We start from the raw sequence: 57671 nt of genomic DNA on the forward strand, positions 1-57671 counted from the left end.
ACGGTCATGCTGAGAAAATCGATTTTGAAGACCAACAATTTTTGCACAATACTCTCGCCGTCGAGTCTCTGAAATATGTCATCTGACACTCCTTTACTAATCAAAAAGTGTCAACTTTTTTCAGGACAAGACAAATTGTTACTTACTCAGACTACTGTTAGAAACAGTTGAAATGCAGGAGAAAGAAATGAAAAAACCATTCATCGTATGTCATATGATGACTTCCGTTGACGGTCGAATTGACTGCCAAATGACTGAAAAAATTGAGGGGGTTAAGAATATTACGAAACTTTAAAAGCTCTTGATACTCCGACAACGCTCAGTGGCAAAGTAACAGCTCAATTGGAATTGGCTCAGGACGGAGAGTTTCAGTCAGCAGATTCAACACCTTTTGCCAAAGAAGGTTTTTCTAAGAAAATAGCAGCTGACGCTTATAGCATCGTTGTAGATACAAGGGGAACGTTCTTTGGAGTCAACCTAAAGAGTTGAATTTACCTCTTATTGTGATCACAAGTGAGAAAGCCAGAATAGCCTATCTTGACTACTTGGACTCAGAAAATATTTCTTGGATAGCAACGGGCAGAGATCGCATTAATTTGGTTCGCGCCTGTGAAATTCTGGCCGAAGAATTTGATGTTAAACGTATGGCGATCGTAGGTGGCGGTCATATTAATGCCGGCTTTTTAGACGCCGGACTTTTGGATGAAGTTAGTCTTTTAATTGGTCCCGGGATTGACGCCCGGGGATCAATGGCAGCAGTTTTTGACGGATTGCCGATGCAGAAGTTGCCGACTCAATTAAAACTCAAAAGTATAAAAGCCTTTGAAAACGGTGCCGTCCATTTAAGCTATAAAATTCTTTAAAAGCAAAATACCGGTTGCAGGCCAACCGGTATTTTGTTGATACAGTTGTACTAATCAGTTATTTGGTATGAGAGTTATTAGAGCCCCTCATATTATTTCTGTTCGAGATAAAAAATAACAGGGAATTTAACATTAAATCAATGGAAACAATATGTTAGATAAAATAGGATTTTAAATTTAAATTTTATGTGCTAGCTTTTAAAGCGTTGAGCTTCTATGGCATTCATAGAATGTTGACTTATTGTCGAGAAAAAAAATTCTAAACCCTTTACTATTGATTCAGGAACAAAAAAGTCCTCTTTTTATTAAGGAGAAAGAAATGGATTTAAAAGGCACCAAGACCGAAAAGAATTTGATGGAAGCTTTTGCCGGTGAATCCCAAGCCCGCAATAAGTACACATACTATGCAAGCCAAGCCAAGAAAGACGGTTATGTTCAAATCGCTCAGATTTTTGAAGAAACCGCTAAGAACGAACAAGAACACGCCAAGCTTTGGTTTAAGCTCTTGCATGGTGGCGCAGTCCCCACAACTGAAGTAAACCTTCAAGATGCCGCTAACGGTGAAAACTTCGAATGGACCGATATGTATGACCGTATGGCCCGTGAAGCTCGTGAGGAAGGTTTCGAAGAAATCGCTTTCTTGTTTGAAGGTGTCGCTGCCATTGAAAAAGAACACGAAGCTCGCTATCTGAAGCTTCTTGAACGTGTGAAGGGTGGCATGGTCTTCTCTTCTGAAGGCGATACGATGTGGCAATGCTCTAACTGCGGTCACATTGTGATTGGCAAGCAAGCTCCTGAAGTTTGCCCGGTCTGCGCTCACGCTAAGGCCTACTTCCAACGTAAGGCTGAAAACTACTAATCACTGGCTTTTAGCTCGATGAGAAAACCCGCTGTTGTTTTGTGCAAACAGCGGGTTTAATTTTGATACGGTAAAGCTCTATTACTTCTGCGCGCAGCAGCACGTCGGCACTGACGCATCAAAACCAATATCTTCGATGGCTTCTTTAACCTGATCAATACTTACGCCCATTTCTTCCCAAGTGACTTCGCCTTTTTCAAGACTCACTTGAACGCCTTTGGCGCCGGGCAATGCGCTGACCGCTTCTGTAACGGCTTTTACACAGTTTTGACAATGCATCCCATCAACCTTCAACTTGTTCATCATTTAACTCCTTTAGACGTGTTACCATAATGAGAGATATTCTCATTATAGGGCCTATTGCTATCTTGCACCCTATAGTAGCTATAGGGTATAGAGTGTGACCATCTGATTTGGAGAAATTATGTCTAAGATCAAATTTGAATTGGCGATAACAGGTATGCATTGTGCAGCATGCTCGTCAAGGATCGAACGGGTGGTCTCAAAAATGGCAGAAGTTGATTCTGTGAGTGTCAGTTTGCCAACTAATCGCGCGCAAGTCGTTTTAAAGGATGGTATCGATAAAACTAAAGGGGTAAAGGCCGTTATTGCCAGAATTGAAAAAATCAATTTTGGAGCCAAAGTCACAGAAGGAGAGGACTTGGTTGAAGAATGGCAAAAAGAAAATGAGCTGTCGACCCAGAGTCTGCACAATCAGTTCAAATCACTTCCCCCGATGATTGCCTTGGCATTTTTGCTTTTATATGTTTCGATGGGTCACATGATCGGTTTGCCTTTACCGGCCTTTTTGACGCCAGAAGTCGCCCCAGTCGCTTTTGCCCTTATCCAGCTCTTATTGGTTCTGCCCATTATGTATTTGGGTAAGCATTTCTACAAGGATGGTTTCGGCAACCTCGTCCAAGGAGCTCCTAATATGGATAGCCTGGTCGCGGTTGGCACCGGTGCAGCTTTTGTTTACTCATTGTTTTCTTTCATCAAGATCCTGGCAGGAGATGCGCCCTATGTGATGAACCTTTATTTCGAATCGTGCGGTGTGCTCATTGCCATGATTTCAATCGGTCAATACATGGAGGCTAAATCGAAGCGAAAAGCGGGCGACGCAATCGGTTCTTTGATGAAGCTTGTCCCTCAGACAGCCAGAAAGTACGAAAATGGAGCCTCAAGAGTTGTAAAAGTCGCTGAACTTGCGATTGGAGATCAAGTATTGGTTCAGCCTGGAGAAAGAATTCCGGTTGACGGTGTTGTCATAGAAGGAACGAGCGAGGTTGATCAATCGCTTCTCACTGGAGAATCTATCCCTGTTGCTGTAACAGTGAACTCTGAAGTCATTGCGGGCAGTCTCAATGGAACGCATCCGCTCGTTATCGAGATTTCCCATTTGGGTAACGATACAACATTAGCCCAAATTATTCGTTTGGTTAGAAGCGCCCAAAGTTCAAAAGCGCCGGTAGCCGCTTTGGCGGATCGGGTAAGTTTTTATTTTGTCCCAACTGTCATGGTTTTGTCGGTGTTGACTTTTTGTGCTTGGGCGATTTTTTCTGGTGAACCGATCTCGCTTGCGGTCAAAGCCATGATATCGGTACTGGTGATTGCCTGTCCGTGTGCCATGGGTCTGGCAACTCCGACATCCATTATGGTTGCCACTGCCAGGGGCGCTCAGTTGGGAGTGCTGATCAAAAACGCTGTCGCTTTAGAGTTAGCAGGGAAAGTTGATGTCATTGCTTTTGATAAAACTGGAACGCTCACATTAGGTCAACCGAAGGTCGTGGATACGATTACGTTTGGCGGGTACGAGAAAGGACAAATTTTGACGTTGGCGGCCAGTTTGGAAGCGAGGTCTGAGCATCCAATTGCCAAGGCCATCCTGGCAGCCAATCATTCAGATATCTTAGCGATTCAGCCTGTTGTATTGCCGGGTTTAGGCTTGACAGGAAACATCAATGGGAAAAATGTCGCTTTGGGTAATGCCGCTTTAATGCTTCAGCAATCTGTAGACATTACAGTGGCAAAGGAGGCATTGACGAGAATGAGTTCACTGGCAAGAACACCTCTGCTTTTGTCCGTTGATGGAAAACTAGCCGCTGTAATCGGTGTAGCCGATACAGTGAGACCTGAATCGAATAAAGTTCTTAAGGCTTTGAGACAGTTAGGTGTTCGGACATTGATGATTAGCGGTGACAATAAAAGGACTGCCCGCAAAATTGCCGATGAATTGGGAATCGATGAGGTGTATGGTGAGGCTCTTCCTCAAGATAAAGCGAGGATTATCCGCGAGTTACAGGATAAGGGATTAAAAGTGGCGATGGTCGGGGACGGTTTAAATGACGCTCCTGCGCTTGCTCAAGCCGACGTCGGTTTTGCGGTGGCCGATGGCGTAGATGTGAGTGCCCAGGCGGGAGATGTTATTTTGATGCGTCATGGACTGCAATCGGTGTTAACGGCTTTACGCTTATCAAAGGCTGCTTTGAGAAATATTTATCAGAACCTGGGCTGGGCCTTTGGCTACAACATTCTCGGAATCCCGGTGGCGATGGGAGTGCTTCACGCATTATGGGGAGGCCCGATGCTCTCACCGATGATCGGTGGCACGGCAATGGCACTTTCTTCAACTTCTGTTGTTTTAAATGCTTTGAGGTTGCGTTTTTTCCATTAGTCAGTGAAGCAAAGGTTCAATAAATCGGTAGAGGAAATAACAAATAACACCGATAGCCAATGCTCTGAGTAAAAGCATAATCATAGCCAGCATTCGGCCGATGCCTTCTGCAAAAGACATCGGCTCGTTTGTTTCGGATTCTTTTCTATCGTGATTATGGGGCATCAGCGTTTAGGCGATGGAGCACGGGTGGCGCGCCAGCAAATAAGTGAACCGGTTACGACCAATGCTACACCTTGCCAGAAGGCAGTTGTCAATTCGGCGCCAATCCAGACAGAAGCGAAAAGACAGGATAAAACCGGTGTGAAATATGATGCGATGGCTAACACAGTGATATTGCCGTAACTCATCCCATGAGTCCAAGAGGCGTAAGCGACTCCCATCGCCAATCCTCCCAAAATGACACTCAAAATACCGAAACCGGTGATGGCCGGACTGCCGCCAACCCCCATTGTCCAGAATAGGCCAAAGATAATAATGTCAAAAATGAAAATCACCGTACTCATGTTTTCTCCCTTAGACCAGGCACGAGTCATGGAGGAAAAGCCTGCCCAGGTTACAGCAGCCATTAGGGCGAGGAAATAGCTGATAGGATTGATTTTGATGTGTTCAATGAACCCGTCAATAGCGATATGACCGTTACCCAAAATCCAATAAATGCCGCAAAAGCTCAAAAGCGCTCCCGGAGCAATCCACCAACGGGCTTTCTGTCCGTTAAAAAGAATGGCGAACACAATGGTGAGCGTTGGCCAGAGGTAATTGACCATGCCGACTTCCATCGTTTGGGTGCCGCCGTTGGAAAAGTAAAGCGATAAGCAAAAAGAGATGCTTGATAGGTTTGCGGTTGCCAAGCCAATCGTTTTGTATTGCCAAGGAATACGGTCAAATTTTGGGAAACCGACAAGAAAGAATAGGGCTGTAGCGGCCACAATATATAACAGGCACTGCCCTTGGGCAATGCCGAAATTTTCTGCAATGGTTCTTACGAGCGATACGCTTGCTCCCCACATGAAGGGAGCGATAAGGCCGATGAGGGTAGCGCCGGTTATGGATTTAGGGCTGATCATTTTTTACCTCGGTTTTTTTCAGCTCTTTTGTGCAAATGCCGGGGGCGAGGCCATCATATACTTTGCTATGAGGGGATTCAAGCGAAAAAGAGAAAAAGTAACTGGCTGATAACAAAAATCCCAAACTATCGAAGTCTGGGATCTGTACAACTGGCGGAAGGGGAGGGATTCGAACCCTCGGTACGGATAACCGTACGCCGCCTTTCCAGGGCGGTACATTCAACCACTCTGCCACCCTTCCGTGGTGATGTGTCGTAAGCACGAAATTATACTGTGACTTCTGTAAATTTCAAGCCCCGACACTAAAAAATTTTTAAGCCTTGCAACGTTCAATAAATTTTTTCAATTCACTCGGTGTCTGCACTTCGACAATGCGGTCAACTTCGGTTGCGTTTTTGTAGAAAATCATTGTCGGAATATGGCCGACACCATATTGACCGCGAAGTTGTTCCCGTAATTCTCCATCACGGTCACCAACGTCAACATGAGTGAAATAGACATCCGTGAATTCTTCTGAGAATTTTTTATAAAAAGGTGCTGCCCGTCGGCAATCAATGCACCAGGGCGCACCGAAATTCACAATGCACAAATCGTGAGATTTGATAATTTCTTGAACTTGATCATGAGTGATTTCGTTGACCATTTTTCTCTCCATTTAGATGACAGGACAATATTAATGATTTTCATCATCTAAGGGTGCCTTGAAACTATTTCTCTTGTTTCAAAACGCAATTTTCTATACAATAGCGCTCTCACCTCTTGGAAGGGTGGCAGAGTGGTTGAATGCAGCAGTCTTGAAAACTGCCGACGCGCAAGCGTTCGTGGGTTCGAATCCCACCCCTTCCGCCATTTCACAGAACCAAACGTTTTGCGTTTGGTTTTTTTATTTATCTTTTTTAATTTTTTCTCGGTAATACTCCTTAGTATTTTTATCTAGTTGATAAAAAGTCAAATAAGTGTTGTTTTCTTTGCCTTTATTTCCTCATTGTTAATTCTGATAATCCCAAAAACTGGCTGTTAATTGAAAGTTTCTTATTAGAAGAAAATTAAATTAATCAATTAATTTAGCCAATTGTTGAAAAAATCACATTAAATACCTTAAAGGCTAAATAAATGGCAAAGATCACTGTCTCCACTAAGCGTTGGATTATTTTGGTTTTGATTTGTTGCATCAACTTGTGTGCGGGTTCAATTTACGCATGGAGTGTTCTTTCCGCAGCGGCTGCTGAAGAGCTCACTATTATCTCCGGTCATTTGATTTCTGCTGCCGATTTGGCGATAGCTTTTGGCGTAGCCAACAGTGTCGGTCCTATTCCTATGATTCTGGGCGGGGCTTTTAATGACCGTTACGGCCCTCGGTTGGTGATCATCACCGGAGGGCTTCTGATCGGTTTAGGTTTGTGTTTTTGCGGTTGGGCAACGTCTATCGCACAGATCGTTATCGGATACGGCGTGTTCTTTGGTCTCGGATTGGGATTGGCTTATGGGGCGGGAATCAGTACAGCTATCAAATATTTCCCGGATAAGCGAGGATTTGCAGGTGGGTTGGTCACGGCTGTTTATGGTTTTAGCTCCGTGATTGTTCCGCCGGTTGCGCAAGTTTTGACCCAACACTACGGCATTATGAATACGTTTGTGATTCTGGGGACGGTTTTTGCTTTGGTGATTATGTTCTGCGGTTACTTTTGTGAACGTTGCCCCGAGGATTTCAATCCGCTCAATAAACATGGTGATAAGAAAACTTGTGCCGCTGCCACCGGGTTGACGTGGCGCCAGATGTTGGCTAGTCCTATTTTCTGGCCAATGATTGCACTACTGATGTGTGGGGCTGTCAGTGCGATGATGATTTTGTCGCAGGCAGCCAGTATTGCACAAAACGAAATCGGCATGGATGCGGTGGGCGCTGCGGCAGCAGTGTCAACCATTGCATTTTTCAATATGGCCGGCCGTTTGGTAGCCGGAACTTTGTCCGATAAAGTAGGAAGAATCGGCGTCCTTATAACGGGACTTATTTTTTCTGCAATGGGCTTGTCCGTTTTAATGTACTCAGGACAGGGAGACTACGTTTTCTTTTACTGTGGTTGCATATTGATTGGCATTTCATTCGGAACTTTCATGTCTATCTATCCGGGTTTTACTGCTGATCGTTTCGGTGCCAAGCACGCCGGAGTTAATTACGGGATTATGTTTAGCGGTTTTTCCGTCGCCGGTCTCATGGGACCCATTATCATGCAGCAAATGCTTGCTAATGGCATGAACTTTGCCGCTTGTTGTCAGGTCGGCATCGCCTTTTGTGTTTTAGGTCTCGCTTTTGCTCTTGTTTATAAAAAAATGATAGAACATAAAAAAGTTCAGTAGAGCAATTCTGTAGCTTTTTCTGTACCATCAGCTTGTTGAGAGCAGACGAGGTTATTCAAATGAGTACCCATAAAAAAGTTAAAACTCGATTGTTGATGCTGACAGCCAGTGTTGTGGTTGCTTCATCTATTTCTGGTTGTGTCTCCTTTGAGCCTCGTGCGGATCGCGATGTAATGCCCCTAGGGCAACAGTCCTTTCATCAGTATGTGCAGGAAACGACTCAATGGATGAGTGCGCATAGGCGTTATGTGACCGATCAACATGAAGTCGAACTTTCCCATCAATTGCCGTTTGAAATTAGACCCGCTAAGCCCAACGATAAAGGTGTGTTGATGATTCATGGGTTTACGGACTCTCCTTACAACTTTGTCGATATTGCCCATTACCTAGCTGACAAAGGTTTTTTGGTGAGAGCTCTTGTCTTACCGGGACATGGCACGAAGCCAGAAGACATGCTTGAGGTAACTTTTGATGACTGGAACCGCCTAATTGATGAGCAAACCCGCATCATGAGCCGTGATGTCAAGGAAGTGTACCTCGCAGGCTTTTCAACCGGTGCAAATTTAGCCATTCATGAGGCTTACGAAAACCCCAATGTTGATGGCTTGGTACTGATTTCTCCGGCTTTAAGCGTCAGAACGAATTTGGTTAATTTCGTTCCTTTCGTCAGTCTCTTTATTGATTGGTTGAAGACTCCCGAAGAAGCCGCTGGCGGCGTGACTCCATTTCGTTATCGTACAGTCCCGATGCAGGCTTTAAATACTTTTAAAGCGTCTATGGACTCGGCCATGGGGCGTGTTTCAGGCTATCCCTACGATAAGCCGGTGTTGGTTTTCATGGCCCAAAACGATAGCATCGTTAATACGCAGGAACTGTTGCCGTTGATGCAAAAACAGTTCACGAACTCTCGCTCTCAGTTTGTTTGGTACGGTGATAATTTGCCCGATGGAACGATTGCGAGCGACAGGCGCTTAACGGTATTAACAGACTTTTTACCTAAATATAAGATTAGAAGTTTTTCTCATCTGGGACTGGTTTATTCTCCAAAGAACCCGTACTACGGGATTAACGGCAAGGAGCGCTTCTGCCTGCGGGGACAGGACGAAAAGTTGCTTCAATACTGTCACGAAGGTAAATATGTTTGGTATGGTTCATGGACTGAAAACCGCGATGCTCATCCTTATGCTCGCCTGACTTTTAATCCTTATTTTGACCAACAGGTTCAGATGATTGTTGAAACATTCGGAACATCTGATCGATAACTTCAAATCCTGAAGTTAAGATCGTTATACTAGGGCTCATTGTTAACAGTGAGCCTTTTTAACATGCAAGCCATTATTCAGTCAATGTCACAATCTCCCCTCGGTTTTTGGGGATGTGTTTTCGCTCTATTGAGTTTTTTGCTCTTGGTGCTTCTATGGATAGTCACTTCGGGTAAAAAGCAGGACAAAGAAATTTTAGAAGTGATTGCTAAGAGAATTGAAGAAAATAGCGAAGACGATCAGATAAGGATACTTCAATCTGTCAATGACTCGATTCAGAAATCAAACGCTCAGCTTCGTATGGAAGTCAACGACTCGCTAAGTCGGCTTACGCAAACTCAAAACCAGAATATGGTCGGCTTTACTGATCTTATTCAAAAGATTAATCAGGGTAACGCAACAGTTCAGTTGCAAGCCAGGGAGGCATTAAAAACACAGGTTAGTCAGTTGTCCTCCGGAATTAATCAGGAACTATCGGCTATTCGGGATACATTAAATCGACAGCTTCAGACTTTGCAGCAAAACAATGATTCTAAATTGGAGATGATGCGTCAAACCGTTGAAACCAAACTGCAGACGACCTTGGAAGCAAGATTATCGGAGAGTTTTAAACAAGTGGCGGCTCATCTGAAAGACGTGGAGACCGGTTTAGGAGAAATGCGTTCCATAGCCGGACAGGTAGGCGAACTCAAAAGAGTGCTTACGAATGTCAAGACTCGCGGTACCTTCGGAGAAGTCCAGTTGGGGGCAATTCTTGCCAATGTCATTCCGAATCATTATGAAGAGAACGTCGCCACGCGCCCCAACAGCAATGAGCGGGTGGAGTTTGCAATAAAGATGCCGGGTTCCAATGACGGGGAATTTGTATGGCTGCCAATTGACTCCAAATTTCCGATTGAGGACTATCAGAAAATCGAAGATGCACGTGAAATTGGTGATGCGGAGGCTGCTGAAAAGCATGCTAAAGCTTTTGAGGCAAGAATTAAGTCAGAAGCTAAAAAAATCCACGATAAATACGTTGAAGTTCCCTTTACAACGGAATTTGCTCTGATGTTTTTACCCAGTGAATCACTTTATGCAGAATGTCTGAGACGCCCGGGCATGATTGAAGATTTGCAGAATAATTATCGCGTAACAGTTGCCGGTCCTACGGTTTTGAGTGCTTTGCTCAACAGCCTTCAGATGGGATTTAGAACGTTGGCGATTCAAAAGCGAAGCGCCGAAGTCTGGACGGTTTTAGGACAAGTTAAAACCGAATTTATGAAGTTTGCCGATGCCCTCGATACGATGGAAAAGCGAGTCGATGGTGTTAAGAGCGCCATTGCAGGCGTGAGAACCAGAACGAATGTGATGGGGCGCAAATTGCGTGATGTGGAAGAGTTGCCCGGCGATAAAAAAATCGATACAGTATTGCCTTCAAACGAAAGCGAGGACTAAATGTTCAAACGCATAATGCAAATCGGAATCGCTCTGGCCGTCGTTGTGATGGTGGCTTGCGTAGCCGTTCAATTTTTAGGTGCTTTAGCAAAGCTATAGCTCACAGACGAAACGCCGCTTAATGCGGCGTTTCAATTATCAAAGTTCCTTAATTACTTTTTCAAGGCGAGCTGCAATATCAAGCGCCTTTCTGTCTTCAAGCCTTCTGCAGCCTACAGTGATGCCGATCATCGCGTGATTGTGCCGCTGTGCAAGCGGCAAGGCAACATAGGGCGCCCTGGCCACGGCCCACCAAGGGACAAAGCCGACAGCAATGATGGCTTGAGCATTCGTTTCCTTGAGGGTTTCATCAATAGCTCGTGTTGTATTACCGATACCGCGCTGCAAAGCGTTTCGATAAGTCGGATTATTCAAATCGCTCGAAAACTTAAGCGCATCCGTTAGGCGATCCATGCCATAGGGGTGGTGTTGAGCACGCATTTCATACATCTTGACGAGATCTTTGAACGTACCAGGCGTTTTGCCATTGCCGTATTTTTGCAGATAACGATCAAAATCGCCTTGAATTTCTGTCGATGAAATAATCTTGTAATACGTTTCAACGTCTTTCGTTTGAATTTCGGTGATAACAATGTTTTGTTTTTTAGCGGCTTGAACCAATTGAGTGAGAATACTTTTTTCTTCCGCATCAAAAGCTCTGTGTGCGGGCACTAAAAGGGCTACACGAATAATGCTCTTATCTTCACCGAGATCAGTTTGAAAGTCTATTTTTTCTGGGCAATCTTCAGTCGCTACATCATTGGGATCCGTGCCACAAATAGCCTCAAGGAGTTTAGCGGCTTGAGAAACGCTTTGAGCGATGGCTCCTGGTGTGTCCAAGGAGTGCGAGATAGGAATGACACCATCACGGGAAACCAAGCCGACGCTGGGTTTGATTCCGACAACTCCACACGCAATAGCCGGCATCACAATACTGCCGTGAGTTTCTGTACCAATGGCTGCGTGGCAAAAACCGGCAGCAACCGATATGCACGAACCCGAACTTGAGCCGCCCGGTGTAAGAGACGAATCAATGGGATTGATCCCTTGGCCGCCTAACTCTGAATAGCCAGGTGGCATCTTTGTACTTAGGAAACCGGCCAACTCTGACATTGAAGTTTTGCCGAACGGAAGCCCACCGTGCTCACGAAGCTTTTTAATACAAAAGGCGTCTTCGGCTTTAAGTTCCTTTAATGCGTAGCTGCCCGCTGTTGCTCGAAGGCCGGAAACATCGATATTGTCTTTGACCAAGATCGGCCACTGGGTATCCAAGGGAGGTTCGCGCCATTGGCTCACGCCGTGGATGATGTGATTGAACTGGCGGATTCGTTCGTTGATTACCGCAGGATTAGGCAACTTGTCGCGATATAAAAACTCCATGGCCAACTCCCAACGTTTAAGCTTCATAGACAGTTTGGCACGAAGAGGAGAGGCTCGCAATAGAGAAAAGACCTAGAGATTTAAATTTTCAGGCTTGATGACGATGCAGCCGAATCGTTTTGCTTTGCCTTTGGCTTTTAGCACTTTTTTGTCTTTAGAAATCAAGTACCGAGCTGAGCATAAACGAGCCAAATTGAAAAACTTATCATCATCGTGATCTTTGCAATAACCTTCAGTTGGCAAGGGCTCTTTAATAAGCCAATGCAGCTTGATCCATGCATGAAGTTTTTCTTTAATTTGACTTTCAGTTAGCTTAAATTGAGATCGGGAAATGACATCGGCAAACTCATAAAGGGTATCGTAATGACCGAGTGCAAGAAGTTGGCCTGAAGCGAGTGATTTTTGAATTGACTCCGTATTTTTATCAGCAAAGAGCAATATGTCTAGGACGACATTGGTGTCTAAAACGCAGCTCGGAACACTTAAAGGGCGCTCGATAAAACGAGCGCCCTTCAAATAATTGATCAGATCAATTTTTTGCGGTGACATTTAAGGAAGTAAATCGGCCACAGCATTAGCCTCAGCCAAAAGTTCATCACGGGTTACATCCAAGCGATGACGAACTTCTTGAGTGATCGGCATATTGCTGATGATCTGATAACGACCTTCGCCGGGACACAGGCAGGGGAAGCCAAAGACCAGACCTTCCGGAATGCCGTAGCTGCCGTCAGAGGGAACTGCCATTGTGCAACACTTGCCTTGGCTGCCCAAAATCCAGTCACGCATATGATCTAAAGCGGCGCTTGCGGCAGACGCAGCAGAGGATGCACCGCGAGCTTTGATAATTTGTCCGCCACGGGTTGCTACGTTTTTAATAAATTCTTCTTGCCATTGCGCATCGAATTGATCGGCCAAGCGGTGTCCTTTATAACGTAAGAAACGGATGTCTGGATACATCGTGTTGCTGTGGTTGCCCCAAACAAAAACTTGCTCAACACCGGAAACAGGAGCCTGAAGCTTTTCGGCAACGCGGGCCATTGCGCGGTTTTGGTCCAAACGCATCATGGCTGAGAAGCATTCGCGCTTAAGATCCGGTGCATTACGCATGGCAATATAAGCATTTGTATTACAGGGGTTGCCGACGACCAAAACGCGCACATCACGAGAGGCTCGTTCGTTTAAGGCTTGGCCCTGGCGTTTGAAAATTTCCCCATTGGCTCGAAGAAGATCGGAGCGGTCCATACCGTCTTTACGAGGCTGCGCGCCGATTAAGAAGACGCATTGAGCACCGTCGAAAAGTTCCTTTTCGTCCGTATGAGCGCTCATTTCAGCTAAAAGCGGAAAGGCACAGTCGGACAGTTCCATCATCGTGCCCTTCAGACGAGCCTGACTTTCAGGCGTATTGCGAGCGAGAAGTCTTAATTCAACGGGTTGTTGATGACCGAAGAGGTCACCGGATGCAATACGAAACAAAATGGAGTAACCGATGGAGCCGCAGGGGCCCGTCACTGCAATACGGATAGGACGCGTCATTTTTTCTTCCTGATAGGCAATACAAACGGGACTATTATAAAAAAATGAGGGCCGATCGTTAAAAATTTGATCGGCCTATCTAATTATTGAGGCTTAGATTATTTATTTCTTTTCAGGCTTTTTGCCGAACCATTTTTCGTAAATTTTGTCGTATTCACCATTTTCTTTGATGGTCTTTAACCCCGTATTGATGATTTTATGCATCTTTTCATTGCCCTTAGCCATGGCAAAACCATTTTGCTTATGGGTATAGAGGTGGGGGACCAAAACGATATCTTTTTCAGCTTTATGAGCGAGATAAAATTCCGTGACGATCTTATCGACTAAGACGGCTTCACAGCCGCCCATTTTCAATTCCATAAAGGCTTCGCCTGTTTGGTCAAAGGCAACGAGCTTTGCATCTTTGATTTCCTTTGCGAGCAAGGCGCCGGTGGAACCGATTTGAGCACATACGCGTTTACCTTCCAGGTCATTCATGTGCTTATATTTATCAACATTTTTGGCATGAACCGCCATAATCAGACCGCCGACATCATAGTAAGGGTCTGAGAAGGTGACTTGTTTTTGACGTTCAGGGGTTATTGTCATGCCGGCTGCCGCCACATCAATCATGTTGCTTTGCAAGGCGGGGATAATGCCTGCAAATTGCATATTTTGAATCTTGGCTTCATTGCCGGTTGCTTTGGCGATGGCTTTGATCAAATCAATATCAAAACCCACAATTTCGTTAGTCTGTGGGTCTTTGTATTCATAGGGTGCGTAGCCCGCATCGGTTCCCACCAAAATGGTGGCAGCGTTAACACTGGTGGCCGCTAAAGCTGTCATGGCAATGGCCGCAAGAATCTTTTTCATTTTTTTCCCTTAAATTGTTGAATCGATTTTTCGCAGTTTACGCAAAGACGGTTTAATCCTTAAACACAGACAAAAATAGAGTCTGAAAACAAAGGTCGACAAAATTAAAATCCAATGCGATATAGAAAAAGATGCGATAAATCAATAAATTATCCTTCTAAGTAAAAATTATTAGATATAAATAGAAGAAATTAGTGGTTTTAAAATTGAAATTCATGGCGAAAATTTGGGATAGATTAACCCATTTCTTGAATAGATCTATAAATCAAGTAGTTAGTAAATATCACATTATTTTTGTCGACATTATTAACAACAAAATCAACAATCTTTAAATTTGATGAATGTCAAATTAAACAAATCTATTTCATGATTTTCAAAAAGTGTTTTTGGTGAGCATCTGTTCAAATTAAAGAAAATCCAATTAGTCTTGATTAAAATTTCTGCGATAACGGTAGATAGGTATTTTTATGCGTAAAAAAATTACAGTCGGGTTAGTCATGATGGCCTTGGCGACTTCTGTTTTCGCAGCCGCCAATGAGGATGCGGAATTCGTAACCCCCGAAGAGCTCGGTTGGGAAGCCGGTGTTGTAGCACCTAGTCCTCTGGATCCGGATTATGTTGATCCGGAATTTAAAACCCTAGAGGAAGCAGAAAAGGCAAAGGCGATCGGTGAAGCGGAACTCAAGCGCATTCAAAGACTTCGCGAGGGACATACCTATCTTTGTCAGAAAAAGGTCTTTGTCAACGATTGCATAGAACGGGCTGAAAGTGTCCTTTATAAACGTACACGCATTGCCAATCAATTGATTCGCAAGGCCGATCACCAGATTCGGATTTTTAAGTCTAAAGAGCGCCGTGCGCAGGCCGCTCAACAACCTTCCATGCCGGCACAACGGGGAAGCGTTAAAAGTAACGATGAAAAAATTGCCAAGCAATCGGCTCGTCAGCAACAAGAGCAGGCCAATGTGGCAGCTTATGAGGCAAAACTTAAAGCACAGGATGAACGCGTAGCGCAGTTGCAAAAGGAAGCGGCTGAACGAAAGGCCAAGCGTCAAGCACGAAAGGCCGCTTATGAAGCTGAACGTCAAAAACGCGAACAAGCTCAGAAGCTTCAGAAAGAAAACAGTCAAAAAGAGGGCCTCTTTTAGTTCATGGATTCCCGCTTAGAAAAAGCCATTGTCGAAGCGTTTGATGCCAACGGTCCATTGTGTCGCCAAATTGAGGGATTCAAGCGCCGTGACAGCCAATTGCAATTTGCTCAAGCAGTGGGGCAAGCCATTCAAACGCAGGGTGTTGCTGTCGTGGAAGCCGGCACCGGCACAGGGAAAACATTTGCTTATTTAGTGCCCGCGATTCTTTCTCGCTCTAAAACGATTGTCTCCACGGCCAGTAAAACACTTCAGGATCAGTTATTCGAAAAAGATGTCGGTCGAATTTGTTCAGCGCTTGCCGTCGATGCCGATGTGGCTGTGCTTAAAGGCCGGGGAAACTATATCTGCAAAGAACGTTTAGAAAGGCTTGTGGATCGAGGTCTTTTGCCTGAAGCAGACAGTTATAAGCGTTTGAAAAAAATCATTGACTTTGCCAGGCGGGACGCAACCGGTGATAAAAACGATATTCCCGGGATACCGGAAAAAGATCCGCTGTGGCCCTGGGTGACGAGTACAAAAGACAATTGTTTGGGTAAATCAAAGTGTCCGCACTATGACGATTGTTTTGTCAATCGTGCCCGAGCTCGCGCTCATGAAGCCGATATTGTCATTGTCAATCATCATCTCTTCATGGCCGATCTCAGTCTCAAAGATGACACCATGGCCGAGTTATTACCCGACGCCGACTTGGTGATTCTCGATGAAGCTCACAAGCTGCCCGATATTGGAATCGATTATTTTTCAGACATCTTCTCGCTTTGGGAATTACAGGATTTTTCTGAGGAAGGCCGCTTGATCGGAAAAGCCCATGCGGCAGGCGTTGTCCGATGGGATGATGTCTTTCTTGATGTAAAAAAAGTTGCCCTTAATCTTCACCAGATTATTCACCGGGGTCTGGGGGTGGAAATTGATACAGAAATTGAAATCAATTCCATCGACGGTTTCGCCCAGAGTATTAAAGAGCCTTTTGAAAAACTGATTGAGTCCGTTCTCACCATTGCCAAGACTTTTAAATCTCTTGAAGGCTCAAATGAGGAGTGCGATCTTTTTTCAGACAGAGCAGCCGATCTTTTAAAACGGATGCAGGACTGGCAAGTCACGCTCACGAATCCTTCGGCGGTTAAGACGGTCGGTGGAATCCCCTCCGTACTTTGGCTTCGTTTAACAGAGCAAAATGTCTTTTTCTCCAATACGCCGCTTTCGCTTGCTCAGCCTTTTGCGAAAGCCCGCGAGAAAATGCATAACGCTTGGATATTAACAAGCGCCACCATTTCAACCCGAAAAGATGACGGCAGTGCTGACTTTTCCTATTTCTTAGGCGAATTGGGTCTTTCAAAAGAAACCCAGACCTACACGTGGGACAGTCCCTTTAATTTTGCCTATCAGGCTCGTTTTTATCTGCCTAAAAATTTACCGGGTGTTTTTGAAGACAATTTTGCTCATGAATTGGTTGAAGCAACCTGGCCTTTATTGCAGAAGACGCAAGGCAGAGCTTTTTTCCTTTGCACGAGTTTCCGTTCAATGGAAGCCATTGCCAATGAATTGCGCTTGAGGATGGGAGCAAACTTCACTTTATGTGTTCAGGGCGAAGCGCCGAAGTCGGAATTGCTCGATCGCTTTAAGTCCATGCCCAATGCGGTGTTGGTGGGTTCAATGAGTTTTTGGGAAGGCGTTGATATGAAGGGTGACGCGCTTCAGCTTGTCGTGATTGATAAGATGCCTTTCGCTCAGTTTGATACCCCGGTGGCTCGAGCAAAGAAAGATTGGTTTGCCGATCAGGGCAAAAATCCTTTCATGAGCTATCAGTTACCGGAAATGATTACGACTTTGCGTCAGGGTGTTGGTCGTCTTATTCGCAGTGAAAATGATTTCGGTGTCATTGTTTTCGGCGATAATCGTCTGCTGCAAAAGCGTTATGGACGTGTCGTTCTTGAAAGCCTGCCGGCCATGATTCGAACGCAGGAATTTGCTCGGGTTTATTCATTTTTAGATAACCCGGATGAGGCATATTGATGGCTCGTCGTGAACAATATGGATTGACTTGGTGGGGAAAGGAGTGGTTAAAAGCGCTCTTAGCCTGTGACCACGACAATCGCTTGCCCCGTGGCAAGACCTATTGCAATAAGGGAAACGTCCTTCAAGTTGATATTAATCCCGAAACTTTTGCCATTGAAGCCGTTGTTCAGGGCAGCGTTATGGCTTATGAGGTTCGTATCCAGCTTGAACGCTTCAGCTCCGATAAAGTGGAAAGACTCATAGACAGTCTGCGAACTCGAAGCGATCTTGTTGCCAGGCTTCTCGATAATGAACTTCCCAGCCAATTGGCGAGTATTTGCAGTGATTTAGGACTAAAACTTTTTCCTTCCACTAGTCTAGATCTTCAATGTTCGTGCAGCTGTCCCGATTCGGCAAGGCTTTGCAAACACATCGCTGCGGTTATTTATTGGCTCTCACGAGCCATCGACTCGGATCCATTTTTAATTTTCACCCTTCACGGCGTTCAACTCGTGGAGAAACTCAAGCAGGCCGGACTGAACGCGTCCGAGGCGGTTGAAGATCGAGCGGTCACGCTTCAAGAGGTGGCTTCATTTGTTGATGATTTGGAGTTTACAAGCAGGCCTTCGCCCTTTAATTTACGCAACTTTCCTTTGAAGTCCCTTGAGTATACGGGTGAGAAAATATTTCCCCTTTTGCCGTCGGTTTTCACTTTAGGCAATTCAAAAAATTTCCCTCAAGAGCTCATGGAGGCTATTCGCTTCAATGCCAATAAGTCACGGGCACTTTTAGTGTTCGATAACGAAGACTCACTCTCTTCTCGTTACCAGGCTCAACTTCAAAAAGACTTGCAAAGGTATTTACGGCATCACTACCGTATCGCTCTGGATCGATCCAACGGTCGTGATATACAGTTGGTCGATGAAAAAGGCAGGGGAATTGATAACGATGAAGTTTTGCGGTTAATCAGTACGCTTTTGTCGTTGCCGGAAACTTTATGCAGTCAGACACTTTCTGAGCCCCTGTATGCATTGAGAGTTTTATTTCGTCTGGTTGACCGCATTTATGAATCGGCCGCGCTTATTCCGGTTGTGGTGGTCTCAAGTGACAAAGAGGATTGTTGGCCCCAAATTTATTGGATGCCAGCGGTCCGTTACTCTTATGTGGGATCGGTTTTTGCTGATTTCTTGCAAACTTTCGTACCGTACTTTGATTCGCTTTTCGATTTCGCAGACTTAGAGTGCCGATCCGATAAGCAAAAGGCTTACTTGGGATTAACCTTTGCGATCACGCTTTGGCATCGAGTTTTATCTTCAGACTTTAAACTCAGTGCAGGTGGTCTGTTTTTTGCTTCGCCTTCGAGTACCGATGTTTATTTTGATTGCAACAGCACACTTTCTCACACGCTCGCGCAATACCTCAGAGTGCTGAATCTGAGTTTTAATTTCCCATGGCATCCGATTTTTGTACTGACTCGATCAAGAGACAAAACGATCAATCTTCACTACCGCATTAAGGCTAAAGAAGGAAAATCGAAAGCTATTGATTTAAAAACGCTCATGCGCGGCAAAGAGTACGAGCAGGAACGATTTGCGGCCCTTAATGTCCTAACAACCCTCAAAGGACATTACCCTTTGTTGGGGGAATTGCTCGAAGCAAAAAATAATACTGTTAAGTTAGATCCCGAAACACTAAAAGCGTTTCTTTTTGAGATTGCGCCAAGCCTGACTTTACTGGGAATATCGCTCTCGATGCCGCAGTCGCTCAAAAATCTTCTTAAGCCAAAGATCACGGCTTCGGTTTCAAGCGCAAGCACAGGTAAGAGTTTTTTCTCCAAAGATGCGCTTACAGACTTCAATTACCATTTGGCAATTGGCAAGCATGTTCTGACCGAAGAAGAATTTGCCGACTTGGTGGCTCACGTCGGAGAGGTGGTTGAGTGGGCTGACGAATACATTTATGTCGATCCTGAAGAGATTGAAAAATATCGACAGAAAATTCAAAAAGCTGAGGAGATTTCTCCGCTTGAGAAGTTGCGCGCGGCTCTGATCGGAGAAATCGACGGCGTGCCGGTGTCGCTGGATAAAAATCTTAAAGAGCAAATTAACGCTATTCATCAAGTTCCAACCATAAATCTACCGAAGCATTTAAGAGCCAAGCTTCGTCCCTACCAAAAGCGCGGCTATGAATGGCTTATGAAGAACATTCATTTAGGTTTAGGGTCCCTGATTGCCGACGATATGGGGCTTGGAAAAACGCTTCAGGTGATTGCTGTTCTTACCGCTCTCAAAGAAGCCGGGCAATTTTCGACTAAAAAAGCGCTTATTGTGGTTCCCACGACACTTTTGACGAATTGGGAGCGAGAGATCAGTAAATTTTCACCCCATTTAAAGGCTGTTATTTACCATGGGGATAAACGTAAGCTTCCTGACCAAGATGACTATGACGTACTTCTGACGACTTACGGCGTTATTCGTCGGGATGTTGAAATTTTGAGGACACTGCCCCTCAGACTTTTAGTTATTGATGAGGCGCAAGCTGTCAAAAATCATTTGACTACGCTGGCACAGTCACTTTCGTTATTAAACGCTCAAAGCGTGATCGCTATGAGTGGGACACCGGTTGAAAACCACTTAAGTGAGTACTGGTCGATTTTTTCGCTTGTGCAGCCCGGTCTATTGGGAACGCAAAAAGATTTCAAACGTACCTTTGCCAAACCGATTGAAAGTGATCGGGATCCGCAGGCCTTAGACGCTTTTAAATCTCTGACAGCGCCTTTTATGCTCAGACGCTTAAAGACCGATAAAGCGATCATCAGTGACTTGCCGGAGCGGTTGGTTAATGACCGGTTTGCAACATTGACCGTTGAGCAAGCCGCTCTTTACCAAAAAACACTGACAGAGATGATGCAAAGGCTAATAACCCTGGAATCCAAAGCTAAGGAAGAGGAAATTGATGCCAAAGCGATCAGACGGGCTCTTGTACTAAAGCTCATCACCTCATTAAAACAGATTTGCAATTCACCGTCTCAGTACCTGAAGACAGAAACAGATGTTCCGGATTCCGGTAAAGGCACAATGCTTTTGGATTTATTGAGTCAAAATTTTGAAGTGTCACGCAAAGTTTTGATCTTCACACAGTACCGTGAAATGGGAAAACGGCTGCAAGGTTGGATCGATAACTGCCTTAACGAGAAAGCACTCTTTTTACATGGAGCGGTCAGCGTTAAAGAACGCATGAAAATGGTTGATCGTTTCCAAAATGATCCGACCGCTCGGGTGATGATCCTGTCACTTAAAGCCGGTGGAACGGGGTTGAATTTGACAGCCGCCTCAAGCGTGATTCATTATGATCTGTGGTGGAATCCCGCCGTTGAGTCTCAAGCGACTGACAGAGCCTATCGAATCGGTCAGAAGCGAGATGTTTTAGTCTACCGTTTTGTGACGGCAGGCACCTTTGAGGAAAAGATCAACGAGATGTTGGCGAGTAAAAAGGAACTCGCGGATTTAACCGTTAATGTTGGAGAGAAGTGGATTGGAGATTTGTCCTCGGAAGAACTCGACCGTGTATTAAAGTTGTCTGTCTGATACAACCGGATGAAAAAGCAGAGAAAAATTAAGGGGTGATTGGTCGACTTGACGAATCACCCCTGATAATCAGAAGGTCGGATAAATTAACGTTCGCGATTTTGGTTGAGTTCAATAACGCGGTTGACGTCAGACTCTAAATCCTTAACCCCGAGTTGTTCATAGCAATCACGGATGAGCTTTAAAGCGTCATCGGAATAGGGCGTTTGTTGGAAAGTGCGCACGACATTTTGAGCGCGTTCAATGGCGGCCACGTAGGCGTGACGGTCGTAGTAGAACTTGGCAATGTTGTATTCAGAGTGGGCCTGAGACAGAACCAGTTCGTGCATACGGCGACGAGCTTCGTGAGCGTAGCGAGATTGCGGGAAGCGTTCCACCAATTCCTTAAACGTATCAAAAGCGGTACGAGCGGCATCAGAATCGCGCTCATAAATATCCTGCGTGAGCAGCGCCGTAAAGATCGTGTCACGTTGGTTAAGCGTTGCCAACGCCTTCAGATAGAGTACATAGTCACTATTGGCGTGGTTGGGATATTGACGCAGGAATCGGTCACAGGCTTGGACGCATTGAGCGGCGTCACCGTCACGCCAATAGGCGTAAGCACTTTCAATTTGTGCCTGTTGGGCGTAGCGGCCAAACGGATAACGGCTTTCCAATTTTGTGTAATAATCTTGCGCCCGAGTCCAGTCGCTGTCTTCAGCGGCCGCGCGAGCTTCTTCGTAGAGACGGTCAGCGTCCCAGCCTTGGGTAACGTCGGTTTCGATTTGCGAGCAGCCGGCGCTCATAGCGGCGATTGCGGCGGCCAATGCAAAAGTTGCCGCACGCTTGCGCAATTGATGTAAAGTTAATGCCATTGATGTGACTCTGATAAATGCGGTCAATTGATTCACGGATTATAGCGATCAGACCGCCTTTGGCTCAAGTAAATAATAAGGATATATATGTCGGCCTCATCCGAAGAAGCTCTGTATTTTGTTGTCGGTGATGAATATTCCGGTGACCGTTTAGATAAAGTGCTCGCACAGCTGATGCCTTCTGTGTCGCGCGCACGACTTCAGACCTGGATTGAACAGGGGGCGGTTACCGTCAACGGTGAGGTTACGGAGAAAATCCGCACTAAAGTGGCCGCCGGCGATGAAATTGAGGTTTTGGAGCAGCCAAGCCCCGAAGAGCTGGCTTTCAAACCGGTTCAAATGCCGCTTGATGTTGTTTATGAAGATGACGATATTCTTGTTGTCAATAAACCTGCGGGTTTGGTTGTTCATCCGGCTGCAGGCCATTGGGATGACACGCTTTTAAATGGTCTTCTTGCCAGAAATCCTGAATTAAAGACTTTGCCCAGAGCCGGTATCGTTCACCGGTTGGATCGTGATACAACCGGTTTAATGGTTGTCGCCAAGACGCTTGAGGCGCAAACCGATCTTATTCGACAGCTCCAGGCTCGAACGGTTAAGCGTGAATACTGGGCCATCGTTCATGGTCAGGCTCCGCAAGCCGGTTTTATTGATGAGCCGATTATGCGGGATCCGCGTTCACCGATTCGTTTCTGCGTGGGACAAGGTCCAAGAGCTAAAGAAGCTAAAACCCATGTACGGTTGGTCGATTTTGCTTATGTTCCCGGAGTCGGTCAGACACCATTGTCGGTTTCGTGGGTAGCCTGCCGTTTGGATACAGGACGCACGCATCAGATTCGCGTACATATGCAGTGGGCAGGATTTCCGCTGGTGGGCGATCCGCTCTATAAAGGTAAAATGAGCAAGTTGCCGGAAGGTTGTCCGCTTTCACTCATAAAACGGCAGGCCCTTCATGCCTCTCGTTTGGGGCTTGAGCACCCGAGAACAAAGGAGCTTATGCAATGGTTTGTACCCGCTCCCGACGATTTAGCTCAATTGATGACAGAAATCGGTTTTGCTCCGACTGATGAACCGGTCAGTGTTTTTGAAAATAGGTGAAAAATGATTGACGATACGACAAAACCTGCATTAGCCATTTTGCAGCCGGATTGGGATTCTATTCGGCCGGCCAATGTGGATGCTTTGATGACGCTTCGCGCCGGCGGTGTTTCTTCCGGTCCTTTTGGTGACAAGGACGGTATCGGTGGTTTTAATGTCGGTATTTACACAGGCGATGTGCCGGTATGCGTCAATATGAATCGTAATTTCGCCGCACAACTGGTGCCCACGGATCCCAAGTGGCTCAAGCAGGTTCATGGAGATCGCGTGGTCGATGCCGAGACAGCTGCACCGGAAGAAGAAGCCGATGCAAGCACAAGCATTACGCCCAATGTTGTCTGCGTGGTCCAAGTGGCTGACTGCTTGCCTGTTTTGATTGCAGAGAAAAACGGCAAGGGGGTTGCGGCTGTACATTGCGGTTGGCGCAGTCTGGCGGCGGGAATTCTTCAAAAAACCATTGAGCGGCTTCGCGAGCGAATCGGCGATCCCGATGCCCAATTTATCGCATGGTTGGGTCCCAGAATCGGTGATGATGATTTTGAGACGGGCAGTGATGTCCTTGAAGCCATGCAAACAAGTATTGACGGGGCAGAGGTTGCCTTTAAGGCCAACGAAGATGGCAAATACCTTTGCTCATTGACGACTTTAGCGCGAATGGCTTTACTGCAAGTCAAGGTCGAAGAGGTCGTTGAAGCCCGTCACAGCACTTATGCCAATCCCGAACTCTTTTATAGCTTCCGCCGTGACGGTAAAACGGGACGTCATGCGGCGATGATTTGGATTAAAGGCTAAACATGCAAAGAATTCCTCGAATCGGCGTTGTTTCCATGGGCTGTCCTAAAGCGCTCGTGGATTCCGAAAGGATCATGACCCAGCTTCGTGCCGAAGGATATGACATTGTCGGCTCCTACACGGATGCGGATTTGGTGATCGTCAATACCTGTGGCTTTTTAAATGAAGCCGTTGCAGAAAGTGTCGATGCCATCAATGAAGCAATGCACGAAAATGGACGAGTTATTGTCACGGGGTGCTTGGGGGCTAAAAAGCATTTGGACGGTACGCCCTATTTGGATGATGTCTGTCCTGATGTTTTGGGAGTGACCGGTCCGGGCGAATTCGATAAGGTCTATGAGTTGGTGCACAAGCATTTGCCTCAGCCGCATAGCCCCTACTGGGATTTGGTTCCGAAAGCCGGTTTAAAGCTAACGCCTTCACACTACGCGTACTTGAAGATTAGCGAAGGCTGTAATCACCGCTGCGCTTTTTGCATCATTCCGCAGTTAAGAGGAAAACTCGTCAGCCGACCGATAGGTGAAGTGTTGCGTGAAGCTGAATTACTGCGCGAAGCGGGCGTTAAAGAGCTGATGGTGATCAGTCAGGATACGTCTGCATATGGAGCCGATTGCCGTTATCGGATTGATTTTAATGATCAAGGGAAGGCGCTTCAGACAAAACTCTACGATTTAGCCCGAGAGTTAGGGGATATGGGCATGTGGATTCGTCTGCACTATGTTTATCCTTACCCGGCAGTTGATCAAGTGGTCGAATTGATGGCCGATGGAAAGATTCTTCCTTATCTGGACATCCCGTTTCAACATGCTCATCCCCGTGTGCTCAAGGCAATGAAGCGGCCGGCTGCAACGGAAAAAACATTGGAACGCATCCAAGCTTGGCGCAGAATTTGTCCGGATTTGACGATTCGATCAACATTCATTGCCGGTTTCCCCGGGGAAACGGAAGAAGAATTCCAATACTTGCTGGATTTCCTTCAGGAAGCTCAATTGGATCGCGTGGGTTGCTTTGCTTATTCACCGATTGAAGGGGCGGCTGCCAATGAATTGCCCGGTGCTTTGCCCGATGAAGTCCGTGAAGAGCGTCGGGATCGCTTCATGCAGGTGCAATCAAAGATTTCAGAAGAAAGAATGGCCCGAAAGATCGGTTCTATTCAAAAGGTCATTATTGATGAACCCGAAGATGAAGATGGTGTGGCAATTGGTCGTACCACGGCTGATGCCCCAGAAATCGATGGCATTATCTATGTGACGACCGATGCTCACCTCAATCCCGGCGATATTGTTGACGTGAAGGTGACGGCTAACCAAGAATATGACCTTATCGGCCGTCATATTCCGTAGGTTGCAGGCATTTGGCAATGCGTATCAGAAAACTTTTGAAATCGCTCTTTTTGGCAATCCTTGCGATTGTTCTTGTTATTGAGGGCTATTACATCGCACAAGTCCTCTGGTACAGCATTGCCCCTGTAGAGACCTCCGCTTATATTGAAAGCGAAAAGGAACGTCTGGGACGCGTTCAATTTAAGCCTGTTTTATTGAGAAATGTCGCCAATGACATGGTTCGCGCCACGGTGGCGGCTGAGGATGCAAGGTTTACCGAGCATTTCGGCATCGAATGGGAAGCGACAGGCGAAGCTTTTGTCAGTAACGTGATTGAGGGCGACCGTGCTCCGGGCGGCTCCACAATTACACAGCAAACGGTTAAAAATCTTTTCCTCACTCATGAAAAGAGTTACTTGAGAAAAGTTCAAGAAATGATTTTGGCCTTGGTTATGGAAGCGACTTGGTCAAAAGGCAGAATTCTTCAGACCTATTTGAATATTGCCGAATTTGGAGAAGGAATTTTCGGTGTCGAGGCTGCTTCGCGCCATTATTACGGTATCAGCGCCAGACGATTGTCTCATTGGCAAAGCGTTTGGCTTGCGGCCATTCTCTCAAACCCCAGGTATTACGAAACGCATGGTTCGACGGACTGGCTTCGTCATCGAATTGATGTGATTGAGGGGTCAATGAAAGAGCCCCAATTTGCGAAAATCAACAACAGGATGCCTTAGCGTGGCGTTCGGCAACGCGTTTGATTAAAAGCAGATAGGCTAGCGCTGAATAAATAATCCCTTGCGCTAAGCTCACACTTAATAAAGAAGCGATTTCAGAAAGTCCTGCGCCTTCTTGACTGGCCAAAACAATTGCCTGACATCCGGGTGTTGTCGGAATGATCCAAGCAAAAGGCAGCGCCCAAGCGGCGAAATTTTCCATCGGAAAAACAAGACCGGATAAAAATACGCTGGGAGCGGAAGCTAATACAAGTCCAGCTGCGTATCGATTAGTATTCATCCAAAGCGTCAGAAAAATAGCCAAGCTTGTCAAAGAGAACGTAAAAGCCAAAACAGCTGCAATTGTTGAGAGAGGATTGACGAGTGTTGGCATTGTCAACAGATGCAACCCCATTGATTCAATAAAGAAGGCCCAGAAAAGAGAGATAACCCAAAAACCTAAAAAGACCGGAAAAAAGGTACGCGTCTTTTGCATCGCCTCAGAGAAAAAGGCAGGAGGTTGCGCAGAAGAAAGCCAGCCGCCCAAAGCGATGCCGACACCAAAGAGCATAACGGCTTGGACAATAACGATAGCAACCATGGGTACGGTGTAGTAACCGTAACCGGCCACGTTGTTAAAAAGGTCTTGCGAAGTAAATGGAGCAGGAGTCATAGCCAATTGCTTAACAAGAATGGGGTTGAGACCTTGGCCAACTAAGCGTGTTGCCGCTTGTGTGATATTTTCTTCCGTGACGATCGTCAATACCGAAGCGCTGACAGCTCGCCCTTTGACAGGTAGAGCGCCGTTACTGAAAACCGTAACGACCGTTTGATCGCCACGCTGTATATCTCTAGCATAATTTTCAGCAATAACGACAATCACATCGGCCTTGGATTGTGAGAAAGCTTTTTTGGCCTGCTCGAAATCCGCAGTCTGCAAGACTGTGTTGATGGACGGAGCCGATTGGAGTTTCTCAACTAATTCGTGAGAAGCGCGGCTTTGATCCATGTCGACAATCGCGGTGGGAATTTTCACAATGATTTGATTGTCGTAGGGCATCCCGTAAAAGACCAGGTAAAAAAGCGAAGCGATGGCAAAAACCATGAAGCTTTCCCTGGACAAAACGGCCGTACGGATTGTTTCAATGAAAATACGCCAGGCACTCATGATCGCACCTCGCTTTCAGCGGCAACTTCATGAGCAATGCGCTTTTTAAATAATGCGAATCCAACCCCGAACCAGAGTAGGGCAAAGATCGCTAATTTCCCCAATGTGTAAAGCGAACTCGTCAATGGTGCATTGAGAATCCATTCTTGGCCCTGAAAATGGAAATAATGTGTAAGGGGGAAAGTCATGGCTAACCATTGAACCGGTTCAGCCATCGAGTCCAATGGGTAAGAAAAGCCCGTGTAGGGGAAAATCGGAGCGATATAACCGACCGTGCAGCTTAAAACAATAACCCAACCCAACGGCATGAAAACCCCAATCAGGAATAAGGGCAGAAGTGTCATCACCGCCATGAAAAAGGCAAGTCCAATGAGCCACAAGAGGAGGCTGCCCTGTACCCACCAACCGAGATAACCGGTCATGACAGCGATGTAGACAAAGCCATAGAATGTGTAAAGAATCCACCAGGGAATGGCTTTCCCAAGAAAAGCAATGAGTGGACTGCCTTTGGCAACATCAAGCCAAAGTTTAACTTTTTTGTCGTGCCACTCGGCAAGCAATCGGCTCGCCAATGCCAAGGCAAGCCCTAAATGCAAAATCCCAGGAATTAACGTGGGCAGAATATAAGCTTGGAAGTTAAAGGCGATGTTGCCCAAAGTAATCGAATGCACACCGATTAACTCGGTCGCTCTTTTGGCTTGCTTTTCGTTTAATCCTGCCGTTTGAGCCAACCTCACTAAATTTTCTTTTTGAAAAGCAAGCAGCGCCTGTTTGATATCCAACTCTAGAGTTGTGGCTATTGCATAGAGGGATTTGGGGAAATAAAGCTCAAGCGAGGAAGCATCAGGCTTACCGCTTCGATCGAGCCACCGGTCAGGAATAGTGAGGTAGGCGTAGATATCAGAACGCTGCAAGGCTTTTTGTGCTTCAAGCGGGGAATCGTAGGAGACTAATTTAACCGAAGGAAGCGCATCCAGTTTCGCCTCTAATTCGATGGATTCGGGTTGATGGTCAAGATTGACCACGCCGACCGGTACATCACGGATCATCCCTTGGCCAAAGAGCCCGGCAATTAAAAGACACCAGATGACAGGCATAACGATAAACATCGCTATGTCCCACGGACTTCTGAGAACAGTCCGCACTTCTCGACAGATGCTTTCATTCAGCGCAACTCTGACACTCATGGTCATTGCCGTTTTTTAGCGGTTGACGATTACGCTCATGCCGGGACGTAAATCGGATACGGGTTGAACAGGACGTGCGCGAACTTCAAAAGTTCTTAAGTCATAGCCGCTGGATTGTCGGGTTGCACGCCAGGTTGCGTAATCGCCTCTTGGGTTAATAAAGTAAACTTTAAATTGGACGTTTTTGGCATTTAACGCGGGAATCTCTGCCGACAGCACTGCCCCCTTAGTGATTTTCGGCATGTCGTCTTCACGGATGTTAAAAACCGCCCATTGATCTGAAAGGTCAACAAGGGTAGCCAATGGCAGCCCTGCAGCAGCGACCTCACCGATTTCCACATAGATTCGAGAGATTTCACTGGCAATGGGGGAGGTTACATTTTTTTCTTTAACTAAACTTTCCACCTGTTCAACACCGCCTGTGGCTTGTGCAGTTAAAGCGGTGGCTGCCTGCTTTTCCTGCGTTCTTGCTCCGGTAAGGGCAATGTCATACTGCTCTTTGGCAGCGGCAAGCAGTTCGTCAGCGCTTTTCTTCTGAGCGAGCGCCTCATCGTGTTTTTGTTTAGAAATCAAGCCTTCGCGATAAAGAGCATGAACACGATTAAATGTTTTTTGTGCTAATTCCTGACCGGCTTGAGCCCTTTGCATTTGGGCTTTGGCGGCACGAATTTCCTGAGGTCTTGCACCTTCATCCACGAGACTTTGTCGGGCGGTTGCCGCTGACTTTAAGGCTTCAACTTCTTTGAGTTTAGCCTCAACTTCGGGAATATCCAGCGTCATAAGCAGTTGGCCGGCACTTACCGAGTCACCTTCATGAACGGGAAGAGTTTCAACACGGCCAGTCACTTTAGCTGCCACATCAACGGTTTTAGCCTGCATAACGCCGTACAAAGGTTCTGCGCTCGGATGAGTTCCCATCCAGAAACCAATCCCCAAGACAACCAAGCAGGCCACTGCTGCCGCGCTCAGTAATACCGGTTTATTTACTTTTTTTGTATTCGATTCTGTCATTGTTCTACAACCGTTATATCGGGACGCTTAAAGGTGTCCATGAAATCCAACATCGTTCCGCTTGCTGCATGCAACAAACTATAAGCTACAACGAATCGGTAGGCTGCTACGCGTTGAGCAACCTGAGCGGCAATCAGTTTATTACGGGCATCATTGACATCATCAACAGTTGATAGCCCCTCTTTAAATGATCGCTCGCGAAGTTTCACATTTTCTTTGGCCAGATCAATGGAACTCGTGCTCAAACGATATTGTTCCAAGGCTTGGTTGCTTTTGAGCCAAGCGACTTCAACCACTTTGTTGATCTCATTTCTGGCTTGACTCTGAGCTGCTTGAGCTTTATTGACCAGCGCCTGAGCGCTGCCGACGCGTGCCGAGCGGTCGCGGTTGTCCCAAAGAGTAAAACTAATACCGATTCCGGCAATCCAATCCGGTTCAGGCAAAGTTAGGTAATGCTTGATCATGTTGTAATGACCGAAGAGGTAAACCTGCGGGTGATAGCTGCCTTTTGCAGCTTGAACACCCATGCGTGCCTGTTCATGTTGCGCTTCAAGCGCTTTGAGCGTCGGGTTGTTGGCGAGAGCCAGGTCTTGCCAGTAAGAAAGTGTTTTAAGGTTTTTCGTGACAAACATCGGCGTATCGAGCTTGCCGATGCTCTCTTCACGAAGTAAATCCGCTAGTTCTGTTTCAGCCACTTTTCGGTCCGTTTGAGAACCGATAAAGTCTCTTTCAGCTGCATCACGGTTGACTTGAGCGCTCATGCGCTCAATTTTGGCAATCATGCCGGCTTTCTCAAAGCGTTTGGCACGGTTTAAGTCACGTTCTTGCTGCTTGAGTAAATCGGCACGAAGTTTTTCAACACTGCGGGCCAACTGCACACCGAAATATTTCTGAACCAAAAGCGAATCGAGTTCATCCTTGGTTTTATCGTGACCGGCTCGGGCCTGTCTTAATGCAGCTTGTGTTGAATTTTGTTTGGCACTAATAGCGCCGCCCGTGTAAATCGGCCAAATCATGTCAACGGAAGCTCTCGGACCGGAAATATCTTCTTCGAAATCAATTTTGAATTTATTTTGACCGAGAAAACTGGTAACGGAGGGAGGCAATTGCAATGCAGGGCCTATTTGACCTAGTCCTGCACCGGCCAATGGATTATCAAAAGACATATTGATGTCTTTTCGTCCCTCAACCTGCTGAGCGTTCAAACTGATTTTCGGCCCGCTTAAAGAACGGGATTCCTTGACTTGCTGTTGCCTTTGCTCAATGTCTGCCTGACTCATTTTGAGCATATCGGCTCTTTCTTGCATGAGCGCCCGTGCATGCTCAAAGCTCACTCCCGCGCCGTAGGCGGGGAATGCACTGACCAGAGTGCAAATTGTGGCTGCCAAAAAAAGTTTTTTCATAAATTAATAAGACCTTATTTGGCTTCATTGTAGCCGCAAATATCAGTAATTTTCATTACCATTTCGGGTATGATCGAGCGCTTTGACAAAACCCCTTAGATAAGCCAGGCGTGACTCAATGGTCGGCGTTGATGTTTCAATTTTGAGTTTTGTTGCGCCCGTCATGCGCATATTTTTGCTCTTTTGCATGAGTTCAATTAAACGCATGGGCTCAAAATGCGGTTTAGCAATGAAAGTGACGATAATGACCGATTCCGTCGCTTCGATACGTTCGATTCCCAGGTGTTGACAATACAGGCGCAAACGATGGGTTTCAATGAGCGTATTGGCTTCAGTGGGCAGTTTCCCGTACCGATCACCAAGTGCCTCTCGTACGGTTTCAATAGCGTTAAAGCTTTCACAGCTAGCTAATTCTTTGTAGAAAGATAAGCGTTGATGGACGTCTTCAACATAGTCTGAGGGTAAAAGCGCCGGTGCATGAAGGTTGATTTCCGCCATGGCTTGAAATGGCGCGTCCAGGTCAAAAGACTCATTGTTGCGCATGCTCTTAACAGCGCGTCTGAGCATTTGGTTATAGAGATCGTAACCGACAGCGGCAATTTCACCTGACTGATGTTCACCGAGTACTTCACCGGCGCCACGAATTTCCAAGTCATGCATCGACAGATAAAAACCGCTTCCCAAGTCTTGGAGATTTTGAATAGCTTCCAAACGCTTTTGGGCATTTTGCGTCATCGCATCCTTACCGGGTGTGAGTAAATAGGCATAGGCTTGGTGGTGACTTCTACCGACGCGACCGCGCAACTGGTGCAATTGGGCCAAGCCGAATTTGTCGGCTCGATGCATGATAATCGTGTTTGCAGTCGGGACATCAATGCCGGTTTCGATAATCGTTGTGCATAACAGCACGTTGTAGCGCTGTTGGTAGAAATCACGCATGACCGATTCAAGTTCTCGCTCATTCATCTGCCCGTGACCGACAACGATGCGGGCTTCAGGAATGAGCTGTGCGAGCTGCTCTCGTCTATTTTCAATCGTTGAGACATCGTTATGAAGGAAATAGACTTGTCCGCCACGCTTTAATTCACGCATGACAGCCTCACGAATAACTTCCGGTGTCTCTTTTCTGACAATGGTTTTAATGGCCAAGCGCTTTTCGGGGGCTGTAGCGATAACAGAGAAAGATCGGATACCCTCCAGGCTCATGGCTAGTGTACGAGGAATCGGTGTTGCGGTCAGTGTCAAAACATCAACTTCAGCACGAAGTTTTTTAAGCACTTCTTTTTGTCTGACACCGAAACGGTGTTCTTCATCAATGACAACCAATCCTAAGCGGGCAAAATTTACTTTTTCGGATAAAAGCTTGTGTGTCCCGACAACAATATCAATCGTGCCGTTCTCAAGGCCCTCAAGAACTTGTGTGCTTTGTTTAGCGCTTCTAAAGCGCGAGAGTTCAGCTACGCGAACGGGCCAGGCTGAGAATCGGTCTTTAAAGGTATGAGCGTGTTGCTCGGCCAATAGAGTGGTCGGGCAGAGAATAGCAACTTGCTTTCCGCCCATGACCGCGGCAAATGCCGCTCGAAGAGCTACTTCTGTTTTGCCGAACCCGACGTCCCCGCAGACAAGCCTATCCATTGGCTTATCCGCCTTCATGTCATCGAGCACCGCTTCAATGGCAGCTTGCTGATCGGCCGTTTCTTCAAAGGGGAAACTTTCAGCAAAGGCCTCATAATCGGCTCGGGAAAAGCGGAAAGCGTGTCCCTGACTTTTTTCACGCATCGCGTAAAGATTTAAAAGTTCCGCTGCCGTATCGCGAACCTTTTCCGCCGCCTTTTTCTTAGCTTTTTCCCAATCATTCTTGCCCAAATGGTGAAGGGGAGCATGTTCGGCGTCACTGCCGCTGTAACGGGAAATAAGCTGAAGCTGCGCAACCGGAACGAAGAGCTTTGCATCATTGGCGTAGTCAAGGCGTAGAAACTCTTCCTTTCCATTAGCCGTGTCAATTGTTTGAAGCCCCGCGTAGCGACCGATACCATGTGTGATATGAACGACAGGATCGCCGATTTTTAATTCTGCGAGATCGCGGATCATCATATCGACGTTGGTGGTGTGAGCCTGACGTCTCAAAGTGCGACGGGGTGCTGTGGCGTAAAGTTCCGTTTCTGTGAGAAGCGTTATGCCTTCAGTACTTAGTCCTTGGTATAAAGGTCCAACTGTCAGCATCACCGGTTCAGTGTCGCTGACGAACTCGCTAAAACTATCTGAGTAAGGAACTTTGAGACCGTTTCGGTCAAAAAGTTGACTGATTGTTTCGCGGCGACCGACACTGGGGGCCATGATCAAAACGCGATGCTTCCGAGTTTTTTCTTCGTCAATGAGTCTTTCCAGATTTTCGAGCGGTCTATCGGCTTTTCGGTCCACGAGAACGCGCGTGCTGATCGGGCTGTCTTCCGTTTTACCTTGAAAGCGAACAAAGCGCTTGAGCTCCGTGAAAAAGCACTCACTTGTCTCATAGAGCATTTCAACGGGTAAAACCGGTCTTTCCGGATCTGCTTTTAAAAATTTGTACCGGCCTTGGGTCTCTTCGATAAAGCGGTTAAGTGCGGTTTCCACGTCGCCCAGCATTCCGATTAACGTGCGCTCTTCATTGAGATAGGAGAAAAACGTTGCCTTTTCTTCGAAAAATAGGGGAAGGTAGTACTCAATGCCGGCGTTGATAATGCCTTGGCTGAGGTCTTTGTAAAGAATGGCTTTAGAGGGATCCCCAGTGAAAAATTCCCGCCATTTTGCCCGAAAGTCAACTAACGCTTGAGCATCCGTTGGAAATTCTCTGCCCGGGAGCACTCGGACTTCATCCACTGTTTCCAAGGAACGTTGTGAATCCGGGTCAAAAGAGCGAATAGAATCAATTTCCGTGTCGAAAAGGTCTAAACGAAATGGGGTCTTAGCGCCCATGGGGAAAATATCAATCAAACTTCCGCGGACACTGAATTCACCGGGAGCGACGACTTGACTGACATTTTGGTAACCGGCGCTCACCAACCGTTCGCGAAGGGTGGCCGCATTAATTTCTTCGCCTTTTTTAAAGAAAAAGACTCGTCCGGATAAATAAGCGGGAGGCGCGATGGTTTGCGCAGCGGTTGTCCCAGTCAGTAAAACAACATCAATTTGAGAACGTGCTTCGTCGGGATTGGCAAGTTTGTAGAGAATTTCCAATCTCTCGCTGACCAAATCCTGATGCGGACTGACCAAATCGTAAGGTAAGGTTTCCCAGTCCGGAAAATAAACGATATTGAGTTCCGGGGCAAAATAGCTGATTTCTTCTTTGAGTCGGAGACACTGTGAAGCATTATCGGCAATCAGAACTAAGAGTTTCCTGTCTTCGTGTGTCTGCAGCGCAGCCAGAGACAGCCAAAGCGAATCGGCACCGCTTGCGCCTAATGTTAGTGTTCTTTTGGCTTTGTTGCTAAGGTGGGAAATGTCCCTTCTGATTCTGTCGCGAAGATTGTCAAACATGTTTGCCTCTTATTTATTCAGAGCGTAATTATGGCTACTTTTTTCTTTTTTCGTTTGTTGGCTTCTGTGGTGTTCCATTCTTTGAATCTTCTATACAATCCGTGCCCATAAGGAGAGTTTCCATGGCTTTAAGTGGCGACGCAAAACTTTGGCGTGGCATTGTTTGTACGCTTGTGGGCGGTATCGGCTGGGGCTTTTCCGGCGCCTGCGGACAATACTTGTTTACTTATCAGGATGTCCGTCCCGATTGGCTGACTGTTGTTCGAATGGTGATCGCGGGCATCTTGCTTTGCATGGCTTTTATTCCAACGCATTACCGAGCGATGCGTCCGATTTTTAAACCGGGCTTACACTGGCTATGGTTATTAATTTATGCCTTGGGCGGTTTGATGATCAGTCAGTTTGGCTACTTAACAGCGGTTGAGTACACCAATTCCGGTACAGCTACGATGCTGGTTTATTTCAATCCGGTTTTCATTTTGGCCGCCGTATGTCTGATTCAGTCCAGGCTTCCGATGCGTCGTGAGATTTTAGCGATCATTTGTGCTTTGGTAGGAACCTTTTTTGTGGCTACTCACGGTGAGCTTAGTCATTTGGCTATTTCTGCAGAAGGTTTGTTTTGGGGACTAACCAGTGCTTTTGGTATCGCTGTTTATACGATTTTGCCGGCCCGCTTTCTTTCCAAATACCCAACTCAGGCACTAATGGGTGTAGGGATGCTGCTTGGCGGATTGATTACCGGTTTTATCATCGATTTTCCTTCAATTAGTTTTCAATTGGATACGTACGGCATTGTTGCTCTGATTCTGATCATTCTTTTAGGAACGATTGTCGCTTTTATGCTTTATATGCAAGGCGTTGCGGATTTAGGCAGCGTCAAAGCCAGCATGATCGCTTGTGTTGAGCCGATATCCGCAGCCGTCTTCTCAGTCGTTTTTTTCGGTACGCAGTTTGCAACGATGGATTACTTGGGCTTTGCCTGCATCCTTGCTACCATATTCATCCTTGGCAGGCGCTAGAAAGGTTTATCGGTATGTCCAAACGTATTTTGTTAATCCCGGCCGCAGGGGTTGGGGAACGGATGAAAATCGGTTATCCGAAGCAATATTATCCCTTGCTTGATAACACTTCCATGCTTGAAGTGACCGTGAATCGGCTACAGGATATGCATCTTTTTGATCAGATTGCGGTAGTGGTATCCAAGAACGATTCCTACATTGATCAGTGTCATTTTCACGGAGATGTTTGTATTTTCCCGTGTGGGGGAGAAACTCGGTCGGAATCTGTTTTAAATGGTTTGGTGGCATTAAATCCGACTGATGATGATTGGGTCTTTGTACACGATGCGGCTCGTCCTTGTCTGGATCGTGAGTCTGTTGAAAGACTGATAGAGACGATTGAGTCGGAAGCGATTGACGGAGCAATTTTGGCTATGCCCGTTACCGACACGATTAAGTGGGTCGGCTCTTGCGGTCTCATCGAAAAAACCATCGACCGCTCGCATTGCTATCGGGCGCAAACTCCACAGGTATTTCAAGCGGGCGCTTTACGCGCTGCATTAGTTGAGGCAAAAGGGCCAGTAACGGATGAAGCAAGTGCGATGGAAGCGCAAAATGCCAAAATCCGAATTGTGGAGGGCTCTGCTTTTAATATTAAGGTCACTTATCCTGACGATATAGAAATTGTCAGAAACTATTTGTTGAATTCAGAACAGAAGAAGGATTGAAAATGAGTTTTCGTATTGGACAAGGCTATGATATTCACCGCCTGGTTGAGGGCCGTCCTTTGATTTTGGGCGGTGTTACGATTGATTATGAAAAAGGACTTTTGGGTCACTCTGATGCCGATGCGCTTTTGCATGCTATCACCGATGCTCTGTTAGGCGCAGCCGGATTGGGGGATATCGGTCGCCATTTTCCGGATACTGATCCTGCTTATAAGGATGCGGACAGCAAAATTTTATTGTCCGATGCGGTCGGTCTTGTGGTTAAAGCCGGTTGGGCAATCGTCAATGTGGATGCTACGGTCATTGCACAAGCGCCTAAACTTGCTTCCCATATGGAAGCCATTCGAGAATCCGTTGCCAAGGCCATCGGCATTGATCTTCAACGCGTGAACATTAAGGCCAAGACCAAGGAAGGGTGCGATGCCGTCGGCCAAAAAGAAGCCATTGAAGTTCACGCCATCGCACTGCTTGAAGCTTTTTAGTATTCAGGCGTGATGATTATTTATTTCTAGGCAAAAGCGTATCGGTCGGTGCCGTTTGTTCTTCGAGAACCGGTTTTTCGTTTCGTTTATTGGCAAGCGGCATCACCAATTCAACGATTAAGCCGTGCGGGTGGTTCGAAGATAGCTTGATGTGACCACCTGAACGTTTAACCACACGAACAACAATGGCGAGGCCCAGACCGGCCCCTTTCGCACCGCCGCGAGCCGTGTCTCCGCGTTCAAACGGACGGACAATTCGAGCCATTTCTTCAGCAGGAACTCCAACACCTTTATCACAGATGCGAAGCATTGCTTCATCGCCTTGACGCAGAACCTGAATATTTAATTCCAAAAGTCCAGACTCGGGCGTTCTGCCGTAGCGGTCAGCATTGACGAGCAGATTTTGGATCGCACGGACAAGTTCTGTTGGATGAGCCATCACGAAGAGGTTACCCATTAGGCTCGTTTCAATCTTCACATCGTCTTTGGTGCGCAGGCGCATGTCACCAATCGTTTCATACACCATTGCCCCAAGGTCAACCCGTTCAAGCGGTTGCTTACTGCGTTTGGCATAGGCCATGAATTGGTTGACGATGCTTTCCATTTGCTCAAGGTCGCTCACCATCGCGTCGCGAGAATCGTCCGGCAAATCAGCTAATTCGATTTCAAGGCGCATGCGGGTTAAGGGCGTGCGTAAGTCATGGGAGACACCGGCTAATAGTAGTTCTCGGTCATCTTCCATGCGCTCAAGTTCTCGCACCATATGGTTAAAGCTGTGATTGACGGCTTCAATTTCGGCAGTTCGAGTGTTTTCCGGCAGGAGATCGGGTTTTTCCCCTCGTCCTAATTTTTTAGCCGCTTCACTTAATTGAGCCAACGGTTTAACTGTGCGTTGTGTGAGAACCGTCGCACCAAGGGTGCCAACTAAAAAGGCCACAAATGCCCAGAAAACCCAAGTCGTGCCGAACGGGGGATCCAATAGGTCGTTACGGATCAATAGCCAATAGTCATCGCCTTCAATAACCATGGATACCCAGACGCCTGTTTCGCCGTTGACTTCACCGGCGACGATCGTGCTGTTGCCTAAGACCTCTTTTGTTTGACTGTCAATGAGTTCAGCGATATTGCCTTGAGCATGTAAGGGTTTCCAAGTATCGGAACTTTCTTTCGGGATAATTCGCACGCCCTCACGATAAGCGAGCACATGCAGCAAATCGGGACGCGCATTGGGATCAGAAGAAATCAAGGCGTAACGCGTCAGATTAACGGTTGAAATAATCTGCTGCGATACACCTTTCGAAAAAGGAACCTCGGATAAAACACGAAAGCTTTGAAGCCACGCGAGAGCGGTGATGATCAATAAGAGCATCAAAAGGGTAAAGGTCCGCCAAAATAAACTCGGTGACTTCAAAGGCATATTGAGTTCCTATTATTGTTGATTCGATTGTCCACCGTCTGGGATGAACACGTAACCGACACCCCAAACCGTTTGCAGGAATCTGGGTTTAGAAGGATCGGGTTCAATCATTTTACGCAGACGAGACACCTGCACGTCAAGCGAGCGGTCAAAAGCTTCATATTCGCGGCCGCGGGCAATCTCCATCAATTTGTCGCGAGACAAAGGTTGTTTGGGATGGCGAGCAAAAGCTTTCAAGACAGCAAATTCACCGGTTGTAAGGGGAACGGGTTCGCCGTTTTTACGCAATACGCGTGTGCCGAGATCCAATTCAAATTCGCCGAATTTAACCACTTCGTCGGTCATCGAAGGTGCACCCGGAGCATCCGCAGCCGGACGACGGCGAAGTACGGCATGAATACGGGCCAAAAGTTCTCTCGGGTTAAAGGGCTTCGGAATGTAGTCATCGGCCCCCATTTCCAAACCAACGATACGATCAACGTCTTCACCGCGGGCGGTGAGCATAATGATCGGGGTCGTGTCTTTTTGTTCGCGCAGACGACGCAGAATCTGCAATCCGTCTTCGCCGGGCATCATGAGGTCCAAAATCAAAGCATCAAAGCGTTCACGAAGCCACAAACGGTTCATCGTCACACCGTTATCGGCCACAAACACTTGGAATCCGTTTTCGCCTAAGTAGCGGCGTAAAAGATCACGGAGACGGGGATCGTCGTCAACGACTAATAATTTGGGTGTACGTTCTGACATGATATTTGTAACTCACTTTAAAATGTAATTGAAGAAAAAATCGTTTTTGTTACATTTATATTTTGATCAAATTTTTGAGTTTGTAAAGGGGGTAAATGGCTTTTTTACACTCAATTACACAAAAGAAATGACATTAAAAATTCGTTTCACCTTTTTGAGTTATTTATCCTTACTATCTGCCTTGTATAGAAGATCGGCCTTTGGGCAAAGGAAATTTTGATGCAAAGACCCTGTCATTTGAAAATGATTACGTTCGCACTATGTGCAGGTGTTTTTACCTGTGCTTCTGCGCACCCATTTTTGACTCCGATAGCCGAACATCATAATTCCTCCACCCCTTATTATGCGGGTGAACCCATTGATCAGATGCTCTTTTCGATGCCGCAATCCGATGGCAATCCCAAGCTCTGGACGGAGATGAGTGCTAAGGAAAGAGCGGAGATATGGCCGTTTCTTTCTCCAAAGATGCAGCGTTACTATTGGCGAAGCATGACAGAACCCGAACGTCGTGCGATGCGTGCTGAATTTAGCCCCTCTATTAATGAAAAGTTCCGCAAACGCTACGTTTCGCCGTCCGAGTGCGATGGGCACATTGTCCGCCACCGCCTTTCACCTGAAGAAAGAGCACAAATGCGTCGGCAAATTCGGGAAATGCATATTGAATACTATCGATTCCGTCATCAAAGAGCACCGATGCCGGGCGCTGAATCTCAATCAGCACAATCAACTCAACCGGCCACTCCGGCTGAGTAAATCAACCTTCTCAGACTTCTCGTGCTAAGATAGCCCATCATTTTTATATTAGTGTGAAGATGGGTAAACCAGTCTTATTGGCTTTTGATACAGCCACCGAATATTGCTCTGTTGCCTTAGCTTATAAAGCGCAGGTTTATTGTCGTACCGAAAAACTCGGTAATTCTCATTCTGAATGCCTGTTACCTTGGATCGACGAGCTGATTAAAAATGCCGGTATTTCTTTAAAGGACCTTGACGGTATCCTATTTAGTAGCGGTCCCGGTTCCTTTACCGGTTTGCGTATCGCCTGTGGTGTTGCTCAGGGATTAGCGTATGGTCTGGATAAAAAATTGTTGCCGACCTCAACACTCACCGCTCTGGGTTATCACTATCGTGATCGTGGCAAACGTATTGCCGTCCTAAATGATGCTCGGATGAACGAGTGTTATGCCGCTATTTATGAAAATAGCGACGGTCGCTTTAAGGTTCTTCAACCTGAACGATTGGTAAAACCGGAAGAAGTGCAACGGTGGCTCGAGCAAAATGAAGTAACCTTTGTGGTTGGAACCGCTATTGGCGTCTATGACATGAATCTCAAAGTCGAGCATCTTTATGCCCACCCTGATGCCTCTTATATGATTGAGTGGTTTAATGGTTGCCGAGATACAGCCGATCAACTTTGGGTAGATCCTGATAAGGCAGCTCCCATGTATATTCGTGATCATGTCGCGCTCACTATTAACGAACGATTGCAAGGAGCAAAACTTTGACGTTGCGTTTTTGCTCGGCTGCAGAGACAGATTTGGAAGCCATCAGTCAATTAGATGCCAGTGCTTTCGAGTTTCCCTGGAGTTTCGCTGATTTTGAAGGATCTTTAAAAGCCGGACATCAATTTTTGTTATTAAAAGACGATGACAGGCTTTTGGGTTTTGCTGTTTACATGCAGATTTTTGAGCAATCGGAGCTTTTGACCATCGCCGTTACGCCGTCTGAACAGGGAATGGGGTACGGTAAATTGATCTTAAATGAGGTTCTTGCTCGCTTAGCTGCCAATCAAGCGGAGAGCTTATTTTTAGAAGTTCGTGTCAGCAACACGCGCGCCCGCGCTTTGTATCATTCGGTTGGGTTTCAAGAAATTTCTTCTCGAAAAGGTTACTATCCGACTCGTGACGGTCGGGAAGATGCGATTGTCATGCAAAAATTATTGGGGAACTAATGGCTGGCTATTCAAAAGAGACTGCGCGCCTATGGATGGCGATGGACATCGGACCGCTGTGGATCGGACGGGACGAAGATGACCCATTGTCTCCGCAGTCTATTGCAAAAGACAGCACTGCAAAAGAAATTACTGAAGCCCCAAAGTTGGCCGCGGAACAAAATTCCGCTCATTCAGACGACTTTAAACCGGCATCACCGCTTAATAAGACGCCGCCTCACGAGCATTCAGTGCTGACGAGTCCAGAGTCGCATAAACCAAAGACTTTTGAACTCAAACCGATTCGTCGAAGTTTTGCCGAGCCCGGCATTGTGGAAGTTGATTCCGAATTGTTGACTCGGGCACAAAACGCTGACTGGAAGACGCTGCAGACGTTGGTTTCTCAGTGTACAGCCTGTAAAGCCTTGAGTCAGAGCCGCCTTTCAACGGTTTTTGGAACGGCAGAAAAGACTGCCAAGATGGTGATTGTCGGGGAAGCTCCAGGGCGTGATGAAGATCTCCAGGGCAAACCGTTTGTTGGTAAAAGCGGTGAATTGCTCGAAAACATCCTTCGCTCTTTGGGCTTAAGGCGTGGAGCTGATGTGGCCATTATTAATGTCTTAAAGTGCCGTCCGCCCAATAATCGTGATCCTCATGACAATGAGATCGCCGCTTGTGCGACATTTTTAACTCGTCAGTTGGAATTGTTGGATCCGAAAGTGATCGTTTTGTCAGGCAGAATTGCTTCCCATGCTTTGCTGAAGACGGAAATGTCTACCGGCAGACTTCGCGGTCAAACCCATCATATTGAAGTTAATGGTAAACCGATCCCAACGGTTGTCACCTACCATCCGTCCTATTTATTGCGTTCGCCTACAGAGAAAATTTGCGCTTGGCGTGACTTCAATCTCGCTAAAAAGCTTCTGCTTGAGCTTTCCTAAATAGAAATTAATTTTTAATGACGTTTTTCTTCACCGATCAGGTGAGTGGAGTCGTATTCGCGTTGATTACGGAAGTGTTTATAGATAACCAAAAGCATGGAAATCAGAACAAATAGTCCGAACGTTACCATGGTGGCCGGTGCGCTCATGCCGAAATGAATCAAAAGTGAATAGATCCCAAGCATGATGAGAATCGAGAGGTTTTCATTGAAGTTTTGCACTGCAATGGATTTACCAGCACTCATCAGAACATACCCACGATGTTGCAGTAAAGCATTCATCGGGACAACGAAAAAGCCCGCGCAGATACCGACAGCAATCATGATGCAAACCGCAACCGACACAGCCCAGGTTACGTGAACGCCAAAACAGTCAAAGCCACCGACCGGAACCATTGATTGGTTGAAATAGGCTGAGCACGTAACGAGTGCCCCCATGATGACACCCATCCACAGAACCTTGAGAGAATTTTTCAGACTGATCAGTTGAGCAGCAAGAACGGCACCGATTGCAATACCGATACTGACAACGGCCTGAAGGATGGCACCTTCGGATAAGTTCATGCCGAGAGCATATTCGGCCCACTTTAAAACAAGGAACTGTAATACGGCGCCTGCGCCCCAAAAGAGGGTTGTGACGGAAAGCGAAATTTGACCTAGACGGTCTTTCCACAAAATAGCGCAGCTTTTATAGAAATTCTTAAGTGTTTCGATCGGTGTAAAGTCAGCTTTGGGATAACGGGCACCGGTATCTGGAATCAATAAGTTGACGGCAGCGGCAGCTAAGTAGATTAGAACAATAATAGAAATGGCCGCTTGTGCCGGGGTGGCGATGCCTAAAGCCACAAAAGGAAAGCCCGAGTGCAAAATGGCGTAGCTTACAGCGTCATTAATTAAAACGCCGCCCATTACAACCCCTAAAATGATTGAAGCTACGGTTAAACCTTCAATCCAACTGTTTGCCAACACCAGTTTAACCGGAGGAAGAAGTTCGGTGAGAATGCCGTACTTGGCAGGGGAGTAGGCCGCCGCACCAATACCGACAACGGCATAAGCCAAAAGGGGATGCGAGCCAAAAAGCATCAACAGACAGCCGCCGACTTTGAGCATATTGGTCAGGAACATTACTCGGCCTTTGGGCATGGAATCGGCAAAAATTCCAACATAGGCCGCCAGACAAATGTAGCTGACAACAAAGAAGAGCTTCAGAAGCGGAGTCATCCAATCGGGCGCATTCATTTGCGTCAGGAGCGCAATGGCGGCAATCAGCAGGGCATTGTCGGCCAGGCTCGAGAGAAACTGAGCGCACATAATGGAATAAAAACCGCGATTCATGAATAATCCCAAATTTCTTAAGCTGAACGATTCTAGCAGATCAACGAAAGAGTGTAGCTGATTAGGTATTAGGGAGAAGTCCCATTGAATTCAAGAAAAAGTTGAATTAAGCAGAAAAAAATTAGGCCCGCTGCGCTAAGATTAGACGAATCTTTTTCTGAAGCTTTTAGATATTAGAGAAGAGTTATGCCACGTCCTATTGCAGCCACCATTCACATGGGGGCACTCAGACACAATCTCCAACGCATGCGTGAGGCAGCCAACGGTCGCACACTTTGGGCAGTTGTCAAAGCAAACGCCTATGGTCACGGTTTATTGCGGGCAGCCCGTGCTTTCGAGGCCGCTGACGGCTTGGCCATGATTGATCTTTGCGATGCTCAAAAGGTTAGGGAACAGGGGTGGAAAAAACGGATTTTGCTTTTGGAAGGTTTTTTTGACGCCACGGATATCCCTTTATTGGAAAAATATGACATTGAAACCATCGTTCATAATCGTCATATGATTGAGCTTTTAAAGGCTCAGGCTCCTTATGCGTCTTTAAAAGTTCATATCAAAATTAATTCCGGTATGAACCGCTTGGGGTTCCTGCCTCAAGAGGAAGAAGAAATTCGGGCGCAACTTCAAACAATTGAAGGCGTTCAAGTAATGGGCGTTGTTACCCACTTTGCCAATGCTGAACCTACCTACGGTCATGAACGACCGGCGACTGTTTCGATTCAATTAAATCGGATGGACAAAATTCAACCGATGCCGAAGAACCTGTGTATGGCTAATTCTGCCGCTACGCTTTGGCAATCCGATGTAAAGGGTGATGCTGTTCGTGCCGGGGTGGCACTTTATGGCGTAAGCCCCGACAGCCACTACAGTTCTGCTGATCTTAATATCCGACCGGCGATGACCTTATCGGCCAAGATTTTGGCTATTCAAAATGTTCCGGCGGGCGAAGCAATCGGTTACGGTTCTCGTTTCGTTACCCATCGTGATTCGCGTATAGCCGTTGTTGCTTGCGGTTATGCTGACGGCTATCCTCGTTCAACCCCTGATGGCACGCCTACCTTTGTTGAAGGCAAAATTGCTCCGATTGCGGGAGCTATTTCCATGGATATGCTCACGATTGATGTTACGGATATTCCCGAAGCTCAATTAGGTAGCGAAGTGGAACTTTGGGGAGCGAATATCTCGGTTAATGATGTCGCAAAGCGGTGCGGTACGATCGGCTACGAACTCATGTGTGCGATAGCCCTGCGTGTTCCGATGCTCGAAGATGAAAATTAGTCCATATGGCAACAAAAAAGAAAAAAATTGAATGGGTTTGTTCCGAGTGCGGCGGAACCACGGTCAAGTGGGCTGGTCGCTGTCCCCATTGCGGTGAATGGAACACGTTAAAAGAATTTGTTGTTGAAACAGGGGCTGCCGCGCGATTTGGTGATTCGCGTCATAAAGGTCTGGTCAGCGCTTCAGAAGTGTTGGACTTGAACGATGTTCAGGCTCAAGAGGTTCCCCGTATTGTTACGGGCTTTCAAGAGTTTGATCGAGTTATGGGCGGCGGTCTTGTTTGTGGAGGCGTCTCCCTTATCGGCGGAGATCCCGGGATCGGTAAGTCCACTCTTTTACTTCAGGTGATGCATCGGCTTGTTCATCAGGATGTGCGTTGCCTGTATGTGAGCGGAGAAGAAAGCCCGGGGCAGATTGCTTTACGTGCTAAACGTTTAGGTCTTGAGCCTCAAGGTTTGAGGTTGATGAGCGAAATTCAGTTGGAAAAGATTGAGGCGACGCTTTTGGAAGAAAAGCCTCAATTTGTCGTTATTGACTCTATTCAAACGCTCTTTTCAGATCAGCTTGAATCTGCGCCCGGTTCCGTGACGCAGGTCCGTGAATGTTCAGCAAGACTGACTCGTATAGCTAAGAGTTCAGGCATTACTTTAATCTTTGTCGGTCATGTGACAAAAGACGGCTCATTGGCCGGTCCCCGTGTTTTAGAGCATATTGTCGATACGGTTCTTTATTTTGAAGGGGATACCCATTCCAATTTCAGATTGATCCGCGCTTTTAAAAATCGCTTTGGTGCGGTCAACGAATTAGGCGTTTTTGCCATGACCGATAGGGGACTGAAGGGTGTCAATAATCCGAGCGCTATCTTTTTGTCAGAACACAAGGCCAATGTTCCCGGTTCTGTCGTTATGGTTACGCAGGAAGGAACCCGCCCATTGCTCGTAGAAGTGCAGGCGTTGGTGGACACAACCCATCTTCCCTCACCTAAACGTTTGTCTGTTGGTATAGATCAACAGCGCCTTTCGATGCTATTGGCTGTACTTCACCGGCATGCAGGATTGGCCTGCTTTGACCAGGATGTATTTGTCAATGCAGTCGGCGGGGTTAAAATTACCGAACCTGCTGCCGACTTGGCGGTATTAATGGCGATATATTCTTCACTGAGAAATCGTTCTTTGCCTGAAGGATTGGTTGTGTTTGGCGAAGTGGGGTTGGCAGGAGAAATCCGACCGGCGCCCAGAGGCCAAGAGCGTCTGAAAGAGGCGGCTAAATTAGGTTTTTCCCGGGCCATTATTCCACGAGCAAACGCTCCGAAACAGCCGATTGAAGGACTTGAAATTATTGCGGTTGATCGATTGAGTAACGCAATAGATGCCATTCGTTAGGATTTTTAAGCGAGAAGAAAATGAAAATTACGAAAATTTTGGCTTCTGAGGCAACCCCGGCAAAAGCCATTTTAAATCGTGCTCAGCATGTGGCTTTAACTAGCCTCGAACGTGATAATCTGCCCGCTCAGGTTATTGTGAATGGGGTGACTGTAGAAACAGAAGTAAGCGACAAGCGTCCTTTGGAAGTTGGTGATGTTCTCTTGGACGATGCCGGTCATTTCTATGTTGTTGATGCTGCTCCCGAATCCGTTCTGATGATCAAGGGCGATGAAGAATTCGCAGCAGAAGCTGCCGTGGCTCTCCTAAACCGAGGCATTCGTGTCGCTCAGGTTGAAAATGGTTTTGCGATTGCTAAAGACGAAGCCTTGCAGCAATTGTTGACTGATGCAGGCTTGGAATTTGAAGAAGTGATGATGCCTTTTGACCCGATTAAGTTGCCCAAACGTCATCATGGAGGTGGTTGTTGCTGTGGCGGGCACCACCATCATGAGCACGGTGAAGGCTGTGGTTGCCATGGCGGACATCACCACCACGATGAGGGTGAGGGATGCTGCTGCGGTCATCATGATCACGAACACTCTGAAGGCTGCGCCTGCGGTGGGGAGCATCATCACCATCATCATGAAGACGGTGAGTGCTGCTGTGGCCACCATGATCATGAAGAGGGATGTGAGTGCGGCGGCGAACATCATCACCATCATGAGGATGGATGCTGTTGTGGTCATCATCATGACCATGATGAGGAACATCACCATCATTCTCATCAACGTCATTACCATCACGAAGAAAAGAATAAAGCCGAATAACAATGAAGATCAGGGCGTGAAGTTAAAGCTTCTCGCCCTTTTTTGCTATGAGTATTGAAAACGTAAAAGCCTATCTGAACGAAAAAGGAATCGGAGACTCTTATATTGAATTTCCGGGTTCAAGTGCTACCGTCACCTTAGCGGCGGAACAATTGAGATGTGAGCCTGATCGAATTGCGAAGTCCCTGGCTATCAAATTAAAAAGCGGACGGCTGCTCGTTATTGTTGTCTCCGGTGAATCGAAATTAGACAATTCAAAATTCAAAAAGCTTTTTAAAGAAACTTCACACTTTTGTCCTGCTGAACTTCTTCCTGAGCTTTACGGTCATCCGATGGGAGGAGTTTGTCCCTTTGCACTTAAGGACAATGTTGAAATCTTTTTGGATGAAAGCTTAAAAAAATACGATATTGTCTATCCGGCCGCAGGAGCCCCTAACAACGCTGTAAAAATTACGCCTGAACGATTGGCTGAGATTTTATCGGCAGGTTGGGTGGCCGTTACGAAGTGATTTCAAATTTTTGAGGGCGCGTTTCTGCTAGCAGTGTTTCCGCTAGCCTTACAAGTTAACAGGCTTTCATGTACAATCTTAGCCTCGTGTGCGGGGATGGCGAAATTGGTAGACGCACCAGGTTTAGGTCCTGACGCCATTTAAACGGCGTGTCGGTTCGAGTCCGATTCCCCGCACCATTACTTCTCTTCTCTATACCTTCTTAAGTGACTTTCCTTGATAGAATTCTCCTGTTTTATCAAGGAACACATCATGTTTAATTTCGTTTTTCAAAATACGACTAAGTTAGTTTTTGGTCGTGGTCAAATCGCACAACTGTCCTCTTTGATTCCGACGGATAAAAAGGTACTGATTACTTTTGGCGGCGGCAGTGTCAAAAGAAACGGTGTGTATGATCAGGTCAAGAAAGCTTTGGCCGGCCACAATGTTGTTGAATTTTGGGGCATTGAACCCAATCCGGCCGTAGAAACTTTGCGTAAGGCGGTTAAGCTTGGGTTAGAAGAAAAAGTTGACATGCTTTTGGCCGTTGGCGGTGGTTCGGTTTTAGATGGTACAAAGCTTATCGCGGCCGCCATTGCCCAACCTAATTTAGATGCTTGGGATATCGTTAAATCGGGCAGCGCTATCAAGCAAATTCCTTTTGCCAGTGTGATGACTCTTCCTGCAACGGGATCTGAAATGAACAACGGAGCAGTTATTTCCTGTCATGAAACGAAGGAAAAATTCTCATTTAGGGGTGATTATCCAGAGTTTTCCATTTTAGATCCAGAAACCACTTATTCGTTGCCTGCGCATCAGATCGCCTGCAGTCTCGCTGACATTGTTGTTCATTGCTTTGAACAATATATGACAACAACAGGGCAAAGTCGTGTTCTTGACCGCTGGGCTGAAGGCGTTATCGCGACGGCTATGGAGATTGCTCCGAAGATTCAGGCTGACCAACATAATTATGACCTCATGTGTGATTACATGTATAGCGCCACCATGGCCTTAAATAACTTTATTCGCATGGGAGTCACTCAAGATTGGAGCACGCACCAAATCGGTCATGAATTGACGGCACTTTGCGGAGTGACCCATGGTGAAAGTTTGGCTATTGTTTATCCGGGAACGATTGATGTGCTTCGTGAGCAAAAGAAAGGCAAACTCCTTCAATTTGGTTCACGCGTCTTAGGTATTAACGAAGGCACAGAAGAAGAACGTATTGATAAGGTTATCGAAAAAATTGAAGCCTTCTTCAAGTCTCTTGGCTTAGCGACGAGATTATCTGAAAAGAAGATTGGGGTTGATGTTGTTGAAGAAATCACCAGACGATTCAACGAGCGCAATGTTCACTTGGGTGAAGCACAGAACGTGACGGGAGATGTTGCTCGAGAAATTTTAATGAAGAGGCTTTAATTCTTTTTTTACTTTAAAATATTCCACAACCAATTGATATTTAAAGTGAAAATAAGATCTTTTAAAGTTTCACATTAAAAGAGGATTGAGTCAAAATAATTAAAAATAAGTGGCTTACAAGTGAAGACTTCACCAAATTAATGGTTGGTAATCACAATTTTGTTGCTACTGTGGCTATAATCAAGCGTTTTTGTGCGAAAAGTAAGATACTTCGTACTGATGACAAATTTTTAATTGGGCGGGGACTAGGTTCCCTGACTATTGAACCGTTCGATGTGACCTTGTTCATGCCGAACACTTTAATTAGTAATAGAAAATGACTGAAAAAGAAACCACGAAGAGTTCTTTGGAACGTACCCTTGATTTGACGATTTCGGCTCAACAATTGCAAGCCGACACCGAAACGATCCTTAAGCGTCGTGCTAAGACGGCTAAGGCTCACGGTTTCCGCCCGGGTAAGGTTCCGATGAAGATGGTCCGCGAAATGTACGGTGCTCAAGCCTACATGGACGCTATGAATCACTTGATCGGCCAAGCTTATGAAAAGGCTGTTGAGGAAGCCGGTTTGAAGGTTGCCGGTGCTCCTGAAATCACCCCGAAGGGCGAAATCAAGGACGGTGAAGATCCGAAATTTACGGCTACGGTTGAAGTTTTCCCGGAAGTTGAAGTGCCGGATTTGAAGGACGTGGAACTCAAGCGTTTCGTCTGTGAAGTCACTGACACCGAAGTTGAAAAGACGCTCGAAATCATGCGTAAGCAACGTGCCACCTATGAAGTGGAAGAAAACGGTGTTGCCGCTGAAGAAAAGCGCGTGACGATTAACTTTGTCGGTAAACTCGACGGCACGCCTTTTGAAGGCGGTACGGCCAACGGTTTCGCTTTTGTGATCGGCGCCGGTCAAATGCTCCCTGACTTTGAAAAGGGTGTGACCGGAATGAAGACCGGTGAAAAGAAGACCTTTGAAATGACGTTCCCGGCTGACTATGTTGAAAAGCTTGCCGGTAAGACCGTTGAATTCGAAGTCGAACTTACCAAGGTTGAAGTAGCCAAGTTGCCTGAAATTGACGATGAATTCGCCAAGAAACTTGGCATCAATGACGGTGTTGCCAAGATGCGCGAAGAAATCGCCGCTAACTTGAAGCGCGAAGTCAAGGCTCGTATCACCCAACAAACCAAAGACGGTGTTATGAATGCTTTGAATGACGCTTGCCACTTTGACCTCCCGAAGGCTTTGGTTGCTGAAGAACAACAAGCCTTGGCCCGTGGCTTTGAACAAAATATGACCGCTCGCGGTATGGATCCGAAGCAACACAAGATCCCGCTTGAAATGTTCAAGGAACAAGCTGAACGTCGCGTTCGTTTGGGCTTGTTGGTGAACGCCTTGGTTGAAAAAGAAAAGTTGACACCGACCAAGGAAGAAGTGGAAGCTCACGTTGCCGATTTGGCCGCCAGCTACGAAGATCCGGAAGAAGTCAAGAAGTGGTTCACGAGCGATGCTCGCCGCATGTCTGATGCACAAGCCTATGTCTTGGAAAACAAGATCACCGAATGGGCTTTGAGCAAGGGCAAGACCACTGAAGAAAAGGTCGAATTCGACAAGTTGATGGGTGGTCTCTAATCAGATCTCCGATAAAAGGATGAATGCTATGGCGATGACTTATGCAGACATGAATCTCGTGCCCACTGTTGTTGAACAAAGTGGACGTGGGGAACGTGCTTTTGACATTTTTTCCCGTTTGTTGCGCGACCGTGTGGTGTTTCTTACCGGTCCGGTGACAACCGAGAGTGCCAATTTAGTCATCGCTCAGCTTTTATTCTTAGAAAGTGAAGATCCGGAAAAAGATATTTCGCTTTACATCAACAGTCCCGGTGGCAGTGTCTACGCCGGTATGGGTATTTACGACACAATGCAATTCATCAAACCTGATGTGAGCACGATTTGTGTCGGGATGGCGGCCAGTATGGGAGCGTTCCTCTTGGCTGCCGGTGCCAAAGGCAAGCGTTTTGCTTTGCCCAATTCCCGTATCATGATTCACCAACCTTCCGGCGGTTCTCAGGGTATGGCCAGTGATATTGAAATTCAAGCCAAAGAAATTTTGGATTTGAAACTCACCCTCAATACCATTTTGGCTGAACGCACCGGTCAGTCTATTGAGACCATTGCCCGAGACACTGATCGTGATAATTACATGAATCCGATTCAAGCCAAACAATACGGTATCATTGATGAGATTTATGTCAAACGCGGACAAATGTTGAAGTAAACGAAACTTCGTACCGTTTCAACAGGGGAGGCGTTGTCCTCCCTTTTCTTAATTAGGGATATCAATGTCGGACAAACAAAATCGCTGTGCTTTTTGTGGTCGTGGTGAAAGTGAAGTCGAACACATGGTAACTGCCAATGGCGTTAGCATTTGTTCGGATTGCGCCCGTATGGCGCTTGAGTCGATGACTGGGGAGACAGCTTCTGCCGCTGCCTCAGACACAGCACCGCAAGAAAGTTTCCTGAATAAACCGCTGCCCAAGCCCAAGGAAATTTTTGATCGTTTAGATCAATACGTTATAGGGCAAGATCGCGCCAAGCGAATTCTTTCTGTCGCGGTTTATAACCACTACAAACGATTGAGACACTTGAGCGATAAAACAACGGACGTTGAATTAGCCAAGAGTAATATTTTGCTCATTGGTCCGACCGGCTCCGGTAAAACGCTTTTTGCGCAAACCCTCGCAAAAATGCTTGATGTCCCCTTTGCTATTGCCGATGCAACAACTTTGACAGAAGCCGGTTATGTCGGCGAAGACGTTGAAAATGTTGTGCTCAAGCTTCTTCAGGCGGCTGACGGCGATATTGAAAAAGCCCAGCGCGGCATTATTTATCTGGATGAATTAGATAAGATTGCCCGTAAAAGTGAAAATCCTTCCATTACCCGTGACGTTTCCGGTGAAGGTGTTCAACAGGCTTTATTAAAACTTATTGAAGGAACTCAAGCCAATCTTCCGCAACAGGGTGGCAGAAAGAACCCCGGCAAAGCCATGGTGACAGTGGATACCACAAATATCCTTTTCATTTGTGGTGGTGCTTTTGACGGACTCGATAAGATTATTCAACGTCGAGGTGAACGTGCCGGAATTGGCTTTGCCGCTCAATTAAAGAGCAAGAACGAAAAGTCGCTCACTGAGCTTTTTGCTCAAGTCGAGCCGACGGATTTAGTCAAGTATGGTCTGATTCCGGAACTGGTGGGCCGTTTGCCAGTGATTGCTTCTTTAGAGGAACTCACGGAAGAAGCTTTGATCAGCATTCTCGTTAAACCCAAGAATGCGCTGATCAAGCAATTTGAAGCGTTATTTGCAATGGAAGGCGTCAAGCTTACTGTAACGGAAGAAGCTCTTGTGGCCATTGCTAAGAAAGCAATCAAACGTAAAACAGGCGCTCGCGGCTTAAGAAGCATTGTCGAAGGTGTCCTCACGGATGTGATGTATGAAGTCCCGAGTTTAGGGGATGTCAAAGAAGTGGTCGTTGATGAGCGCGTGATCAATGAATCTGCTAAACCGATTTATATCCGCAGATGACAGAACTTTTATACCTTTTTGAAGATTCAACAGAATGTACGGCAAGTGTTTTGTCCTGTCTGCCGACCGGTGATGGTCTGTATGCTGTAGCACTTGACCGTACAATTTTTCATCCACAAGGTGGCGGTCAGCCTTCCGATATCGGAACAATTAATAACGTTTCAGTTGTTAAAGTTGTGCACACACCTGAAGCTGTTTTGCATATAACTGACCGTGAAGTTGCCGGAGAAGTTGTCCTCAAAGTTAATTCAGAGAAACGCCATTTGCACTCAAGATTGCATTCAGCAGGGCATATTATCGGCCTGGTCGGCGATCAATTAGGTTGGCACGCAACCCGCGGCAATCATTTCCCGGGTGAAGCTCGGGTGATATTCGAACCTCACGTCCCGGCATCCGTGGAATTGGTTGATTGTGTTCAGTTTCAGGCACAGGTTAATCAAATTATCACTCAAGCCTTTGTGAGAGTTTTAAACGAAAATAACGGAATCCGCACAGTGACTTGGGGCGATCTGCCTGCCTATCCCTGTGGTGGAACCCATGTCAAAACTTTAAACGAAATTGGTCAAGTTGAAATCAAGAAAATTAAGTTGAAAAAAGGTCAAATCACGGTTTCGTATGCGTTAATCTGAAAATATTGCTCAAACGAACCTAATTTGTATCTGTTTGTCTTTGTCTGATTACAAACCTAATTAAAACTGTTACTCTCGCTTTTATAAATAATGTTGTACAGGGCCGTCTGGGGTTGAAATTTTGATTTTCGTCCCCATATACGCCCTGTAATAGTCTCTATGGTATAGAAATCGATGACAACTAAATCTAAAAAGAAACAAGCAGTTTTGCCTGTTCTTCCTCTGCGCGATATGGTGATTTTCCCCGGATGCATCCAACCGGTTTATGCCGGTCGTGCAATGAGTCTGGCGGCCATTCAAGCCATGGGTGAAGGGGATCAGATTGTTATTTTGACTCAGAAAAAGCCCGACGTGAATGAGCCGAAAGCGGAGGATCTGTTTGATGTGGGTGTGGTTGCTCGTGTTTTGCAACGCATCACGCTTCAAGACGGTTCCGTAAAGCTTTTGATTAATGCGTTATATCGTGTGAAGGTTCAATGGCTTGATTTTTCACAAGCCTACATTAGTGCCATGGTCGAACCGATGGTCACCGTTCGTCCAGAGCAGCCTCTTGAAGAGGAAGCCTGGCTGAAGGCATTGATGACGGCCTTTACTAACTTTACGCAGGTCAATACGGCTTTACCCAAAGATCTGATTAATCTTCTGAAGAATAAGAACTCTTTGGAAGAAACGCTTGATGTTGCCAGCCATTATTTGGATATCTCTGCTTCGCAACGTCAGGAATTGCTTGAAGAGCCAGACTTGATTCATCGTGTTGAAAAGGTTTTGGCTCGTGTGAGCGAACTCATTGACAAAGTACAGATTGAAGAGAAGATTCAACGTCAAGTCAAGCGTCAAATGGATCGCAATCAACGTGAGTATTACCTCAACGAACAGATGAAAGCGATTCAGAAAGAATTGGGTCGCGGCGAAGAAGATATGGTCGATATCGACCAATATGCAGAAAAAATCGCTAAAAGCGGCATGAGTGATGAAGCTCGGGAAAAATGCGAAAGTGAGTTAAAGAAACTTCGTATGATGCCGGCCATGTCCGCAGAAGCTACGGTTGTTCGTGGTTATTTGGATACGCTTTTGGCCTTGCCTTGGACCAAAAAGAGTCGCGTCAGCAAGAATATCAAGGAAGCTAGTGATATTCTCGAGGCTGATCACTATGGTTTAGAGAAAGTCAAAGAGCGCATTCTTGAGTATCTGGCTGTTCAGTCTCGAGTTGATAAGGTCAAAGCGCCTATTCTTTGCTTAGTCGGTGCTCCCGGTGTTGGTAAAACCAGTTTAGGTCAGTCCATCGCTAGGGCAACGAATCGTAAGTTCGTCCGTATGGCTTTGGGCGGTGTTCGTGATGAAGCTGAAATTCGTGGTCATAGACGCACTTATATCGGCTCTATGCCCGGGAAAATTATTCAAAGCATCACGAAAGCCGGTGTTCGCAATCCGCTCTTTTTGCTCGATGAAGTAGACAAAATGGGGATGGATAGCCGTGGGGATCCCGCCAGTGCTCTGTTGGAGGTTTTGGATCCTGAACAAAACAATACCTTCCAGGATCACTATGTCGAGGTTGATTACGATCTTTCCGATGTAATGTTTGTCGCAACGAGCAACTCGCTCAATATTCCTCAAGCGTTGCTCGATCGTATGGAAGTGATTTACCTGTCCGGCTACACGGAAGATGAAAAACTCAACATTGCCAAGCGTCATCTGATACCAAAACAGATGAAGTTAAATGGTCTGAAAGATAAAGAACTTCAGATTGAAGATGAGGCGATTTTAGACATTATCCGTTATTACACGCGTGAAGCGGGGGTACGTGGTCTTGAACGTGAAATCAGCAAGATTTGTCGTAAGACGGTTAAAAATGCATTGATTGCACAGGCAGCTGCGCCCAAAAAACGTGGAGCGAAGAAAAAGACAATCGATACGGTGGTCGTTAATTCTTCGAATATCGGCGACTATCTGGGTGTTAAACGCTTCAGTATCGGTTTGGCACAGAAAGAGCCGCAGATTGGTCAGGTTAACGGGTTGGCTTGGACTGAAGTCGGAGGGGACTTGCTTCAAATTGAAGCGGCTGTGTTCCCCGGTAAGGGGCAGGTGCAACGTACGGGCAGCCTTGGTGATGTCATGAAAGAGTCAGTTGAAGCTGCGCGCAGTGTGGTGCGAGCCCGTGCCGATAGTCTTGGACTTGATTCGGACATTTTCGGCAAGACCGATTGGCATTTACACTTCCCGGAAGGTGCAACACCGAAGGATGGACCGAGTGCCGGTGGGGCAATTACGACAGCCATGGTTTCTGCCTTGACTAAGATTCCGGTGCGTCCCGACGTGGCCATGACCGGTGAAATCACGCTTCATGGTGAGATTTTGGAAATCGGCGGCTTGAAAGAAAAGCTTTTGGCAGCGCTCAGAGCCGGTGTAAAGACCGTTTTGATTCCTAAAGACAATGTGAAGGATCTGCAAGAGATTCCGGATAATGTCAAGAACGGTCTGGAAATTATTCCGGTGAAGTGGATTGATGAGATTTTGCCGATTGCGTTGGTGAAAAATCCGATGAAACGCTTTGATGAATTAACTAGCGAAGTGAAAACGGATGTCATCAAACACTCTGTTTTAGGTAGCCAAACGGGATCTGCCGCATCATAACGGAAGCTAGTTTGGTTGGGTGCAAAAGGAGTTCAAATCGGACTCCTTTTGTATCATTGGTCTGTATATGTGAAAAAAGTTTGTTTGGCCCTTGAATTAAGGACTTTTGTAGTGTAATATGCGGGTTTCTGTTTGAGAGTTGTGGGTGCTTAGCTCAGCTGGTAGAGCGGCGCCCTTACAAGGCGTAGGTCAGGAGTTCGAACCTCTTAGCACCCACCACAACTTCAAGCGATTGTAGGTCGACGGAGTGGTAGTTCAGTTGGTTAGAATATCGGCCTGTCACGCCGAGGGTCGCGGGTTCGAGTCCCGTCCACTCCGCCAAGCTTTCTGAAAGCGAGTAGACTTCTCAATTGCACGAAATCAAACAGGTGGAACAATCCGTCCGATAGTGGAGTGGTAGTTCAGTTGGTTAGAATATCGGCCTGTCACGCCGAGGGTCGCGGGTTCGAGTCCCGTCCACTCCGCCAACGCTGATTGTTCATTGATGCCTCTTCGGTTTTGGAGTGGTAGTTCAGTTGGTTAGAATATCGGCCTGTCACGCCGAGGGTCGCGGGTTCGAGTCCCGTCCACTCCGCCAACGATCACCGAAGTTCGCATCGAGCCTCTACGGTTCGGAGTGGTAGTTCAGTTGGTTAGAATATCGGCCTGTCACGCCGAGGGTCGCGGGTTCGAGTCCCGTCCACTCCGCCAGTCTTCTTTCTCTTACCCACATCCTTCTTTCCTGCTGTTTTTCGTAAACTTTTGTTCTTTCTTCGAGCGGTTGCGCCTTGTAATTGCTAGAATTAACGCATTTTTGCGATTCAGTGATCGCATTCCAATTTTTATTTCATTTAGGGATTGAGAAATGCTTCAGGCTTTTCGTACACACAAGCGCTGGATGATGTTTATCGCCATGATTTTCATTATTCCTTCGTTCGTTGTCACGGGTATTTATAGTTATAACCGTATGTCAGATTCTGAAAACGATTTGGCAACCGTTGGTGACACTTCTATCACGATGATGGATTTTGATAACGCCAAACGTCAGTATTTGGATAATTTCCGTCGTCAAATGGGGCAAAGTTTCAAGCCCAATATGCTTGATACGGCTGAGGCACGAGCTTCTATCTTGGCCGCCTTGATCAGCGATCGAGCGATCTCTCTTGAAATCGCCAGTGAATATATGAATGTTGGCGAAGCCGATGCCATTAATTTGGTTAAACAGGCTCCTGCCTTCCAACGCGACGGTAAATTCTCCACCGAAGCCTATCAACAATTTTTAAACAGCATGGGTAAGTCCGATGAGCAGTTCGTGCTTGAACTTCGTCGCGACCTCACGCGTCAAATGCTCTTGTCAGCTGTTTCCCAGACAACTCAGGCAAGCAATACGGTTGCTCAACGCATTCATGATCTTTTAACAGAAGAACGAACCATCCGTACTTTTGAAATTAAGCCGACCGCTTTCTTAAAGAGTGTTTCTGTAACCGATGCTGAAGCACAAAGCTACTACGATCAGAATAAGTCGCTCTTTGCTGTTCCTGAAAGTGTGGATATCGAATACGTTGTCTTATCTCCTGAGAGCTATAAAAACATTAAAGCCAGTGAAGATGACATCAAAACGTTCTACGAGCAAAATCTTCAACGCTTCTCGACCCCCGAAGAGCGCCGTGCCAGCCATATCTTAATTGCTGTCAATAACGAAAAAACGGATGCTGATGCCAAGAAAGAAGCCGATGAAATCTATAAGCAATTGCAAGCGGATCCTTCCAAGTTTGCTCAACTTGCCAAGTCCAAGTCGGCTGACCCGGGTAGCGCCCGTCAAGGCGGTGATTTAGGCTTTTTCCAAAAAGGCATGATGGTTCCCGAATTTGATAATGCTGTCTTTAGCGGCAAGAAGGGGGATTTGGTTGCTCCGGTTAAGACTCAATTTGGCTACCACATCATCAAGATTGTTGATGTTAAGGCTGCTCAAGCGAAGCCTTTGAAGGAAGTTCGCGGTGAAATTGAAGCACTCTATCAGCAACAGGCTGCTATTCGCGCCTTTGCTGAAGACGCTGAAAACTTCTCCAATATGGTCTATGAACAAAGTGAATCGCTTCAACCTGTGGCAGAACGTTTTGGTTTAAAGATTCAAACGGTTAAGAATGTTACGCGAGATTTTGAAGACCCACTCATCAATCCGAATGTCATTGAAGCTCTCTACGGCTTTGACGTGTTGGAAGATAAACGCAATTCAAATGCTATTGAAGTGGCCTCAAATACCTTATTGTCCGCACGCGTGACGGCACACCACAAGCAGACCGTGAAGACTTTTGATGAAGTCAAGGGTGACATTGTCGCCACGTTGAAGAATCAGAAGGCGACGGAAGCCGCTCGTGCTCAAGGATCGGCTGATATTGCAAAGCTTTTGGATAAAAAGTCCGCCAGCGCCAAGTTTGGCGACAAGACGGTTATCTCTCGTGAGCGTCCGGGTGCCTACGCTTATGAAGTGGTGACAGCGGCCTTGCGTCCTGAAGCCAATAAGCTTCCGACCTACACCGGCGTTCAAACGCAGGACGGTTCTTACTTCGTCATCGAAGTTCAAAGCTCCAAGAAGATTGAAGCTTCTCCTGAACAATTGGCAATGCGTAAAGCTGAATTGGCTCAGCTTTACAGCAACCCTGAACAGGCAGCCTTTATCAGTGGCTTAGAAACGAAGTTCGGTACACAAATCCTTAAGGACGAATATAAGCCGGGTTATCAACCCACGGAAGAAGATGTCGCTCCTTAACCTTTAACGGAAAGTCTGCCT

The 57671-nt window shown here is 46.5% G+C and carries 47 protein-coding genes and 8 tRNA genes; 38 read left to right on the forward strand and 17 right to left on the reverse strand.

Annotation, left to right across the window (positions count from 1 at the left end; translation table 11 throughout):
- Positions 1-485: 485 nt before the first annotated feature.
- Together M3080_RS05705 and rbr are read left to right on the forward strand one after the other, a co-directional pair.
- Positions 486-863 carry a dihydrofolate reductase family protein gene (locus M3080_RS05705; protein ID WP_249092259.1) on the forward strand — a complete coding sequence of 126 codons (378 nt, stop codon included), beginning with the start codon at positions 486-488 and terminating at the stop codon, positions 861-863.
- A 319-nt stretch (positions 864-1182) separates the two neighbouring features.
- Positions 1183-1722 carry a rubrerythrin gene (rbr, locus tag M3080_RS05710; protein WP_249092260.1) on the forward strand — a complete coding sequence of 180 codons (540 nt, stop codon included), beginning with the start codon at positions 1183-1185 and terminating at the stop codon, positions 1720-1722.
- Between the two features lie 81 nt (positions 1723-1803).
- Here the strand turns inward: rbr and M3080_RS05715 are convergent, their stop codons facing one another.
- Positions 1804-2028: a heavy-metal-associated domain-containing protein gene (locus M3080_RS05715; protein ID WP_249092261.1), complete on the reverse strand. Its 225-nt coding sequence runs from the start codon at positions 2026-2028 to the stop codon at positions 1804-1806.
- 118 nt (positions 2029-2146) lie between these two features.
- On the opposite strand from M3080_RS05715, the gene M3080_RS05720 reads away from it, so the two are divergent.
- Entirely contained in the window at positions 2147-4396 is a 2250-nt protein-coding gene (locus M3080_RS05720) for a heavy metal translocating P-type ATPase (RefSeq protein ID WP_249092262.1), read from the forward strand.
- Positions 4397-4560: 164 nt separating this feature from the next.
- Here the strand turns inward: M3080_RS05720 and yddG are convergent, their stop codons facing one another.
- The 3 genes from yddG to M3080_RS05735 form a co-directional block, all read right to left on the reverse strand.
- The gene (gene yddG, locus M3080_RS05725; protein ID WP_249092263.1) at positions 4561-5463 is read right to left on the reverse strand and encodes an aromatic amino acid DMT transporter YddG; all 903 of its coding nucleotides are present in this window, start codon (positions 5461-5463) and stop codon (positions 4561-4563) included.
- A gap of 151 nt (positions 5464-5614) precedes the next feature.
- Positions 5615-5704: transfer RNA gene (locus M3080_RS05730), tRNA-Ser, on the reverse strand.
- 72 nt (positions 5705-5776) lie between these two features.
- On the reverse strand, positions 5777-6106 hold the full coding sequence (locus M3080_RS05735) for a thioredoxin family protein (protein WP_249092264.1): 330 nt from the start codon (positions 6104-6106) through the stop codon (positions 5777-5779).
- Between the two features lie 118 nt (positions 6107-6224).
- On the opposite strand from M3080_RS05735, the gene M3080_RS05740 reads away from it, so the two are divergent.
- From M3080_RS05740 to M3080_RS05755, 4 genes are all read left to right on the forward strand, one after another.
- Positions 6225-6312, forward strand: a tRNA-Ser gene (locus M3080_RS05740).
- 264 nt (positions 6313-6576) lie between these two features.
- Positions 6577-7821: an L-lactate MFS transporter gene (locus M3080_RS05745; protein WP_249092265.1), complete on the forward strand. Its 1245-nt coding sequence runs from the start codon at positions 6577-6579 to the stop codon at positions 7819-7821.
- A gap of 59 nt (positions 7822-7880) precedes the next feature.
- Complete coding sequence (locus tag M3080_RS05750; RefSeq protein WP_249092266.1) at positions 7881-9083, forward strand: alpha/beta hydrolase; 1203 nt, start codon at positions 7881-7883, stop codon at positions 9081-9083.
- Positions 9084-9146: 63 nt separating this feature from the next.
- Entirely contained in the window at positions 9147-10520 is a 1374-nt protein-coding gene (locus M3080_RS05755; protein WP_249092267.1) for a DNA recombination protein RmuC, read from the forward strand.
- Between the two features lie 138 nt (positions 10521-10658).
- Here M3080_RS05755 and M3080_RS05760 read toward each other — a convergent pair whose 3' ends face one another.
- From M3080_RS05760 to M3080_RS05775, 4 genes are all read right to left on the reverse strand, one after another.
- Positions 10659-11939, reverse strand: coding sequence for an amidase family protein (locus M3080_RS05760; protein ID WP_249092268.1), 1281 nt, complete (start codon positions 11937-11939; stop codon positions 10659-10661).
- A 72-nt stretch (positions 11940-12011) separates the two neighbouring features.
- Positions 12012-12488 carry a PIN domain-containing protein gene (locus M3080_RS05765; RefSeq protein WP_249092269.1) on the reverse strand — a complete coding sequence of 159 codons (477 nt, stop codon included), beginning with the start codon at positions 12486-12488 and terminating at the stop codon, positions 12012-12014.
- Positions 12489-13472, reverse strand: coding sequence for a malate dehydrogenase (locus M3080_RS05770; protein WP_022473527.1), 984 nt, complete (start codon positions 13470-13472; stop codon positions 12489-12491).
- 102 nt (positions 13473-13574) lie between these two features.
- On the reverse strand, positions 13575-14324 hold the full coding sequence (locus M3080_RS05775; RefSeq protein ID WP_249092270.1) for a basic amino acid ABC transporter substrate-binding protein: 750 nt from the start codon (positions 14322-14324) through the stop codon (positions 13575-13577).
- Positions 14325-14791: 467 nt separating this feature from the next.
- Between M3080_RS05775 and M3080_RS05780 the strand changes: the two genes are divergently transcribed.
- The 3 genes from M3080_RS05780 to M3080_RS05790 are packed head-to-tail and all read left to right on the forward strand — an operon-like array spanning position 14792 to position 21057.
- Complete coding sequence (locus M3080_RS05780; protein ID WP_249092271.1) at positions 14792-15472, forward strand: hypothetical protein; 681 nt, start codon at positions 14792-14794, stop codon at positions 15470-15472.
- Between the two features lie 3 nt (positions 15473-15475).
- Positions 15476-17488, forward strand: coding sequence for a DNA repair helicase YoaA (yoaA, locus tag M3080_RS05785; protein ID WP_249092272.1), 2013 nt, complete (start codon positions 15476-15478; stop codon positions 17486-17488).
- Entirely contained in the window at positions 17488-21057 is a 3570-nt protein-coding gene (locus M3080_RS05790) for an SNF2-related protein (RefSeq protein ID WP_249092273.1), read from the forward strand. Before yoaA ends, M3080_RS05790 begins: the two co-directional genes overlap by 1 nt.
- 86 nt (positions 21058-21143) lie before the next feature.
- Here M3080_RS05790 and M3080_RS05795 read toward each other — a convergent pair whose 3' ends face one another.
- Positions 21144-21911, reverse strand: a complete 768-nt coding sequence (locus M3080_RS05795; RefSeq protein ID WP_022473533.1) for an outer membrane protein assembly factor BamD — start codon at positions 21909-21911, stop codon at positions 21144-21146.
- Between the two features lie 87 nt (positions 21912-21998).
- On the opposite strand from M3080_RS05795, the gene M3080_RS05800 reads away from it, so the two are divergent.
- Genes M3080_RS05800 through mtgA form a run of 4 tightly spaced genes read left to right on the forward strand, consistent with a single transcriptional unit; the run spans position 21999 to position 25857 of the window.
- The gene (locus M3080_RS05800) at positions 21999-23009 is read left to right on the forward strand and encodes an RluA family pseudouridine synthase (RefSeq protein ID WP_249092274.1); all 1011 of its coding nucleotides are present in this window, start codon (positions 21999-22001) and stop codon (positions 23007-23009) included.
- 3 nt (positions 23010-23012) lie between these two features.
- The gene (gene pgeF, locus M3080_RS05805; RefSeq protein ID WP_249092275.1) at positions 23013-23801 is read left to right on the forward strand and encodes a peptidoglycan editing factor PgeF; all 789 of its coding nucleotides are present in this window, start codon (positions 23013-23015) and stop codon (positions 23799-23801) included.
- Positions 23802-23803: 2 nt separating this feature from the next.
- The gene (rimO, locus tag M3080_RS05810; RefSeq protein ID WP_249092276.1) at positions 23804-25144 is read left to right on the forward strand and encodes a 30S ribosomal protein S12 methylthiotransferase RimO; all 1341 of its coding nucleotides are present in this window, start codon (positions 23804-23806) and stop codon (positions 25142-25144) included.
- Between the two features lie 17 nt (positions 25145-25161).
- A complete protein-coding gene (mtgA, locus tag M3080_RS05815) occupies positions 25162-25857 on the forward strand; it encodes a monofunctional biosynthetic peptidoglycan transglycosylase (RefSeq protein WP_249092277.1) in 696 nt (231 codons plus the stop codon).
- On the opposite strand, the gene M3080_RS05820 is transcribed toward mtgA, so the two are convergent.
- Genes M3080_RS05820 through mfd form a run of 5 tightly spaced genes read right to left on the reverse strand, consistent with a single transcriptional unit; the run spans position 25838 to position 34121 of the window.
- Complete coding sequence (locus M3080_RS05820) at positions 25838-27004, reverse strand: ABC transporter permease (protein WP_249092278.1); 1167 nt, start codon at positions 27002-27004, stop codon at positions 25838-25840. The two genes, mtgA and M3080_RS05820, sit on opposite strands and share 20 nt — an antisense overlap.
- Positions 27001-28191 carry an ABC transporter permease gene (locus tag M3080_RS05825; protein ID WP_249092279.1) on the reverse strand — a complete coding sequence of 397 codons (1191 nt, stop codon included), beginning with the start codon at positions 28189-28191 and terminating at the stop codon, positions 27001-27003. The genes M3080_RS05820 and M3080_RS05825 overlap by 4 nt, the downstream gene beginning before the upstream one ends.
- Positions 28192-28206: 15 nt before the next feature.
- The gene (locus M3080_RS05830; RefSeq protein ID WP_249092280.1) at positions 28207-29202 is read right to left on the reverse strand and encodes an HlyD family secretion protein; all 996 of its coding nucleotides are present in this window, start codon (positions 29200-29202) and stop codon (positions 28207-28209) included.
- The gene (locus M3080_RS05835; protein WP_249092281.1) at positions 29199-30605 is read right to left on the reverse strand and encodes a TolC family protein; all 1407 of its coding nucleotides are present in this window, start codon (positions 30603-30605) and stop codon (positions 29199-29201) included. The genes M3080_RS05830 and M3080_RS05835 overlap by 4 nt, the downstream gene beginning before the upstream one ends.
- A 42-nt stretch (positions 30606-30647) precedes the next feature.
- Positions 30648-34121, reverse strand: a complete 3474-nt coding sequence (gene mfd / locus M3080_RS05840) for a transcription-repair coupling factor (protein WP_249092282.1) — start codon at positions 34119-34121, stop codon at positions 30648-30650.
- A gap of 122 nt (positions 34122-34243) precedes the next feature.
- Between mfd and M3080_RS05845 the strand changes: the two genes are divergently transcribed.
- The 3 genes from M3080_RS05845 to ispF are packed head-to-tail and all read left to right on the forward strand — an operon-like array spanning position 34244 to position 36329.
- Positions 34244-35140, forward strand: a complete 897-nt coding sequence (locus M3080_RS05845; RefSeq protein WP_249092283.1) for a DMT family transporter — start codon at positions 34244-34246, stop codon at positions 35138-35140.
- A 14-nt stretch (positions 35141-35154) separates the two neighbouring features.
- The gene (gene ispD, locus M3080_RS05850) at positions 35155-35847 is read left to right on the forward strand and encodes a 2-C-methyl-D-erythritol 4-phosphate cytidylyltransferase (protein ID WP_249092284.1); all 693 of its coding nucleotides are present in this window, start codon (positions 35155-35157) and stop codon (positions 35845-35847) included.
- Between the two features lie 2 nt (positions 35848-35849).
- Positions 35850-36329, forward strand: coding sequence for a 2-C-methyl-D-erythritol 2,4-cyclodiphosphate synthase (gene ispF / locus M3080_RS05855; RefSeq protein WP_249092285.1), 480 nt, complete (start codon positions 35850-35852; stop codon positions 36327-36329).
- Between the two features lie 16 nt (positions 36330-36345).
- Here ispF and M3080_RS05860 read toward each other — a convergent pair whose 3' ends face one another.
- Together M3080_RS05860 and ompR are read right to left on the reverse strand one after the other, a co-directional pair.
- The gene (locus tag M3080_RS05860; RefSeq protein ID WP_022473545.1) at positions 36346-37746 is read right to left on the reverse strand and encodes an ATP-binding protein; all 1401 of its coding nucleotides are present in this window, start codon (positions 37744-37746) and stop codon (positions 36346-36348) included.
- Positions 37747-37758: 12 nt separating this feature from the next.
- Complete coding sequence (ompR, locus tag M3080_RS05865; RefSeq protein ID WP_022473546.1) at positions 37759-38493, reverse strand: osmolarity response regulator transcription factor OmpR; 735 nt, start codon at positions 38491-38493, stop codon at positions 37759-37761.
- A gap of 219 nt (positions 38494-38712) precedes the next feature.
- Between ompR and M3080_RS05870 the strand changes: the two genes are divergently transcribed.
- The 4 genes from M3080_RS05870 to M3080_RS05885 are packed head-to-tail and all read left to right on the forward strand — an operon-like array spanning position 38713 to position 41364.
- Positions 38713-39246: a hypothetical protein gene (locus tag M3080_RS05870; protein ID WP_249092286.1), complete on the forward strand. Its 534-nt coding sequence runs from the start codon at positions 38713-38715 to the stop codon at positions 39244-39246.
- A 59-nt stretch (positions 39247-39305) separates the two neighbouring features.
- Positions 39306-39998 (forward strand): tRNA (adenosine(37)-N6)-threonylcarbamoyltransferase complex dimerization subunit type 1 TsaB, encoded by a 693-nt coding sequence (tsaB, locus tag M3080_RS05875; RefSeq protein WP_249092287.1) that lies wholly within the window; start codon positions 39306-39308, stop codon positions 39996-39998.
- Positions 39995-40444, forward strand: a complete 450-nt coding sequence (gene rimI / locus M3080_RS05880) for a ribosomal protein S18-alanine N-acetyltransferase (RefSeq protein ID WP_249092288.1) — start codon at positions 39995-39997, stop codon at positions 40442-40444. The genes tsaB and rimI overlap by 4 nt, the downstream gene beginning before the upstream one ends.
- Complete coding sequence (locus M3080_RS05885) at positions 40444-41364, forward strand: uracil-DNA glycosylase (protein WP_249092289.1); 921 nt, start codon at positions 40444-40446, stop codon at positions 41362-41364. The genes rimI and M3080_RS05885 overlap by 1 nt, the downstream gene beginning before the upstream one ends.
- Positions 41365-41378: 14 nt before the next feature.
- Here M3080_RS05885 and lplT read toward each other — a convergent pair whose 3' ends face one another.
- On the reverse strand, positions 41379-42698 hold the full coding sequence (gene lplT, locus M3080_RS05890; RefSeq protein ID WP_022473551.1) for a lysophospholipid transporter LplT: 1320 nt from the start codon (positions 42696-42698) through the stop codon (positions 41379-41381).
- A gap of 186 nt (positions 42699-42884) precedes the next feature.
- Between lplT and alr the strand changes: the two genes are divergently transcribed.
- The 17 genes from alr (at position 42885) to M3080_RS05975 (ending at position 57650) form a co-directional block, all read left to right on the forward strand.
- The gene (gene alr, locus M3080_RS05895; protein WP_249092290.1) at positions 42885-43973 is read left to right on the forward strand and encodes an alanine racemase; all 1089 of its coding nucleotides are present in this window, start codon (positions 42885-42887) and stop codon (positions 43971-43973) included.
- A 5-nt stretch (positions 43974-43978) separates the two neighbouring features.
- On the forward strand, positions 43979-45355 hold the full coding sequence (gene radA, locus M3080_RS05900) for a DNA repair protein RadA (RefSeq protein ID WP_249092291.1): 1377 nt from the start codon (positions 43979-43981) through the stop codon (positions 45353-45355).
- Positions 45356-45375: 20 nt separating this feature from the next.
- The gene (locus M3080_RS05905) at positions 45376-46164 is read left to right on the forward strand and encodes an urease accessory protein UreE (protein ID WP_249092292.1); all 789 of its coding nucleotides are present in this window, start codon (positions 45376-45378) and stop codon (positions 46162-46164) included.
- 47 nt (positions 46165-46211) lie between these two features.
- Positions 46212-46673, forward strand: a complete 462-nt coding sequence (locus M3080_RS05910; protein WP_249092293.1) for a YbaK/EbsC family protein — start codon at positions 46212-46214, stop codon at positions 46671-46673.
- 90 nt (positions 46674-46763) lie between these two features.
- Positions 46764-46852, forward strand: a tRNA-Leu gene (locus M3080_RS05915).
- A 73-nt stretch (positions 46853-46925) separates the two neighbouring features.
- On the forward strand, positions 46926-48071 hold the full coding sequence (locus M3080_RS05920; protein WP_022473555.1) for an iron-containing alcohol dehydrogenase: 1146 nt from the start codon (positions 46926-46928) through the stop codon (positions 48069-48071).
- A gap of 316 nt (positions 48072-48387) precedes the next feature.
- The gene (gene tig / locus M3080_RS05925; protein WP_022473556.1) at positions 48388-49689 is read left to right on the forward strand and encodes a trigger factor; all 1302 of its coding nucleotides are present in this window, start codon (positions 48388-48390) and stop codon (positions 49687-49689) included.
- Positions 49690-49708: 19 nt separating this feature from the next.
- The gene (gene clpP / locus M3080_RS05930; RefSeq protein WP_283162560.1) at positions 49709-50335 is read left to right on the forward strand and encodes an ATP-dependent Clp endopeptidase proteolytic subunit ClpP; all 627 of its coding nucleotides are present in this window, start codon (positions 49709-49711) and stop codon (positions 50333-50335) included.
- A 64-nt stretch (positions 50336-50399) separates the two neighbouring features.
- Positions 50400-51641 (forward strand): ATP-dependent Clp protease ATP-binding subunit ClpX, encoded by a 1242-nt coding sequence (gene clpX / locus M3080_RS05935; RefSeq protein ID WP_249092294.1) that lies wholly within the window; start codon positions 50400-50402, stop codon positions 51639-51641.
- Positions 51638-52270 (forward strand): alanyl-tRNA editing protein, encoded by a 633-nt coding sequence (locus M3080_RS05940; protein ID WP_249092295.1) that lies wholly within the window; start codon positions 51638-51640, stop codon positions 52268-52270. The genes clpX and M3080_RS05940 overlap by 4 nt, the downstream gene beginning before the upstream one ends.
- 174 nt (positions 52271-52444) lie before the next feature.
- A complete protein-coding gene (gene lon, locus M3080_RS05945; protein ID WP_249092296.1) occupies positions 52445-54901 on the forward strand; it encodes an endopeptidase La in 2457 nt (818 codons plus the stop codon).
- A 143-nt stretch (positions 54902-55044) separates the two neighbouring features.
- Positions 55045-55120: transfer RNA gene (locus M3080_RS05950), tRNA-Val, on the forward strand.
- A 25-nt stretch (positions 55121-55145) separates the two neighbouring features.
- Positions 55146-55222: transfer RNA gene (locus M3080_RS05955), tRNA-Asp, on the forward strand.
- A gap of 69 nt (positions 55223-55291) precedes the next feature.
- A tRNA-Asp gene (locus tag M3080_RS05960) sits at positions 55292-55368 on the forward strand.
- A 33-nt stretch (positions 55369-55401) separates the two neighbouring features.
- Positions 55402-55478: transfer RNA gene (locus M3080_RS05965), tRNA-Asp, on the forward strand.
- A gap of 36 nt (positions 55479-55514) precedes the next feature.
- Positions 55515-55591, forward strand: a tRNA-Asp gene (locus M3080_RS05970).
- A 154-nt stretch (positions 55592-55745) separates the two neighbouring features.
- Positions 55746-57650 (forward strand): SurA N-terminal domain-containing protein, encoded by a 1905-nt coding sequence (locus tag M3080_RS05975; RefSeq protein WP_249092297.1) that lies wholly within the window; start codon positions 55746-55748, stop codon positions 57648-57650.
- The last annotated feature ends 21 nt before the right edge of the window (positions 57651-57671 follow it).

The organism is Parasutterella secunda (assembly GCF_023336895.1).
GTDB classification, from domain to species: domain Bacteria; phylum Pseudomonadota; class Gammaproteobacteria; order Burkholderiales; family Burkholderiaceae_F; genus Aphodousia; species Aphodousia faecalis.

Bases quoted from the DNA above. Each gene is read 5' to 3' on its own strand.
- rbr (WP_249092260.1), top strand. From the start codon at position 1,183: ATGGATTTAAAAGGCACCAAGACCGAAAAGAATTTGATGGAAGCTTTT.
- M3080_RS05715 (WP_249092261.1), bottom strand. From the start codon at position 2,028: ATGATGAACAAGTTGAAGGTTGATGGGATGCATTGTCAAAACTGTGTA.
- M3080_RS05720 (WP_249092262.1), top strand. From the start codon at position 2,147: ATGTCTAAGATCAAATTTGAATTGGCGATAACAGGTATGCATTGTGCA.
- yddG (WP_249092263.1), bottom strand. From the start codon at position 5,463: ATGATCAGCCCTAAATCCATAACCGGCGCTACCCTCATCGGCCTTATC.
- M3080_RS05735 (WP_249092264.1), bottom strand. From the start codon at position 6,106: ATGGTCAACGAAATCACTCATGATCAAGTTCAAGAAATTATCAAATCT.
- M3080_RS05745 (WP_249092265.1), top strand. From the start codon at position 6,577: ATGGCAAAGATCACTGTCTCCACTAAGCGTTGGATTATTTTGGTTTTG.
- M3080_RS05750 (WP_249092266.1), top strand. From the start codon at position 7,881: ATGAGTACCCATAAAAAAGTTAAAACTCGATTGTTGATGCTGACAGCC.
- M3080_RS05755 (WP_249092267.1), top strand. From the start codon at position 9,147: ATGCAAGCCATTATTCAGTCAATGTCACAATCTCCCCTCGGTTTTTGG.
- M3080_RS05760 (WP_249092268.1), bottom strand. From the start codon at position 11,939: ATGGAGTTTTTATATCGCGACAAGTTGCCTAATCCTGCGGTAATCAAC.
- M3080_RS05765 (WP_249092269.1), bottom strand. From the start codon at position 12,488: ATGTCACCGCAAAAAATTGATCTGATCAATTATTTGAAGGGCGCTCGT.
- M3080_RS05770 (WP_022473527.1), bottom strand. From the start codon at position 13,472: ATGACGCGTCCTATCCGTATTGCAGTGACGGGCCCCTGCGGCTCCATC.
- M3080_RS05775 (WP_249092270.1), bottom strand. From the start codon at position 14,324: ATGAAAAAGATTCTTGCGGCCATTGCCATGACAGCTTTAGCGGCCACC.
- M3080_RS05780 (WP_249092271.1), top strand. From the start codon at position 14,792: ATGCGTAAAAAAATTACAGTCGGGTTAGTCATGATGGCCTTGGCGACT.
- yoaA (WP_249092272.1), top strand. From the start codon at position 15,476: ATGGATTCCCGCTTAGAAAAAGCCATTGTCGAAGCGTTTGATGCCAAC.
- M3080_RS05790 (WP_249092273.1), top strand. From the start codon at position 17,488: ATGGCTCGTCGTGAACAATATGGATTGACTTGGTGGGGAAAGGAGTGG.
- M3080_RS05795 (WP_022473533.1), bottom strand. From the start codon at position 21,911: ATGGCATTAACTTTACATCAATTGCGCAAGCGTGCGGCAACTTTTGCA.
- M3080_RS05800 (WP_249092274.1), top strand. From the start codon at position 21,999: ATGTCGGCCTCATCCGAAGAAGCTCTGTATTTTGTTGTCGGTGATGAA.
- pgeF (WP_249092275.1), top strand. From the start codon at position 23,013: ATGATTGACGATACGACAAAACCTGCATTAGCCATTTTGCAGCCGGAT.
- rimO (WP_249092276.1), top strand. From the start codon at position 23,804: ATGCAAAGAATTCCTCGAATCGGCGTTGTTTCCATGGGCTGTCCTAAA.
- mtgA (WP_249092277.1), top strand. From the start codon at position 25,162: ATGCGTATCAGAAAACTTTTGAAATCGCTCTTTTTGGCAATCCTTGCG.
- M3080_RS05820 (WP_249092278.1), bottom strand. From the start codon at position 27,004: ATGAGTGCCTGGCGTATTTTCATTGAAACAATCCGTACGGCCGTTTTG.
- M3080_RS05825 (WP_249092279.1), bottom strand. From the start codon at position 28,191: ATGAGTGTCAGAGTTGCGCTGAATGAAAGCATCTGTCGAGAAGTGCGG.
- M3080_RS05830 (WP_249092280.1), bottom strand. From the start codon at position 29,202: ATGACAGAATCGAATACAAAAAAAGTAAATAAACCGGTATTACTGAGC.
- M3080_RS05835 (WP_249092281.1), bottom strand. From the start codon at position 30,605: ATGAAAAAACTTTTTTTGGCAGCCACAATTTGCACTCTGGTCAGTGCA.
- mfd (WP_249092282.1), bottom strand. From the start codon at position 34,121: ATGTTTGACAATCTTCGCGACAGAATCAGAAGGGACATTTCCCACCTT.
- M3080_RS05845 (WP_249092283.1), top strand. From the start codon at position 34,244: ATGGCTTTAAGTGGCGACGCAAAACTTTGGCGTGGCATTGTTTGTACG.
- ispD (WP_249092284.1), top strand. From the start codon at position 35,155: ATGTCCAAACGTATTTTGTTAATCCCGGCCGCAGGGGTTGGGGAACGG.
- ispF (WP_249092285.1), top strand. From the start codon at position 35,850: ATGAGTTTTCGTATTGGACAAGGCTATGATATTCACCGCCTGGTTGAG.
- M3080_RS05860 (WP_022473545.1), bottom strand. From the start codon at position 37,746: ATGCCTTTGAAGTCACCGAGTTTATTTTGGCGGACCTTTACCCTTTTG.
- ompR (WP_022473546.1), bottom strand. From the start codon at position 38,493: ATGTCAGAACGTACACCCAAATTATTAGTCGTTGACGACGATCCCCGT.
- M3080_RS05870 (WP_249092286.1), top strand. From the start codon at position 38,713: ATGCAAAGACCCTGTCATTTGAAAATGATTACGTTCGCACTATGTGCA.
- tsaB (WP_249092287.1), top strand. From the start codon at position 39,306: ATGGGTAAACCAGTCTTATTGGCTTTTGATACAGCCACCGAATATTGC.
- M3080_RS05885 (WP_249092289.1), top strand. From the start codon at position 40,444: ATGGCTGGCTATTCAAAAGAGACTGCGCGCCTATGGATGGCGATGGAC.
- lplT (WP_022473551.1), bottom strand. From the start codon at position 42,698: ATGAATCGCGGTTTTTATTCCATTATGTGCGCTCAGTTTCTCTCGAGC.
- alr (WP_249092290.1), top strand. From the start codon at position 42,885: ATGCCACGTCCTATTGCAGCCACCATTCACATGGGGGCACTCAGACAC.
- radA (WP_249092291.1), top strand. From the start codon at position 43,979: ATGGCAACAAAAAAGAAAAAAATTGAATGGGTTTGTTCCGAGTGCGGC.
- M3080_RS05905 (WP_249092292.1), top strand. From the start codon at position 45,376: ATGAAAATTACGAAAATTTTGGCTTCTGAGGCAACCCCGGCAAAAGCC.
- M3080_RS05910 (WP_249092293.1), top strand. From the start codon at position 46,212: ATGAGTATTGAAAACGTAAAAGCCTATCTGAACGAAAAAGGAATCGGA.
- M3080_RS05920 (WP_022473555.1), top strand. From the start codon at position 46,926: ATGTTTAATTTCGTTTTTCAAAATACGACTAAGTTAGTTTTTGGTCGT.
- tig (WP_022473556.1), top strand. From the start codon at position 48,388: ATGACTGAAAAAGAAACCACGAAGAGTTCTTTGGAACGTACCCTTGAT.
- clpP (WP_283162560.1), top strand. From the start codon at position 49,709: ATGAATGCTATGGCGATGACTTATGCAGACATGAATCTCGTGCCCACT.
- clpX (WP_249092294.1), top strand. From the start codon at position 50,400: ATGTCGGACAAACAAAATCGCTGTGCTTTTTGTGGTCGTGGTGAAAGT.
- M3080_RS05940 (WP_249092295.1), top strand. From the start codon at position 51,638: ATGACAGAACTTTTATACCTTTTTGAAGATTCAACAGAATGTACGGCA.
- lon (WP_249092296.1), top strand. From the start codon at position 52,445: ATGACAACTAAATCTAAAAAGAAACAAGCAGTTTTGCCTGTTCTTCCT.
- M3080_RS05975 (WP_249092297.1), top strand. From the start codon at position 55,746: ATGCTTCAGGCTTTTCGTACACACAAGCGCTGGATGATGTTTATCGCC.